This window comes from Mesorhizobium sp. B2-8-3 (assembly GCF_006440815.1).
Lineage (GTDB): Bacteria > Pseudomonadota > Alphaproteobacteria > Rhizobiales > Rhizobiaceae > Mesorhizobium.
Window position 1 is genome coordinate 1 of record NZ_VFTW01000012.1, and the last position, 56,067, is coordinate 56,067.

The 56,067-nt window shown below is 63.8% G+C and carries 51 protein-coding genes, 1 other RNA gene and 2 pseudogenes; 23 read left to right on the forward strand and 31 right to left on the reverse strand.

Going from position 1 to position 56,067, the window contains the following annotated elements; all coding sequences use genetic code 11:
* Positions 1–87: 87 nt before the first annotated feature.
* The 6 genes from FJ418_RS18400 to FJ418_RS18425 form a co-directional block, all read right to left on the reverse strand.
* Positions 88–1,605 (reverse strand): DegQ family serine endoprotease, encoded by a 1,518-nt coding sequence (locus FJ418_RS18400; protein ID WP_140644191.1) that lies wholly within the window; start codon positions 1,603–1,605, stop codon positions 88–90.
* Positions 1,606–1,750: 145 nt separating this feature from the next.
* Positions 1,751–1,936 carry a DUF2065 domain-containing protein gene (locus tag FJ418_RS18405; RefSeq protein ID WP_140867936.1) on the reverse strand — a complete coding sequence of 62 codons (186 nt, stop codon included), beginning with the start codon at positions 1,934–1,936 and terminating at the stop codon, positions 1,751–1,753.
* A 6-nt stretch (positions 1,937–1,942) separates the two neighbouring features.
* Positions 1,943–2,884 carry a protease modulator HflC gene (locus FJ418_RS18410; protein ID WP_140655123.1) on the reverse strand — a complete coding sequence of 314 codons (942 nt, stop codon included), beginning with the start codon at positions 2,882–2,884 and terminating at the stop codon, positions 1,943–1,945.
* On the reverse strand, positions 2,884–3,999 hold the full coding sequence (hflK, locus tag FJ418_RS18415; RefSeq protein ID WP_140644185.1) for an FtsH protease activity modulator HflK: 1,116 nt from the start codon (positions 3,997–3,999) through the stop codon (positions 2,884–2,886). The genes FJ418_RS18410 and hflK overlap by 1 nt, the downstream gene beginning before the upstream one ends.
* Positions 4,000–4,247: 248 nt before the next feature.
* The gene (locus FJ418_RS18420; RefSeq protein ID WP_140867939.1) at positions 4,248–4,766 is read right to left on the reverse strand and encodes a dihydrofolate reductase; all 519 of its coding nucleotides are present in this window, start codon (positions 4,764–4,766) and stop codon (positions 4,248–4,250) included.
* On the reverse strand, positions 4,766–5,779 hold the full coding sequence (locus tag FJ418_RS18425; RefSeq protein ID WP_140867942.1) for a DUF4424 domain-containing protein: 1,014 nt from the start codon (positions 5,777–5,779) through the stop codon (positions 4,766–4,768). The genes FJ418_RS18420 and FJ418_RS18425 overlap by 1 nt, the downstream gene beginning before the upstream one ends.
* 127 nt (positions 5,780–5,906) lie before the next feature.
* On the opposite strand from FJ418_RS18425, the gene cobF reads away from it, so the two are divergent.
* Positions 5,907–6,671, forward strand: a complete 765-nt coding sequence (gene cobF, locus FJ418_RS18430; protein ID WP_140655114.1) for a precorrin-6A synthase (deacetylating) — start codon at positions 5,907–5,909, stop codon at positions 6,669–6,671.
* A gap of 106 nt (positions 6,672–6,777) precedes the next feature.
* On the opposite strand, the gene FJ418_RS18435 is transcribed toward cobF, so the two are convergent.
* From FJ418_RS18435 to modA, 4 genes are all read right to left on the reverse strand, one after another.
* Positions 6,778–7,119, reverse strand: a complete 342-nt coding sequence (locus FJ418_RS18435; protein WP_140755223.1) for a winged helix-turn-helix domain-containing protein — start codon at positions 7,117–7,119, stop codon at positions 6,778–6,780.
* 88 nt (positions 7,120–7,207) lie between these two features.
* The gene (gene modC, locus FJ418_RS18440) at positions 7,208–8,320 is read right to left on the reverse strand and encodes a molybdenum ABC transporter ATP-binding protein (protein ID WP_140867945.1); all 1,113 of its coding nucleotides are present in this window, start codon (positions 8,318–8,320) and stop codon (positions 7,208–7,210) included.
* Positions 8,317–9,021, reverse strand: a complete 705-nt coding sequence (gene modB / locus FJ418_RS18445) for a molybdate ABC transporter permease subunit (protein WP_140867948.1) — start codon at positions 9,019–9,021, stop codon at positions 8,317–8,319. Before modB ends, modC begins: the two co-directional genes overlap by 4 nt.
* 22 nt (positions 9,022–9,043) lie before the next feature.
* Positions 9,044–9,835, reverse strand: coding sequence for a molybdate ABC transporter substrate-binding protein (gene modA / locus FJ418_RS18450; protein ID WP_140867951.1), 792 nt, complete (start codon positions 9,833–9,835; stop codon positions 9,044–9,046).
* Positions 9,836–10,002: 167 nt separating this feature from the next.
* Here modA and FJ418_RS18455 point away from each other — a divergent pair, with 167 nt between their 5' ends.
* Complete coding sequence (locus tag FJ418_RS18455) at positions 10,003–10,212, forward strand: molybdopterin-binding protein (RefSeq protein WP_140867954.1); 210 nt, start codon at positions 10,003–10,005, stop codon at positions 10,210–10,212.
* 13 nt (positions 10,213–10,225) lie between these two features.
* Here the strand turns inward: FJ418_RS18455 and FJ418_RS18460 are convergent, their stop codons facing one another.
* Positions 10,226–11,020 (reverse strand): thymidylate synthase, encoded by a 795-nt coding sequence (locus FJ418_RS18460; protein ID WP_140867957.1) that lies wholly within the window; start codon positions 11,018–11,020, stop codon positions 10,226–10,228.
* Between the two features lie 143 nt (positions 11,021–11,163).
* Entirely contained in the window at positions 11,164–11,475 is a 312-nt protein-coding gene (locus tag FJ418_RS18465) for a DUF2853 family protein (RefSeq protein WP_140644165.1), read from the reverse strand.
* A gap of 168 nt (positions 11,476–11,643) precedes the next feature.
* Here FJ418_RS18465 and ssrA point away from each other — a divergent pair.
* Positions 11,644–12,004: a transfer-messenger RNA gene (gene ssrA, locus FJ418_RS18470) on the forward strand.
* A 100-nt stretch (positions 12,005–12,104) separates the two neighbouring features.
* A pseudogene (locus FJ418_RS18475) lies at positions 12,105–12,664 on the forward strand (AAA family ATPase).
* A gap of 46 nt (positions 12,665–12,710) precedes the next feature.
* Here FJ418_RS18475 and FJ418_RS18480 read toward each other — a convergent pair.
* Positions 12,711–13,916: a multidrug effflux MFS transporter gene (locus FJ418_RS18480; protein ID WP_140867960.1), complete on the reverse strand. Its 1,206-nt coding sequence runs from the start codon at positions 13,914–13,916 to the stop codon at positions 12,711–12,713.
* Between the two features lie 209 nt (positions 13,917–14,125).
* On the opposite strand from FJ418_RS18480, the gene FJ418_RS18485 reads away from it, so the two are divergent.
* The 4 genes from FJ418_RS18485 (at position 14,126) to FJ418_RS18500 (ending at position 15,899) form a co-directional block, all read left to right on the forward strand.
* Positions 14,126–14,809, forward strand: coding sequence for a TetR/AcrR family transcriptional regulator (locus FJ418_RS18485; protein ID WP_140644159.1), 684 nt, complete (start codon positions 14,126–14,128; stop codon positions 14,807–14,809).
* Between the two features lie 116 nt (positions 14,810–14,925).
* Positions 14,926–15,456, forward strand: coding sequence for an SspB family protein (locus tag FJ418_RS18490; RefSeq protein ID WP_140644157.1), 531 nt, complete (start codon positions 14,926–14,928; stop codon positions 15,454–15,456).
* Positions 15,457–15,464: 8 nt separating this feature from the next.
* Positions 15,465–15,662, forward strand: a complete 198-nt coding sequence (locus tag FJ418_RS18495) for a DUF4169 family protein (RefSeq protein ID WP_140705871.1) — start codon at positions 15,465–15,467, stop codon at positions 15,660–15,662.
* 9 nt (positions 15,663–15,671) lie between these two features.
* The gene (locus FJ418_RS18500; RefSeq protein WP_140655086.1) at positions 15,672–15,899 is read left to right on the forward strand and encodes a ribbon-helix-helix domain-containing protein; all 228 of its coding nucleotides are present in this window, start codon (positions 15,672–15,674) and stop codon (positions 15,897–15,899) included.
* A 3-nt stretch (positions 15,900–15,902) separates the two neighbouring features.
* On the opposite strand, the gene FJ418_RS18505 is transcribed toward FJ418_RS18500, so the two are convergent.
* A complete protein-coding gene (locus FJ418_RS18505) occupies positions 15,903–17,705 on the reverse strand; it encodes a chloride channel protein (protein ID WP_140867963.1) in 1,803 nt (600 codons plus the stop codon).
* Positions 17,706–17,876: 171 nt separating this feature from the next.
* Between FJ418_RS18505 and FJ418_RS18510 the strand changes: the two genes are divergently transcribed.
* The gene (locus FJ418_RS18510) at positions 17,877–18,305 is read left to right on the forward strand and encodes a helix-turn-helix domain-containing protein (RefSeq protein ID WP_140867966.1); all 429 of its coding nucleotides are present in this window, start codon (positions 17,877–17,879) and stop codon (positions 18,303–18,305) included.
* A 37-nt stretch (positions 18,306–18,342) separates the two neighbouring features.
* Here the strand turns inward: FJ418_RS18510 and FJ418_RS18515 are convergent, their stop codons facing one another.
* Positions 18,343–22,287, reverse strand: a complete 3,945-nt coding sequence (locus tag FJ418_RS18515) for an AsmA family protein (RefSeq protein ID WP_140867969.1) — start codon at positions 22,285–22,287, stop codon at positions 18,343–18,345.
* Positions 22,288–22,482: 195 nt separating this feature from the next.
* Between FJ418_RS18515 and FJ418_RS18520 the strand changes: the two genes are divergently transcribed.
* Positions 22,483–23,451, forward strand: a complete 969-nt coding sequence (locus FJ418_RS18520) for a Dyp-type peroxidase (RefSeq protein ID WP_140867973.1) — start codon at positions 22,483–22,485, stop codon at positions 23,449–23,451.
* Between the two features lie 15 nt (positions 23,452–23,466).
* Here the strand turns inward: FJ418_RS18520 and FJ418_RS18525 are convergent, their stop codons facing one another.
* Positions 23,467–24,882: an FAD-linked oxidase C-terminal domain-containing protein gene (locus FJ418_RS18525; protein WP_140867976.1), complete on the reverse strand. Its 1,416-nt coding sequence runs from the start codon at positions 24,880–24,882 to the stop codon at positions 23,467–23,469.
* Between the two features lie 300 nt (positions 24,883–25,182).
* Here FJ418_RS18525 and FJ418_RS18530 point away from each other — a divergent pair, with 300 nt between their 5' ends.
* The 3 genes from FJ418_RS18530 (at position 25,183) to FJ418_RS18540 (ending at position 26,647) form a co-directional block, all read left to right on the forward strand.
* Positions 25,183–25,797 carry a hypothetical protein gene (locus FJ418_RS18530; protein ID WP_140867979.1) on the forward strand — a complete coding sequence of 205 codons (615 nt, stop codon included), beginning with the start codon at positions 25,183–25,185 and terminating at the stop codon, positions 25,795–25,797.
* A 21-nt stretch (positions 25,798–25,818) separates the two neighbouring features.
* Entirely contained in the window at positions 25,819–26,304 is a 486-nt protein-coding gene (locus FJ418_RS18535; RefSeq protein ID WP_140867982.1) for a thioesterase family protein, read from the forward strand.
* Between the two features lie 145 nt (positions 26,305–26,449).
* Positions 26,450–26,647, forward strand: coding sequence for a hypothetical protein (locus FJ418_RS18540; protein WP_027168755.1), 198 nt, complete (start codon positions 26,450–26,452; stop codon positions 26,645–26,647).
* A gap of 46 nt (positions 26,648–26,693) precedes the next feature.
* Here FJ418_RS18540 and FJ418_RS18545 read toward each other — a convergent pair whose 3' ends face one another.
* Complete coding sequence (locus FJ418_RS18545; protein ID WP_140655065.1) at positions 26,694–27,170, reverse strand: Lrp/AsnC family transcriptional regulator; 477 nt, start codon at positions 27,168–27,170, stop codon at positions 26,694–26,696.
* 181 nt (positions 27,171–27,351) lie between these two features.
* Between FJ418_RS18545 and FJ418_RS18550 the strand changes: the two genes are divergently transcribed.
* Positions 27,352–28,191 (forward strand): DMT family transporter, encoded by an 840-nt coding sequence (locus FJ418_RS18550; RefSeq protein ID WP_246683109.1) that lies wholly within the window; start codon positions 27,352–27,354, stop codon positions 28,189–28,191.
* Positions 28,192–28,468: 277 nt separating this feature from the next.
* Here the strand turns inward: FJ418_RS18550 and FJ418_RS18555 are convergent, their stop codons facing one another.
* On the reverse strand, positions 28,469–29,371 hold the full coding sequence (locus FJ418_RS18555; protein ID WP_140867988.1) for a dienelactone hydrolase family protein: 903 nt from the start codon (positions 29,369–29,371) through the stop codon (positions 28,469–28,471).
* A gap of 231 nt (positions 29,372–29,602) precedes the next feature.
* Between FJ418_RS18555 and FJ418_RS18560 the strand changes: the two genes are divergently transcribed.
* On the forward strand, positions 29,603–30,040 hold the full coding sequence (locus FJ418_RS18560; protein ID WP_140867991.1) for a hypothetical protein: 438 nt from the start codon (positions 29,603–29,605) through the stop codon (positions 30,038–30,040).
* Between the two features lie 368 nt (positions 30,041–30,408).
* On the opposite strand, the gene FJ418_RS18570 is transcribed toward FJ418_RS18560, so the two are convergent.
* Entirely contained in the window at positions 30,409–30,609 is a 201-nt protein-coding gene (locus FJ418_RS18570; protein WP_140867994.1) for a hypothetical protein, read from the reverse strand.
* Positions 30,610–31,221: 612 nt separating this feature from the next.
* Entirely contained in the window at positions 31,222–33,537 is a 2,316-nt protein-coding gene (locus FJ418_RS18575) for a glucose/quinate/shikimate family membrane-bound PQQ-dependent dehydrogenase (protein ID WP_140867997.1), read from the reverse strand.
* A gap of 234 nt (positions 33,538–33,771) precedes the next feature.
* Here FJ418_RS18575 and FJ418_RS18580 point away from each other — a divergent pair, with 234 nt between their 5' ends.
* The 3 genes from FJ418_RS18580 (at position 33,772) to FJ418_RS18590 (ending at position 39,616) form a co-directional block, all read left to right on the forward strand.
* Positions 33,772–35,412: a helix-turn-helix transcriptional regulator gene (locus FJ418_RS18580; protein ID WP_140868180.1), complete on the forward strand. Its 1,641-nt coding sequence runs from the start codon at positions 33,772–33,774 to the stop codon at positions 35,410–35,412.
* Between the two features lie 228 nt (positions 35,413–35,640).
* On the forward strand, positions 35,641–36,921 hold the full coding sequence (locus tag FJ418_RS18585) for an FAD-dependent oxidoreductase (protein WP_246683110.1): 1,281 nt from the start codon (positions 35,641–35,643) through the stop codon (positions 36,919–36,921).
* A 55-nt stretch (positions 36,922–36,976) separates the two neighbouring features.
* Positions 36,977–39,616, forward strand: a complete 2,640-nt coding sequence (locus tag FJ418_RS18590; protein WP_140868000.1) for a UvrD-helicase domain-containing protein — start codon at positions 36,977–36,979, stop codon at positions 39,614–39,616.
* Between the two features lie 8 nt (positions 39,617–39,624).
* On the opposite strand, the gene FJ418_RS18595 is transcribed toward FJ418_RS18590, so the two are convergent.
* From FJ418_RS18595 to FJ418_RS18620, 6 genes are all read right to left on the reverse strand, one after another.
* Positions 39,625–40,830 carry a hypothetical protein gene (locus FJ418_RS18595; RefSeq protein WP_140868003.1) on the reverse strand — a complete coding sequence of 402 codons (1,206 nt, stop codon included), beginning with the start codon at positions 40,828–40,830 and terminating at the stop codon, positions 39,625–39,627.
* A gap of 268 nt (positions 40,831–41,098) precedes the next feature.
* Complete coding sequence (locus FJ418_RS18600; protein ID WP_140644119.1) at positions 41,099–42,148, reverse strand: ABC transporter permease; 1,050 nt, start codon at positions 42,146–42,148, stop codon at positions 41,099–41,101.
* Positions 42,145–42,942, reverse strand: coding sequence for an ATP-binding cassette domain-containing protein (locus tag FJ418_RS18605; RefSeq protein WP_140644117.1), 798 nt, complete (start codon positions 42,940–42,942; stop codon positions 42,145–42,147). The genes FJ418_RS18600 and FJ418_RS18605 overlap by 4 nt, the downstream gene beginning before the upstream one ends.
* An 87-nt stretch (positions 42,943–43,029) precedes the next feature.
* A complete protein-coding gene (locus FJ418_RS18610) occupies positions 43,030–44,043 on the reverse strand; it encodes a substrate-binding domain-containing protein (RefSeq protein WP_140644115.1) in 1,014 nt (337 codons plus the stop codon).
* A 110-nt stretch (positions 44,044–44,153) separates the two neighbouring features.
* Positions 44,154–45,062, reverse strand: a complete 909-nt coding sequence (locus FJ418_RS18615; RefSeq protein ID WP_140868006.1) for a sugar phosphate isomerase/epimerase — start codon at positions 45,060–45,062, stop codon at positions 44,154–44,156.
* Positions 45,059–46,090, reverse strand: coding sequence for a Gfo/Idh/MocA family oxidoreductase (locus tag FJ418_RS18620; RefSeq protein ID WP_140868009.1), 1,032 nt, complete (start codon positions 46,088–46,090; stop codon positions 45,059–45,061). The genes FJ418_RS18615 and FJ418_RS18620 overlap by 4 nt, the downstream gene beginning before the upstream one ends.
* Positions 46,091–46,290: 200 nt before the next feature.
* Between FJ418_RS18620 and FJ418_RS18625 the strand changes: the two genes are divergently transcribed.
* The 3 genes from FJ418_RS18625 (at position 46,291) to FJ418_RS18635 (ending at position 50,534) form a co-directional block, all read left to right on the forward strand.
* Positions 46,291–47,316 carry a LacI family DNA-binding transcriptional regulator gene (locus FJ418_RS18625; RefSeq protein ID WP_140868012.1) on the forward strand — a complete coding sequence of 342 codons (1,026 nt, stop codon included), beginning with the start codon at positions 46,291–46,293 and terminating at the stop codon, positions 47,314–47,316.
* A 167-nt stretch (positions 47,317–47,483) separates the two neighbouring features.
* On the forward strand, positions 47,484–48,965 hold the full coding sequence (locus FJ418_RS18630) for an esterase-like activity of phytase family protein (RefSeq protein WP_140868015.1): 1,482 nt from the start codon (positions 47,484–47,486) through the stop codon (positions 48,963–48,965).
* 102 nt (positions 48,966–49,067) lie between these two features.
* Positions 49,068–50,534, forward strand: coding sequence for an MATE family efflux transporter (locus tag FJ418_RS18635; RefSeq protein WP_140868018.1), 1,467 nt, complete (start codon positions 49,068–49,070; stop codon positions 50,532–50,534).
* A gap of 7 nt (positions 50,535–50,541) precedes the next feature.
* Here FJ418_RS18635 and FJ418_RS18640 read toward each other — a convergent pair whose 3' ends face one another.
* Positions 50,542–51,750, reverse strand: a complete 1,209-nt coding sequence (locus FJ418_RS18640) for an MFS transporter (RefSeq protein WP_140868022.1) — start codon at positions 51,748–51,750, stop codon at positions 50,542–50,544.
* A gap of 138 nt (positions 51,751–51,888) precedes the next feature.
* Between FJ418_RS18640 and FJ418_RS18645 the strand changes: the two genes are divergently transcribed.
* On the forward strand, positions 51,889–52,464 hold the full coding sequence (locus FJ418_RS18645) for a TMEM175 family protein (RefSeq protein WP_140868025.1): 576 nt from the start codon (positions 51,889–51,891) through the stop codon (positions 52,462–52,464).
* Positions 52,465–52,467: 3 nt separating this feature from the next.
* Here FJ418_RS18645 and FJ418_RS18650 read toward each other — a convergent pair whose 3' ends face one another.
* On the reverse strand, positions 52,468–52,749 hold the full coding sequence (locus tag FJ418_RS18650) for a hypothetical protein (RefSeq protein WP_140868028.1): 282 nt from the start codon (positions 52,747–52,749) through the stop codon (positions 52,468–52,470).
* Positions 52,750–52,970: 221 nt separating this feature from the next.
* On the opposite strand from FJ418_RS18650, the pseudogene FJ418_RS18655 reads away from it, so the two are divergent.
* Positions 52,971–53,837: pseudogene (locus FJ418_RS18655) on the forward strand (SDR family NAD(P)-dependent oxidoreductase).
* Between the two features lie 103 nt (positions 53,838–53,940).
* Here FJ418_RS18655 and FJ418_RS18660 read toward each other — a convergent pair.
* The 3 genes from FJ418_RS18660 to FJ418_RS18670 form a co-directional block, all read right to left on the reverse strand.
* Positions 53,941–54,372 carry a low affinity iron permease family protein gene (locus FJ418_RS18660; RefSeq protein WP_181166993.1) on the reverse strand — a complete coding sequence of 144 codons (432 nt, stop codon included), beginning with the start codon at positions 54,370–54,372 and terminating at the stop codon, positions 53,941–53,943.
* A gap of 333 nt (positions 54,373–54,705) precedes the next feature.
* Entirely contained in the window at positions 54,706–55,347 is a 642-nt protein-coding gene (locus tag FJ418_RS18665; protein WP_140868031.1) for a DapH/DapD/GlmU-related protein, read from the reverse strand.
* 60 nt (positions 55,348–55,407) lie between these two features.
* Positions 55,408–55,836, reverse strand: a complete 429-nt coding sequence (locus FJ418_RS18670; RefSeq protein WP_140644341.1) for a CreA family protein — start codon at positions 55,834–55,836, stop codon at positions 55,408–55,410.
* Between the last annotated feature and the right edge of the window lie 231 nt (positions 55,837–56,067).

A 56,067-nucleotide genomic window follows, 5' to 3' on the forward strand; every position in this document is an offset into this window, starting at 1 on the left:
CGCCAACTTCATGGGCTTCGTCAAACTCGCCGCTATCGCCATCTGGCTCAAATAGTTAAATCGTCACCACCGCCTAGCAAGCCGGACTCAATCCATCCGGATCGTCACGAAGCGCAGTTCGCCGGTCTTCGAAGCCAGCATCAAGAGCGCGTTCTTGCGGCCTTGCTCCTTCAGCGCGCCGATCCGGTCCATCACGTCCTTCGGCGTGCCGACCGATTCCTGCGCGATCTCGGTGATCACCTCGCCAGGCTGGATGCCGCGCTCGGCCGCCGCCGAATTCTTGGCGACATCGGTGATGACCACGCCGGACACGTCCGCCGCGATGCCGAACTTCTGCCGCGTCTGGTCGTTGAGCTCGCCGACCGTCATGCCGAGCACCGAGGCCGTCGATACCGGGGGCGTCGCTTTGTCGCCCTTGTCCTGGTCGGTGTTGCCGTTCTCGCCGCTGGCCAGCTTCTCACTGTCCTCGAGCCGGCCGAGCGTCACCTTGACGGTCTGCTCGACGCCCTTGCGCACGATGACGACGTCGACCGCCTTGCCGACCGGGCTTTCGGCCACGACGCGCGGCAGGTCACGCATTTCGTGGATGTCCTTGCCGTCGAACTTGATGATGACGTCGCCGGCCTGCACCGAACCGTTGTCGACCGGCCCGCCCTTGATGACGCCGGCCACCAGCGCACCCTTGGCGGTTGCCATGCCGAGGCTTTCGGCGATGTCGTCCGTCACCGGCTGGATGCGCACGCCGAGCCAGCCGCGCCGTGTCTCGCCATACTGGCGAAGCTGGTCGACGACGCCGGCGGCAAGCTGCGAGGGGATGGAGAAACCGATGCCGATCGACCCGCCCGACGGCGAGATGATCGCCGTGTTGATGCCGATGACTTCGCCCTCGGCGTCGAACAGCGGGCCGCCGGAATTGCCGCGGTTGATGGCGGCGTCGGTCTGGATGAAATCGTCATAGGGGCCGGAATTGATGTCGCGGTTGCGCGCCGAGACGATGCCGACCGTGACCGTGCCGCCCAGGCCGAACGGATTGCCGATCGCCATCACCCAGTCGCCGACGCGCATCTTGGTGGAATCGCCGAATTTCACCGCCGTCAGCTTGTGGCCCTTGGGGTCGACCTTCAGCACCGCGACATCGGTCTTGGTGTCGGTGCCGACCAGCGTCGCCTTCAGCGTGATGCCGTCGGAGAAATTGACTTCGATATCGTCGGCATCGGCGATGACATGGTTGTTGGTCACGACGATGCCCTGCTCGGCGTCGATGACGAAGCCGGAGCCGAGCGACTGCACTTTCTGCGCGGCACCGCCCTTGTCGCCGCCACGGTTCTTGAAGAAATCGTCGAAGAAGTCCTGGAACGGCGAGCCCTCTGGCAGCTGCGGCATCGGCACCGCGCCCGGCCCTTCAGTGCCTTTCACCGTCTGCGAGGTCGAGATGTTGACCACCGCGCCAAGCAGGCGCTCGGCCAGATCGGCGACCGAAGGCGGTCCATCGGAGGCGATCGTCGGCGTGACGAAAGACGGAACGGCAACAATGCCGACTGCGAATGCCGTGGCGCCGGCGAAGAAGGTGCGCCGCGCCGCGCGCAACAGGGTGTCGGATATCATCGTGGCCTCCCGGTGTTTCAGAAAAGGAACGACGCATCCGCAAAGGCGCCTGTCCGATTCATGTTGGCAAGAAATAAGGCACGTTTGCGGCTATAGCTATCGGCGGAAGATAAATCGTCAATCGCTTCGGCACCAAGGAATTTCATCAACCGCGGACCAGCCAGACGATGCCGACGCCGATGGCGATCGCCGCCAGTCCGCCGATCCGCAGCACATTTTCCGGCACCGACAGCACTTCAGTAGCGAGTTTCCGGGCCAAAGCCGGAAACGCTCCATAGACCAGCCCTTCGATCACGAGGACCAGGCCGATTGCCGCCAGAAAATCCTGCACCGCCCGCTACTGGGCGGTGCCGGGTTGCGTTGCAGGTGGCGTCGCAGGCGCGGCAGGTGCCGGCCCGGGCTTGCTGTCCGGATCGCGGAAGTAGCGGAAGAACTCGGATTCGGGCGAGAGCACCATCGTCGTTCCGGTGTTGTCCAACGCCGTGCCGTAGGCGTTCATCGAGCGATAGAAGTCGAAGAAGGCCGGATCGCGCTTGTAGGCGTCGGCGAAGGTCGCGCTGCGCTGCGCCTCGCCCTCGCCGCGCAGGATTTCCGATTCCTTCTGCGCCTCGGCGATGATCTCGACGACCTCGCGGTCGGCTCGCGCCCTGATGCGCTGTGCCGCCTCGTTGCCGCGCGCCCTCAGGCGCTCGGCTTCCGCCAGGCGCTCGGCCTTCATGCGGTCATAGGTCTGCTGCGAGACCTCCGCCGTCAGATCGGTCCGGCGGATGCGCACGTCCTCGATGTCGAGGCCGAGCGAGGTCGCGTCGGGACGAAGCTGATCGCGCACCTCGCGCATCATGTTGCCGCGCTCTTCCGAAAGAGCGGCTTCGAAGTCGCGCAGGCCGTAGACACGGCGCAGCGCCGCGTCGAGACGCGTCCTCAGGCGGGCTTCGGCCAGTTCGACCTGACCGGACACCGCCGCGCGGAAGGTGCGCGGATCCGAGATGCGGTAGGCGATGAAGGCATCGACCTCGTAGAACTTGCCGCCCGAGACCTGGACGCGGATGTTGTCGAGGTCGAAGCGCATCACCCGCTTCTCGACCATTTGCACGCTGTCGGCATCGAAGAAGGCGAACGGCGCCTTGAAGTAGATGCCGGGCTCGCTCTTGACGTCGATGATCTCGCCGAACCTGAGCACGATAGCTTGCTGGCCGGCATTGACCACGAACACCGACGAATAGAGCAGGAACAGAAGGACGGCCGCGATCACGGCGATGATGGGAAGACGGTTGGCCATCACTGGTTACCTCCCGTCGTGACGCCGCCCATAGGGGCCGGCGCCGGCTGTGCTTTCGGCTGCAATGCCGGCAGCGGCAGGTAAGGCAGCACGCCCTGACCGTTGCCCTGTTCGACGACGACCTTGTTCGAGTCCTTCAGGATCTTCTCCATGGTTTCGAGATAAAGGCGCTTGCGCGTGACGTCGGGCGCCTTGGCGTACTCGTTGTAGACGGAGATGAAGCGCTGCGCCTCGCCTTCCGCCTCCTGCACGACGCGGTTCTTGTAGGCGGCGGCGTCCTCGCGGACCTGCGCCGCCTGGCCGCGCGCCTGGCCGAGCTTCTGGTTGGAATACTGGTTGGCCTGCTCGACGAACTTGTCCTCGTCCTGCTCGGCGCGCTGCACCTCGTCGAACGCGTCGGCCACCTCACGCGGTGGTGCCGCGTCCTCGATCGAGACTGCGTTGACCTGGAGACCGGTCTTGTAGCCGTCGAGCGTGCCCTGGATGATCTCGCGCACCCCGGTTGCGATGCCCTGGCGGTCGTCGCGGAAGATGTCCTGCGCCGGCCGCCGGCCGACGACTTCGCGCATGGCGCTCTCGGCGACCTGGGTCAGCATGCCGTCGGGATCGGAGACATCGAACAGATAGGCTTTGGGATCGGAGACCTGGTAGGCCACCGAGAACTGCACGTTGACGATGTTCTGGTCGCCCGAGAGCATCAGCCCGGAGCCGCTGCTCGAGCCGCCGCCGATGCTGACGAGCTGCTCGGAGATCTTTGCGGTCTCGACCGTTTCGATCGGCCACCAGTGGAAATGCAGGCCTGGCTGCGAAAGCTCGGTCTTCGGCTGGCCGAAGCGCAGTTCGACGGCAACTTCGTCGGGCTGCACGGTGTAGATCGCCTTGAAGGCCCACAGCACGATGAGGGCCAGCGCGATCAGCCCGAGCACGGCCGGGCTGGCGCCGCCGCCTCCCGGAAGCGCGCGCCGCAGCCTGTCCTGGCCGCGGCGGATGATATCCTCAAGATCGGGGGGCGAACCCTGCGGGCCGCTTGGCCCTTTCGGTCCCTGCCCCCAGGGCCCCTGATTGCCGCCGCCGCCCCATGGGCCGCCGCCACCGCTCTTGTCGTTCCAGGGCATGAATGTCCTTTCGCTCCGGTTCCCTCAGGCCTTGCGGCGCAATCCTAACGCATGACCCGGAAAACCCATATCGGTTTTCGAAAAGGAATCATGCGCCAAAATCAAAGTATTACGTCGGCCTCTTGCGCGTATGGTTGGACGCTGTACCGCTGCAACACCGTTCTTCTATAGGGACGCCTTGACCCGCTTTCAACGCGATGTGTCATCGTCTCCGTGCGATTTGGATCGGCAGCGACCCTTTGTCGTCGTCAACGATCGTCGCGTCGGCGCTCGTAAACCGTATAACGCGTGGCGTGGCTGTCCTTCTCGCCGGCGGGGAAATCCTCGGCGCTGACGACTTGCCAGACATTTGGGTCGATCGGCGGGAAATGCGCGTCGCCATCGACGCTGGCCAGCACATGCGTCACATGCAGCCGGTCGGCGAGCGGCAAAGCCTGGGCATAGATCTCGCCGCCACCGACCACGCAAATCTCCTCCGCGCCCGCCATGCAGCGGCCGCGCACCCTGGCCAGCACGATCGCGTCATCCAGCGAGTGGGCCACCTCGATGCCCTCGGCCCGCCAGGTTTTGTCGCGCGTCACCACGATGTTGAGACGGCCGGGCAGCGGCCGGCCGATGCCTTCATAGGTCTTGCGGCCCATGATGATCGGCTTGCCCATCGTGTCGGCCTTGAACCGCTTGAGATCGGTGGAAAGCCGCCACGGCAGGCCGCCTTCGCGGCCGATCACGCCGTTTTCGGCGATGGCGACATAGATCGCGATGTCCATCAGCCGCCATTCCCGCCATTATCCGACGGCTCCAGCAGCAGGATGTCGATGTCGTGCTCGGGATAGAAATCCTTCGCGGTGATCTCGAACATCGTCGGTCCGACCTTTTTGACATTGTCGCCGCAGAAGGAGACGAGGTTTTTGGGGCTGCCCTTGTCGATCGTCAGCTTGAAGTTACCGATATTGCCGGAGGCCCAATTACCCCCCGTGGTCAGGATGTAGGCGATGCGGCTCTCGTAATATTTCGGATAACCATCCGGATTTGCCTTGGCCGCCTTGCGCACCGCATTCTCGAATGCGCCGTCCATGCAATAGCGGGTCTTGTAGGCCGCATACTGGCCCTGGAACTGGCCGTCGGAGAAGAAACTGACCGAGGAAGTGCCGCCGACACTGGGCTTATAGCGATGCGAAACATGGACTTCCTTGTTGGCCGGGAAGGTCGAGCGCCACCAATAGGTCGAGCGCAATTGCCAGAACGGCGCGTAGGCGGTTTTCATGCCCGAGCCGTCATCGGCGGTGTCTTCGATGATGATGCCTCGGTTTTCCCAATCCTCGGCGACATCCTTGGGCAGCTTCGCCAGCGCCGCCTTGGCGGCGTCGCCGAACGGATAGAGCGGTACGTTCTGCGCCTTGAGGTCCGTGGTGATGTCGATGCCCAGCGCAAACGCCCTTTGCTCCAGCTGCGGCTTCGCATCGACGCCGTCGATCGTCACCTCGAAGCCGAGGAAATTGTCGCTCTGCGCTTCCGGGATCGCCGGCATCTCGTTCGGATCGCCCTCGATATCGGGCATCGGGAACGCGACGATGGAGCTGACATCCTTGTCGGTGTTGTTGCGGAACACATAGTCGACCGTCACCTTCTCGGGCGAGATGAAAAGATCCTCGCTCTGCATCGCGACCGCGTCGCTGCGCGACAGGATCAGCCCGCCGGTGCCGAGCTCGGCGACGGAATCATTGGCGAAAGCCGGGGCAGCCATGATTGCCAGCGCTGCGGTCAGTACGGTGCGTAACATGGACCCCTCCTCGACGGCGATACCGGGCGTCTTTTCATCTACCGTTTCAGTGCGCCGTTTCAAAGCCCTTCGTCATCGGGCATCGGGACTTCTGGACACCGCGCCATCGATCGGGCAGGAGAGCGCCATGCGCAAGCTTCTCGTCATCGGCATCGGCGCCGGCAATCCCGACCACATGACTGTACAGGCCATCAATGGCCTGAACCGCGCCGACGCGCTGTTCATTCCCGACAAGGGAACGAAGAAGAACGATCTTGCCGATTTGCGTCGGCAGATATGCGACCGCTTCGTCACCAATCCGAAATCGCGCCGGGTCGAGTTCGATGTACCGGTCCGGGCCGAACCGACATCGTCTTACCGGGCAACCGTCGACGACTGGCACGAGGCGATCGCCGAGATCTATGAGGCGTTGATCCGCGACGAGCTTGCCGACGACGGTTGCGGTGCGTTCCTGATCTGGGGCGATCCGTCGCTCTATGACAGCGCGCTGCGTATCCTCGAACGCGTTCGCCTCAGGGGCAATGTCGGTTTCGAGCTCGAAGTCATCCCCGGCATCACCGCGATCCAGGCGCTGGCCGCCGCCCACGCGACCGCGCTCAATCGCATCGGCGATTCGATCCTGGTCACCACCGGCCGGCGGCTGACCGAGGAAGGCCTGGCCGCCAATGCCGGCTCGACCGTGGTCATGCTCGACGGCAAATGCGCCTTCAACACGCTGGCGGACCGAGACGTCCTCATCCAGTGGGGCGCCTACCTCGGCACGCCGGACGAGATCGTCATTTCCGGCCGGCTGGGCGATGTCAGCGCCGAAATCGAAAGGGTTCGCGAGGAAGCCCGGCGAAAGAAGGGCTGGATCATGGACACCTATCTGCTGAGGAAGCCAGGGGATTAGGCAGTAGGCAGTAGGGAATAGGCAGTAAGATAATGGAGGCGATAGGGGCCTCGATTTCGAGCATCCAGGACATCATACCCTACTGCCTACTGCCTACTGCCTTGCCTTATCCCGCATCGATCTCCGCCTGCAGGGCCTGCATATGGATGGCGGCGGCCGATGAAGCGGCTCGCTCTATGGCGCGAAACCGGCTGACGACCGCCAAACCCACCGATGTCAGTTGCGCGCCGCCGCCTTTGCGGCCACCGGTCTGCGCCGCGACCAGCGGCTTGCCGAACACGCGGTTCATGTCTTCGACCAGATCCCAGGCATGTTTGTAGGACATCTCCATGCCGCGCGCCGCGGCCGAGATCGAGCCGAAGGCGGCGATCTGCTCCAGAAGTTCGATCTTGCCCGGGCCGATCCGGCCGTCGGGGTCGAGATTTATCCGCAGGCTGAGCGACGGCATTTCATCTCCTCGGCTTCCACGGCACCACGATAGTCTCTATGCGAAGCAAGCGCTATTCCAAATATACATAGCGACATGATGGAGCTCCTCAAACGTCGGCCTCGGCCGGCAGGCCGGCGCCGGTGTTTGCGCGATCGAAGCTCACCGTCTTGATGACCGCGAAGACCTCGCTTCCCAGCTTGAGACCAAGCGCCTGCCGCGATTGTTCCGTGATCCGCGCGATCACAACCGCGCCGTGGCAATCGATGCCGATTTCGACCTCGGGCCCCTCGCCGGGCTTCATGCTGACGATTGTTCCCTCCAGGATATTGAGCGCGCTGAGTCCGGCGGGTTTCTCGATGGCGACCATCACGTCGCGGGCGCGGATGCGTATGCGAACCGAAGCACCGGCCGGCCGCGCCAGTTTCGGCACGCGGATCTCGCCGGCCTGCGAGCCAAGCACCGTCATGCCGAAAGCCTCGTCGTGACGCAGGACCTTGGTGTCGAGCACCGCTCCGCCCTCGCCGCGTTCCTCCGCCGGCAACAGGTCGAGCCGCCGCATGATCGCCTCTGTCGGGCCCGCGGCCGCAACCTTGCCCTGCGAAAGCACCATGACGTCGCTCGCCAGCCGCGCCACCTCGGCGACGGAATGGCTGACATAGACGATCGGGATCTTCGTCTCGTCGCGCAACCGCTCGATATAGGGAAGGATCTCGGCCTTGCGCGCCTCGTCGAGCGAGGCGAGCGGTTCGTCCATCAGAAGCATTTTCGGGCTGGTAAGCAGCGCGCGGCCGATCGCGACCCGCTGCCTTTCACCGCCCGACAGTTTCGTCGGCCGCCGGTCGAGCAGGTGACCGATGCCGAGCAGGTCGACCACCGCGTCCATCCTGGCGTAGCGTTCGGAAGCCGGCGTGAACCAGCGGCCGTAGCGCAGATTGCCGGCGACGCTCATATGCGGAAACAGTCGCGCGTCCTGGAACACCATGCCGATCCGCCGCTTGTGCATGGGCACGAAGATGCGCGCGGCGGTGTCGACCAGCACCTTGCCGTCGACCGAGATACGGCCTTTGTCCGGACGGATCAGACCCGCGATCAGATTGATCAGCGTCGACTTGCCCGAACCGGACGGCCCGAACAGCGCCGTCAGCCGGCCGGCGCTCTCGAAACGCGCCTCCACGGCGAAATCGCCGAGGCGATGCTGGATATCGACGGAGAGCGTCATTCGATGTCCATTCGCCGGCCGACCCGCCGCGCCAACACTTCCGAAGCGACCAGCGCGACCATCGAGATGACGATCGAGATCAGCGTCAGCCTGAGCGCGCCTTCATCGCCGCCCGGCACTTGTGTGAAGGTGTAGATCGCCGAGGGCAGCGTCTGCGTCTCGTTGGGGATGTTGGAGACGAAGGTGATGGTGGCGCCGAATTCGCCCATCGCCTTGGCGAAGGAAAGGACCGCGCCTGCGATCAGGCCGGGCAGGATCAGCGGCAGCGTGATGGTGGCGAACACCCAGAGCGGATTGGCGCCGAGCGTGCCGGCGGCCGCCTCGATTCTGCGGTCGACAGCCTCGATCGAGAGGCGGATGGCCCGCACCATCAGCGGAAAGCCCATCACCCCGCAGGCCAGTGCCGCGCCCGTCCAGCGGAACGAGAAGACGATGCCGAAATGCTCGTCAAGGAAGGCGCCGGCCGGGCCACGCCGGCCGAAGGTGAGCAAGAGCAGATAGCCGGTCACCACCGGCGGCAGGATCAAGGGCAGATGCACCAGCCCGTTGAGCAGGGTCTTGCCCCAGAAACGCCCCCGCGCGAGCAGGAGCGCGAGCAGGATGCCGGGCGGCAGGCTGGCGAGCATCGCCACCGTAGCCACCTTGATCGACAGCCGGACCGCATTCCATTCGTCGGGAGTGAGGTCCAACAGCCAATTCATAGCTATGTCTGCGAGGTCTTTCTCAGTTGCTCGGCGCGAGCACCGTAAAACCCTGCTCCTTGAAGAGCTCGGCGGCCTTGGCCGACTCGACGCATTTCAGGAAGGCAGCCGTATCCTTGTCCTTCGAATCCGCGGTCTGGGCAATCGGGTAGACGATCGGCGGATGCGAATCTTCCGGGAAGTTACCGACGACCTTGACGCCCTTTTCGGCATGCGCGTCGGTGGCATAGACGATGCCCAGCGCCGCCTCGCCCGTCGACACCAGCTTCAGTGCGGCGCGCACATTCTCGGCCTGCGCGACCTTGCCTTCGACCGACGACCAGACGCCCAGCGATTCCAGCGCCGCCTTGCCGTATTTGCCGGCCGGCACGGCCTTGAAATCGCCCATGGCAAGCTTGCCGTCGCCGATCAGCTTGGCGAGGTCGAAGCCCTTCTCGACCTTGGTCTCGACCGTGGAATCCTTCGGTGCCACCAGCACGATCTGGTTGCCGAGCAGCTTCACTTCGGTATCCGGCTTGGTCAGCTTCTTGTCGGAGAGATACTTCATCCAGTCGAGGTCGGCCGAGACGAAAACGTCGGCCGGCGCGCCGCCTTCGATCTGCTTGGCCAAGGCCGAGCTCCCCGCGTAGGAAATGGTGGCGGCTTCGCCGACTTCCGGCTCGCAGGCCTTGTTGACCGCGTCGAGCGCGTCCTTGAGGCTAGCCGCGGCAAATACGATCATCTTGTCGTCGGCATGGGCCGCCGGTACCGCCATCAGCATTGTCGCCAGGCCGCCAATAGCTGCCGCCTTCAACCCAAAACCCTTGCCCGTCATGGAATCTCTCCCTGGTTTCAAAATCCGTACGGCCCAAAGCCTCTGATCGATATATCCGCATGAACATAACAAGGGAAGGCTTTTCGCCTGCCATGGCGTTGTGCGCCGGCGTGGTCTCGGCCTACGATGAATGCGAAACGGAACGGCGAAGCTTTAAGGAGAGACGCATGAAGATCAGCGCCCGCAACATCCTCAAGGGTAAGGTCACCGAGATCGTCAAGGGAGCCACCACCTCGCATGTCAGGATCGACATCGGCGGCGGCGTCATCGTCACCTCCTCGATCACCAACGAAGCGGTCGCCGACCTCGCGCTCGAAAAAGGCAAGCAGGCCTATGCGGTGATCAAGGCCTCGGATGTCATAGTCGGCATCGACTGAGCCGAAGGCTGGCTCATACCGCGATCGGCGCCTTGATGCTCGCATCCGCGAAATAGTTCTCAAGGCGGAAATCCTCGAAGCGGAAGGCGAAGAGGTCTTTCACCCCCGGATTGATCCACATCGTTGGTAAGGCCTTGGGCGTGCGCCGCATCTGCTCGCGCGCCTGCTCGAAATGGTTCGAATAAAGATGCGCGTCGCCCAGTGTGTGGACGAAATCGCCGGGCTTCAGCCCGGTCACCTGTGCCACCATCATGGTGAGCAAGGCATAGGAAGCGATGTTGAATGGCACGCCGAGGAAGATATCGGCCGAGCGTTGGTAAAGCTGGCACGAGAGCCTGCCCTCCGAGACATAGAACTGGAACAGGCAGTGGCAGGGCGGCAGCGCCATCGCCTCGACTTCGGCCGGGTTCCAGGCCGAGACGATCAGCCGGCGCGAGTTAGGATTCCTGCGTATCTCCTTCAAAAGGCCCGCGATCTGGTCGATCTCGCCGCCATGCCCGTCCGGCCATGAGCGCCATTGCTTGCCGTAGACCGGTCCAAGATCGCCATTCTCGTCGGCCCATTCGTCCCAGATGGTGACGCCATGGTCGTTGAGATATTTGATGTTGGTGTCGCCGGCCAGGAACCACAAAAGCTCGTGGATGATCGACTTCAGATGCAGCTTCTTCGTGGTCGTGACCGGAAAGCCGCGCGAAAGATCGAAGCGCATCTGGTAGCCGAATACCGAGCGCGTGCCTGTCCCGGTGCGATCGCCGCGGTCGGCGCCGTTTTCCAGCACATGCTTCAAGAGGTCGAGATATTGGCGCATCGGCTCCGCCTCGATTCGGGTAACAGGCAATCATACCCGACCGACAGCCGATCGAACACCGCAAAGCAGGCTACCGGTGTGGGTCGCGCCAAAAAACCAACGGCGCCGGCACGGTTTCGTGCCGGCCGCCGGATGGCAGTGCCTTACAGAGAGCCGAGTTTGCCGAGGTCCTTGGCAACCAGATAGTAGAAGGTCACGCGGCTCTTGGTGTTGTCGGCGTGCATTGCCTTGCAGGTCTTCTCGATCGACGCATTCGCCTTTGCGGCATCCGCGATGCCGAGCTTCTTGCCGATCCAGTTCTCCCGCACGCGGTCGAGTTCCTTCGGGTCGGTGCAGGACACCAGCGAGGAATCGCGGTTCCTGAGCGCAATGCCCAGATGCTTGACGATCTTATCGACCGCGTCGGCGCTGGCGCCGGCGTCGTATTTCTTCACATCCGCAAGATAGTCGGCCATCAAACTTCCCCTCGTCGGCGCCACCGATCCGATCGGTGAGGGTTGTGGCGCGCTACGCAACCTGTGCGTTAGGTCAGAGACTCCTCACCGGCAGCGAGATTTGATTGAGTGGGCGCGCAAGTCAACCCTTGGCTGCGCAGTTTGGCATAACCGGACAAGCGCCGGTTTGGCCTTTCTTTTTCCGTTATCGATCCCTATATTCGTTTCGTCGGCTTGACCGACTATGGCGATAAACAGGCGATGAAATAAGCCGTTCGGACCCGGGGGCGGTACCCGGCGCCTCCACCAAAAACCGCTCTGGCTGACGGAGCGGCTTTTGCTGGGGGCGAAATAGGATCGACGAAGGTGTAAAGATCGTACTTTTGCCCGGCATTGTACCACCGTCATCGGGCTAAACTTATAGTTGCCAACGACAACTATGCGGAAGCTCGTCTCGCTGCTTAATGCGGCGCGAACGCTTCAAATCAAGCCCTAGCGGTTCGCACTTCTAGGCGGGGTTCGGAGGTACCTGGCAACAGAAACCTCCACCTTCCCCTCTTTTGCTTCTTCCCATCAACCGAACGGCCAAGGCTCGTCCGGCGCTTGATGCGCGGCGTACAGCCTTGCCGCCCATCCTCAATGGACAAGCGATGCAAAACGATTGCGGCCGATTCTTCGTGCTGACCGGCGGTCCAGGTTCCGGCAAGACCACCTTGATCGAAGCGCTGCGGGCCCAGGGCTTCGCGACGGCGCCTGAGGCCGGGCGCGGCATCATCCGCGACCAGATGGCCATCGGCGGCCCTGCCCTACCCTGGCAGGATCGCGCGCTCTTTGCCGAGCTGATGCTGTCGTGGGAGCTGCGCTCCTGGCAGGCCGCGCATGCCGAACCTCCTGGCCCGGTCTTCTTCGACCGCGGCGCGCCCGACACCATTGGCTATCTCAGACTCTGCGGCCTGCCGGTGCCGGACCACCTCACAAGCGCTGCGAGGAAATTCCGCTACGCGCGCCGCGTCTTCGTCGCGCCACTCTGGCCGGAGATCTTCACCCAGGACGAGGAGCGCAAGCAGACGCTCGACGAGGCCGAGCGCACATTCCGCTCGGTGACCGGGTCTATGTGGAGCTCGGTTACGAACTGGTGCCGTTGCCTCTCGCTCCGGTCGAGGAACGGTTGCGCTTCGTCATCGATCAGGCCGGCTTGCAACAGACATGAAAAAGGCCGGGCAAGCCTGGCCTTTTTCTGTCTTGTCTATGATTGCCTACTCCGCCGGCGCCTCGACCGCTTCGCGCTCGCGGCCGAGCGTCAGCTTGGCCAGCGTGAAGGAAATCACCGCGCAGAGCGTGATGCCCGCCACCATCGGCAGCGGCGTGCCGTCGAAGAAGATGCCGGCGACGCCCATCGCCAGTGCGCCGATGGCGAAATGCAGCGTGCCCATCAGCGCCGAGGCCGTGCCGGCGATCTCGCCATGCTCTTCCATCGCCAGCACCGAGGTTGTCGGGATGACGAGGCCAAGGAAGCCGTAGCCGACGAAGAGCAGCGCGGCGATCACGTCGAGCCGGTCGACACCCGAGGCCATGATGGCGAACAGCGCCACCATGACCGTGGCATAGCCGGTGACCGCCACCCAGACGACACGCTTCAAACCAAAACGGTCGGCCAGCATCCCGGTCAGCTGCGACATGCCGATGAAGGCGACCGCGTTGATCGAGAAGAACACGCTGTAGACCGACGGCGACAGGCCGTAATGGTCGATCAGGATGAAGGACGAGCTCGACAGATAGACGAAGAAGCTCGCAATGCCGAAGCCCGCGATCGCCACAAGGCCGAGGAAGTTGCGGTCGCCCATCAGGTAGCGGTAGCCGGCAAGCGCCGTGCCGAAGGAGGAGCCGGCGCGCTCTTCGACCGGCCGCGTCTCCTTGAGCGAGGTGGCGAGCAGGATGGTGGCCAAAGCAGCGGCACCCGTCACCGTCCAGAACACGGCGCGCCAACCGAAACTCTCGATGATCTGGCTGCCGGTCAGCGGCGCCAGGATCGGCGACACCGAGAACACCAGCATCAGAAGCGACATCAGCTTGGCGGCCTCGTTGCCGGTGTGCAGGTCGCGCACGATGGCGCGCGGCACCGCCATGCCGGCGCTGGCGCCGAGACCCTGAAGGAAGCGGAAGGCGATCAGCCACTCGATGGTCGGCGCCATCGCCGAGCCGACGCCGCCGACCATGAACAGCGCAAGGCCGGCATAAAGCGGCGCCTTGCGGCCGACCATGTCGGAGATCGGTCCGACGACGATCTGCCCGAAGCCCATCGACAGGAAGAAGATCAGAAGGCTCATCTGCACAGCGGCTGTGCCGGCATGCAGATCCTGGCCGATCGAAGGCAGCGCGGGGAGATACATATCGATCGCAAACGGGCCGATCGCGGACAACAAGCCGAGCACGACCGCGATGCGGAGGAATTTTGGACTCATGGTAAAGGCTCTTTTCGGATATGGTTGCCGCCGCGAATATCGGCGTCTGAACCCAGGACGTTCCATCCCGCGGAAATCCGACACCTGAGAGCGAATTCATTCGTCACTAGAGCGAACTTGTTCGTCTCGGTAGCGCAGACTTCCCGTTATTGTGTCCACAAATTTAGACAGGCTTGTCCAATTCGTCAATCACCGCTATATAGATTTTCATGAAGCACGGCATTTCTCCTGACACTTTCCCGCCACGCAGCCATGAGGCCAAGCGGGTGTCGGTGGTGGAGGCTGCTGCTTCGGTTTTTTGTCGGGAAGGCTATGCCGGCGCCAATATCGACCTGATCGCGGCCGAGGCCGGCGTTTCACGCCAGACTGTCTACAACCATCACGGCGATAAGGAAAAGCTCTTCGTCGCCGTCGTGCGCGACCTGACGGAGCGCTGTAATGCCGGCATCTTCGCCACCATCGCCACCTTTCCCGACCAGCCTACGGACCTGGAAGCCGACCTGGTCGCCTTTGCGGTGCGCATGAACCGCAACTGCATCTGCAACCGCGACGGCCGTTTCCTGCGCAAGCTGATCCAGGCCGAAGGCGAGCGCTATCCGGAATTGTTTGCCGAATGGCGCGAACAAGGCCCGGGCCGCACTTGGTCGGCGCTTGCCGCGCGCTTCGCCCGGCTTGCCTTCGCGGGTCACCTGTCGATCGGCGACCCCGACGTCGCGGCGCGTCAGTTCCTCGCCCTCGTCAACGCCGAGCTTCAGATCACTTTCATGCTGGGCGGCTTACCAACCGAGGAAGAGGTGCTGCGCTCCGCCGCCAACGGTGTGCGGACCTTTCTCGGCGCCTTCGCCAGGAAGAAATTGCCGGCCGGCAAACAGGCGGCGCTCGTTCACGCCTGAGCGATCAAATCGCCGACGCCCCTCTTGGCCTCACGGCTTTGCGCCTATATGCGGTTTACGCCGCGCTCAAGCTTGATTACAGCTATGCGGACGATTCAACGGAACCCGACCATCAGATGGCCGACGACCACATCCGCTACGACATTCTGGCCCAGGAGGCTCTGCGCGGCGTCATGCGCAAGGTCCTGGCCGAAGTCGCGCGCACTGGCCTTCCGGGCAATCATCATTTCTTCATCACCTTCCTGACCGGCGCGCCGGGCGTGCGCATCTCGTCCAGGCTGCGCGAGCGCTATCCGGAGCAGATGACCATCGTCATCCAGTTCCAGTATTGGGACCTGAAGGTGACGGATGCCGGCTTCGAGGTCGGACTTTCCTTCTCCGACGTGCCGGAAAAGCTCGAAATCCCCTTCTCGGCCGTGCGCGGCTTCTACGATCCGTCGGTCAATTTCGAGCTCGAATTCGACGTCAAGACGGAGAGCGCCGAAGACGAGGCCGCCGCTCCGGCGCCCGAGCCGGTCGCCGTCGTCCCCGAGAAGAAGCCGGAATCCAAAAAGAAGGCCGCCGAGGCCGAGAAGAAGCCGGCGGTCGCCGAGACCGGCGGCAAGGGCGCCGACGTCGTTTCGCTCGACGCCTTCCGCAAGAAGTAGCCAGCGCCATGGGCGAGGTCGTCAATCTCCGCCAGGCCCGCAAGCAGAAAGCGCGCATCGAGAAAGAACGCCAGGCCGGCGAGAACCGGGCGCTGCACGGCCGCTCGAAGACGGAGCGCGAGCGTGACCGGCTGGCATCGGAAAAGGCCGGGAAATTCGTGGCCGGCCATCGCCGGGAAAAACCCGACGACCCCGGCGAGCGCTGAGTCCCTGCAATGGCCGCGGTCGAAAAACGTTCGGTAACGATCCGCGGTCACCGCACCAGCTTTTCCCTGGAACAGCCTTTTTATGACGATCTCATCGCCATCGCCGGGCAACGCTCGCTGTCGCTCGCGGCCCTGGTCGCGGAGATCGACGAGACGCGCACCCGCGACGCCAACCTGTCGTCCGCGCTGAGGCTCTATGTGCTGGCCTGGGCGAAGCGCGGCGGCGCGGCGCCGTGATGCCTAAGCCGGATCGCCCACGCTTTGCCCTGCCTTGCGCTTGGCGCCGAAGCTGAGCAGGGCCGACCGGTCGCGCTCCTCCGCCTGCTTTTTCGACCTTACCCGCATCATGTCTTTCCAGCCGATATAGCCGACAAGCCGTTCATCGTCGCGTGAGACGACCGGCAGATGCGAGACGTTGGCGAGCAGAAGCTTGTCGGAAAGCGCCTCCAGATATTCGTCCGGATAAGCCAGCGTGATCTTGCTGCCGGCGAGCAATTCGCCGAGCGTCGTGCTGCGATGCTTGCCGGCGCGCCGCCAGCGCAGGATCGCGGGCGGATCGATGACGCCGAGCACATGCCCCTCCCCGTTGACCACCGGGAAGCTCGGGTGCCGCGTGTCCGGCGCGGTCAGGAACGTTGCCGCGCCGTGCAGCGTCATCGTCGCCGGCACGCTCTCGACCTTCGTCGTCATCACTTCCTTGACCCTTGTCAAAGCGAAAGGGTCGACGCGGTATTCGCGCACGAGGTGATGCCCGCGTCGCGCCACCTTTTCGGTCAGGATCGAGCGCTTCATCAACAGCACGGTGACCGCGTGGGCGGTGGCGCAGGCCGCGATCAGCGGCACCAGGACATGCGTGTTGCCGGTGAGCTCGGTGGCGAAGAAAGTCGCGGTCAGCGGCGCGCGCATCGTGCCGCCCATGGTCGCGGCCATCGCCAGCAGCGGCCAGAAGCCGGGGCTTGCCTCGGGCAGGATGCCCGAGAGCACCGCACCCATCGCTCCGCCCATGATGAGCAGCGGCGCCAGCACGCCGCCCGAGGTCCCGGACCCCAGAGCCACCGACCAGATGATGGCCTTCACCACCAGAAGCAGCAGCGCGGCGGTGGCGACGGTGCGGCCGTCGAGCATATTGGCGATGTTGTCGTAGCCGACGCCAAGCGCGTGCGGCTCGATCAGGCCGCCGATGCCGACCACCAGGCCGCCGATCATCGGCCACCACATCCAGTGTATCGGCAGCTTCAGGAAGGCGTCCTCGCAGGCATAGACCAGTTGCGTCAGCAGGCCCGAAAGCAGCCCGGCGGCAATGCCCACCAGCACCCAGCCGCCCAATCCTGCAATCGAGACCTCCATGCTGCCCGAGAACGGAAAGATCGGACCCGGCAGGTGCAGCAAGGTGCGCTCGACTTCCGCGACGATTGCCGCGACGGCGACAGGGATGAAGCTGCGCGGCGTCCACTCGAACAGGAGCAATTCGACGGCGAGCATGATGGCGGCGATCGGCGTGCCGAAAACCGTCGTCATGCCGGCCGCCGCACCCGCCACCAGCAGCGTCTTGCGCTCATTGTCGCTGACCGGCAGCATCTGCGCGATCAGCGAGCCGATGGCGCCGCCGGTCATGATGATCGGGCCTTCGGCGCCGAACGGTCCGCCCGAGCCGATCGAGATCGCCGAAGACAGCGGCTTCAGCACCGCGACCTTGGCGTCGAGCCGCGAGCGTCCGAGCAGGATCGCCTCGATGGCCTCGGGAATGCCGTGGCCGCGGATCTTCTCGCTGCCGAAGCGCGCCATCAGGCCGATGATCAGCGCGCCGATCACCGGGACGATCACGGCGGCATAGCCCAGCGGCGAGTCCTCGAGCTTGAGTTCGGCCAGCGAGAACTGGCCGAAATAGGCGATGTTGGTGGCAAGACGGATGAGCTGCAGAAGTACGATGCCGGCGAAGAGCCCAGCGGTCGCCACCACGACGGCGATGGCCGCGATCAGCAGAACACGCGGATCGGTCGTGAAGTCGCGGAGATTGCCGTTGCCGGCGTGAGCAGGTTTCATTCTGGGGGCCTGAACTTTCTGGCGGCGCGAAGGCCGTCCGGTTTCAGGCGGCCTAATATCGTAATACGATATAAATCTGCAAGGCTGTTTTCAATCGCTGCACCGCGTCATTTTGGACAGGGATCGGGACGGCCAGTTGAGCTTTTGCGGGAAAAGACCATAAGTCGGGAAATGACGCCGCCGAAACCACGCCCCGCCATCAGCCAGGCCGACTACCAGCGGCTGTCGCAGTTTCGTTATCTGATCCGCCGCTTTCTCGAATTCAGCCAGGTCCAGGCCAATGAGGCGGGCCTCACGCCGCGCCAGCACCAGGCGCTGCTGGCGATCAAGGGATTTCCCGGCGGCGGATCGGTGACGGTGGGCGAGCTTGCCGAGCGGCTGCGCATCCGCCATCACAGCGCGGTGGAACTGGTGAACCGCCTTGCCGAGGCAGGCCTGGTGATACGCGATCAGGACAAGAGCGATCACCGCCGCGTCCTGCTGCAGCTCACCTCTTTGGCCGACGATCGCCTGGCCGACTTGTCGGCCGCGCATCTCGACGAGCTTTCGCGCATCGAGCCGATGCTGCGGCGCCTGCTCTCGCGCCAGGAACAGTCCTAGGCGCGGTGGCTAATTCGCTACGTGTGTGACGCGAAGCTCAACCGCCGTCGAGCGACTTCAGCAGATTGTCGATCGTGAACGGGTTGGCCTTCGGCTTCGCCGGCGCTGAAGTCGAACCATCATTGACGCCGGGCAGCGTCCCCTCGGCCTTTGGCGTTTGCGCGGCCGCCTTGCGTGCTGCTTCCAGCTTCGCCTGCTCGGCCTTCTTGCGGTCGGCCTGTGCCTTAGCCGCCTCGTCCGCGGCCCGCTGCTCGGCCTCGGCCTTCGCCTGTGCATCGGCCTTGGCCTTGGCGTCCGCTTCGGCCTGCGCCTTGGCGTCGGCTTCCGCCTTCACCCTGGCCTCTTCGTCGGCCTTGGCTTTTGCTTCAGCTTCAGCCTTTGCCTGCGCTTCAGCCTGTGCCTGCGCTTCCGCTTCGGCTTTCGCCCTGGCTTCCGCCTCGGCCTTCTGCCGCGCCTCTTCCTCTTGCCGGCGCAACTCTTCGGCCGCGTTGTCGCGCTCCGTCTGCAGCGAGGCGTAATAGCGCACTTCGCGCCGCAGCCGCTGCTTCTCCAAGAGCGCCGCCTGCATCGCCTCGACCCGCTGCTGTTCCTTCTCCAGCGCGCGCTGCGTCAGGAACTGCGCCAGCGGGCCGCTGTCGAACTGGGGCGCGGTCGCCCCAAGCGGACCGGCCAGGCTGAAATTGACGGCCGGTTCGGAACCGACCAGCGCCTCGTCGCCAGCGTGGTAGGTCAGCGCCCCTTTTGCCGTGACGGTGCTCGTGTTGAGATCGGCCGTCACGTCGGCGGACAAGGTCGCGCCGGGATTGTCGAGGCTGATTGGCGGCACCCGCAACGTGCCGTTGGCGACGGTGAAGGCCACATCGGTATCGCCGGCGGCGAAGCTGCCCTCCCCGGCGATCTGGGGCGCGAACTCCGCGGTTTTGGCCGTGTCGATGTCGCGTCCGATCGCGTCGGCCTTGGCGATCATGGCGGCAAAGCCTGCCGGATTGATGCCGTCCACTTTCAATCCCTTCAGCGCCGCCGTGCCGGATCCGGACAGGGCCGCAATCATGGCGTCAACGGATTTGCCGCTGGTCGACAGCGCCGTCGAAATATCGCCGCTGCCGCCGATACCGGCGCCGGGCAGAACCGCGGAAAGATCGCTGCCGGCCAGCCTCATCTGGCCGGAGAACAGGCCGGTGCCCTCCGTGTTCTTCAGGTCGAACAGGCCGGTCAGGTCGCCGCCGTAGAGCTTCGCCTTGAGGTCGGAGACGTGGATGCCTTCGCGGTCGAGCTTCAGCGAGAATGAAGCGTCATGCGCCGTGGCGAAGGGCCCGACGGCGAGCGCCGAGGTGTTGAGATCGAGATCTGCGTTGAACGGCAGCGTCGACTTCTGGCTGAACGGCGTCGTCGGCCAGCCGCCCTTGGCGGCGGCGAAAGACTGGTCCCCGAACAGCGAGACCGCCAGCGGATCAAGGTCGAGCTCGTCGAGCACCAGCGCCCCGGCAAGATGCGGCAGCCCATCCTTGGCGTCGTCGATGTTGACGTCGCCGGAAACCGCCGCCTTGTTGATCGAACCGGTAAGACCGCTCAGCACCAGGAGCCCATTGCCGAAATCGGCATCGGCCGCCAGCGACGTTGCCGTCCCGGTTCCCATGCCGGGCAGGCCTACACCCGTCGTCATCAGCCACGGCTCGATATCGGCGGCATCGAGACTGACCTTGCCCTTGGCGGTCGGGCCTTGCGCCGTCGAGGCGACTGTTCCGTCGAAGCCTGCCCTGAAATCATCGGCCGTCAGGTTGAAGCTGGTCGCGAGACCGCCGGCAACCGAGCCCTTCGCCGAGACGTCGGTGTTGGCGTGGCCGAGCATGCCGAGCGGCAGCGCAGGCAGGCCGTAAAGCGCAAGCAGCGTGGTGGCATTGTCGTTGCGGGCGTTGAAGGTGATCGACACCGGCGCCTCGGAGAGCTTGTCCGCGGTCCCCTTGCCGGAAAGCGACGCCGAGAAGGCCGAGCCGCCGGCCTTGCCCTGGGCCGAGAGCGCCAAGCCCGTGGTGCCGTCGCCATTGTCGGCGGCACTGGTCAAGAGATCGATGCGCGCGTCCTGGAACAGTTCGGGATAGGCCGCCGCGCGGCTGGCCAGGCCTTTGAGCACGCCATTGTCGGGATAGTGCTGTGCGGCGACATCGATCAGCGGCTTGAGGTCCACCGCCACCACGGAAGCGTTGAGCTTGCCGGTCGGGCTCTGCGGGAAATCCTTGACCCGGCCCGTGGCGCTGATCGAGGCGCCAGCCAGGCCGCCGATCGAAAGCCGATCGATCTCGAGCAGGCCCTCGCGCAGCCGCAGCGCCGTGTCGACGGTGTCGGCGCTGAGCCCGGCAGCGCTGACTGGACCCGCCTTGATCTGGAAATCGAGATCGCGATCCGAAAACCGGTTGGCGCCCTTGTCGCTGACGAAGATCGAGGCGAAGGCGGCGAGCCCGTCCAGGTCCATCTCGCCGCCCGTCAGCCGCATCAGCACCGACGGCCTGGCGCCATCCTGCTGGCTGGAATCGATGCTGCCCGCAAACTTCGCCTTGCCGAGGATGAGCTCGAGATCGCTGAAGGACTGCCGGTTCTCGCTGAGATCGACCTTGGCCTTGAAGCCTGCCGCGGGCAGCCGGCGGATCGCCTCGTCGACGTCCTTCGACAGCCAGGCGGCAAAGCCGGACGGCTGTCCGACGGCGAGCAGCAACGAGCCGGTGAAGCCGAAGTGGTCTTCCACGCTCAACATGCCGTCGGCTTCGAGCGTCGTGCGGCCCGGCAGCGTCGCGGCGAGCGACTTGACCGACCAGCCCCCTTCGACCGGCTCGGCCGACAGCCGCACGTCGCGCACCGTCGTGTCGCCCGCCACCACCGCCGGCAGCCTGACCTCGACCGTGCCCGGTATGGTCGGCTTCGGCATGTGCTGCAGCGTCCGCTCGAATGCCGCGATGCGCTGGTCGAGCGTGAAGCCGGCGCCAGCGGCCCCGCCGACGGCCTCGTCGAACTGCACCTGCGCGCCGCTGGCCTCGACCGAGAAATGCGGCTTCAGGCCGAGATCGACCGATGCCTTGCCGTCGGCGGTGTAGGGATTGTCGAGCGGCCCGGTTTCGAAGCGGAACTCGTCGAAATTGAGCTTCTGGTGGTCGAGCGCGAACTTGCCGTTCAGCCGGAAGCCTGGGTCGGGCTTGCCGGTGCTGATCTTGACCGGCTGGCCCTCGTTGCCGCGCAGTTCGGCCGAATTCCTGTCGTCACCCGAAATCTTGAACTGGCCGGAATAGACCGCGGCGCCCTTGACGATGCCGGCATTGCCGTCGGTTTCGATGATCAGCGGATAGGCATCGGGATCCGCTTTCACCCTGAGCCGCATCTGGCCGTCCGGCTCCGCCTTGCCGGTCGAAGCCGAGACGTCGGCGCGCAGGCCGTCGAAGCGCAGCGTTCCGTCCATGCGCCATGGGCCGGTGAGCGCCTTGGCCGAAATGGTCGAGTTGATCTCCGAGATCAGATGGCTGCGCCCGCCGGCGGCGTGGCGCAATTCGATCTGCCCTTCGGTTACCGACAGCTTCTCGATCGCGATCTGGCCTGGGTCGAAGGGCGTCGAGGGCCGGAGCGTCCAGTCGACGGTGCCGTCGCCGGCTACGTTGATGGTGGCTTTCGGATGCACCAGCCGCATGTCGAAGATCAGCACCTCGCCGCGCAGGAATGGCGCAAGCTCGGCATCCATGGAAAAGGTCTCGACCGTCATCGCCGGCTGGCCTTCCGGCCCTCCCGCCACCTCCACATTGGAGAAGGTCACCGACGGAAACGGCAACAGCCGCGCCGTCGCGTCGCCCTTCACCGTCACCTTGCGGCCGAGGATGGCGCTCGCCTCGCGCTCGAAATCGCCTCGGTAACCCGTCCAGTCGATGAAATACGGCACCACCAGCGCCGCGCACAGCACCAGCACGAACAGGCCACCGAAGATCACGAACAGGCGGGCGAGCATCTGTTTCCCGGGTTGAAAGTCAGCCGCACTCTACCCGCATCCGCGTGTCGATAAAGAGGCAATTCAGCGCGCGCCAGCCGCCAACGTCTCCAGTTGCGTGACCGCTCGCGGTCGCGATATCTCTTTTGCAAATTCCTGCCCTTCCGGCCGCGCCCTTGGCCACCATGAATCTGAACCCAACACGGAGTGTTCCCGATGTCAGGCAAGAACTGGGATAGAGTGCCGATCGACGCGCAGAGCGTCGACGCGCCGCTGTCGCAAGCCGCGATTTTCCTGGTCGTCACGGTCGGCGGCGACAAGGCGGCGCTTTCGGCCGTCGCTTCAGTGCTGGGCGAGCTCGACGACCTCGTCAAGAATGTCGGCTTCCGCGACCTGTCGGGCCGGCTGTCCTGCATCGCCGGCATCGGCGCCGGGCTCTGGAACCGCCTGTCGCCCAACCCGCGGCCGCGCGAGCTGAAACCCTTCGCGCCGATCGAGGGTTCGGCCCATTCGGCGCCCTCGACCCCCGGCGATCTGCTCTTCCACATCCGCGCCGAGCGGCCCGACATGTGCTTCGAGTTCGAGCGCGTCCTGCTGAACAGTCTTGGTGCCAGCGTGACCGTCGCCGACGAGGTGTCCGGCTTTCGCTATTTCGACGCGCGCGATCTTCTGGGCTTCGTCGACGGCACCGCCAATCCGACCGGCCTCGACCTGCCCGCCTCCGCTTTGGTCGGCGACGAGGACGGCGACTTTGCCGGCGGCAGCTATGTCGTCGTGCAGAAGTACCTGCACGACATAGCCGCCTGGGGCAAAACGCCGACGCATGTCCAGGAAGAAATCATCGGCCGCACCAAGATCGACAACATCGAGATCGATGACGACGACAAGCCACGCAAGTCGCACAAGTCGTTGGCTACCATCGAGGACGACGCCGGCAACGAATACGACATCCTGCGCGACAACATGCCGTTCGGCCGCCCGGGACAAAACGAGTTCGGCACCTATTTCATCGGCTACACGCGCTATCTGTGGGTGATCGAGAAGATGCTGCAGCGCATGTATATCGGCGAACCGCCCGGCGCTTACGACCGGCTGCTCGACTTCTCGACGCCGCATACCGGCACGACTTTCTTCGCGCCGACGCGGCCCATGCTGCAGAAGCTGGTCGAGGGCGCGGGGGAATAGCCTCAGGTCGGCAGGTTACCCAGCCGCCGGCAATATCTTTCCGGGATTCATGATGTTGAGCGGATCGAGCGCCTGCTTGATCGTGTGCATGACCTCGACGCCATGGCCGAGTTCGTGCCGCAGGAAGCCGACCTTGCCCTGGCCGATGCCGTGCTCGCCGGTGCAGGTGCCTTCCATGGCGATCGCGCGCATGTTGAGCCGGGCGACGAATTTCTCGGCGAGCGCGATCTCTTCAGGATTGTCGACATCCATCAGCACCAGCACATGGAAATTGCCGTCGCCGGCATGGCCGACGATCGGCGCGACAAGCCCCATCTCGGCAATGTCGGCCTCGGTTTCCGTGACGCATTCGGCAAGCCGCGAGATCGGCACGCAGACGTCGGTCGACAGCCCCTTGGCGCCGGGGCGCAGCGTCAGCGACGACCAGTAGGCGTCGTGCCGCGCCTTCCAGAGTTTTGTCCGCTCCTCCGCGACGCTGGTCCACAGGAACGGCCCCCCTCCATTCTCCTCGGCGATCATGCCAAACATCTCGGCCTGCTCGGCCACGCCGGCGTCGCTGCCATGGAACTCGACGAACAGGCACGGGCTCTCCGGATAGTCGAGCTTGGAATAATTCTTCATCGCCCGCATCTGCAGCGCGTTGACCAGTTCGATGCGCGCCACCGGGATGCCCATCTGGATCGTGGCTATCACCGTGTTGCAGGCCGCCTCCAGGCTTGGAAACGGGCAGACGCCGCCTGAGATCGCCTGCGGAATGCCCTGCAGTCTCAGCGTCAGCGAGGTGATGACGCCGAGCGTGCCTTCCGAACCGACCAAAAGCCGCGTCAGGTCGTAGCCGGCCGAGCTCTTCTTCGCCCGCTTGCCGGTCGTCACCGTCTCGCCGTCGGCCATGACGGCGGTCAGCGACAGCACGTTTTCGCGCATGGTGCCGTAGCGCACCGCATTGGTGCCGGAAGCCCTCGTTGCCGCCATGCCGCCCAGCGACGCGTTGGCGCCGGGATCGATCGGGAAGAACAGGCCGGTGTCGCGCAGGTGCCTGTTGAGGTCCTCGCGCGTCACCCCGGGCTCGACGGTGCAGTCGAGATCCTGCGGATTGACGGCCAGGATCCGGTTCATGCGCGAGGTGTCGATGGAAATGCCGCCGCCCGGCGCGTTGGTGTGGCCCTCGAGCGAGGAGCCGACGCCGAAGGCGATGACCGGCACGCGGTGGGCGGCGCAGGCGCGTACGATCTCCTGCACGTCCGCGGCTGTCTCGACGAAAGCGACGCCGTCGGGCGCCTGGGTCGGGATATAGGTGGTGGTGTGCGCGTGCTGGCCGCGAATCGCCTCGCCGGTCTGGAAGCGCTCGCCGAAGCGCTGCTTGAGGATGCCGAGCACCGCGGCGATGCCTTCCTCGTTGCGTTCGACGGGGTTGAGGTCGCTCAAAGCCATGAATTCCTCCGCGAATGGACCAGCCTTACATGCCCAAGCGGCTCTATGCTACTTGCTGTATCAATTTCATTGACTATCGACGGAACCAGGGGCTCTGGGCGCAAACCATGCCGGGCGGGGTCTGATATGAAGCACGCTGGATGGATAGGCGGCCTTGCGTTCCTTGTCACTCTGTTGCCGGCTTGGGCTGTGAAGTCCGCATCTCAGCAAAGCCGGATCGTTTGGGCAGGATTCGTGGTTCTGATGGTATTCGTAGGCGCGATAGGGGCGGCAGCTCGAGCGCGAGACCCGCGAACGCGCATGGTCCTGGGACCTTATGTGCAACGAAATTTCTGGTATCTAGCCGCCTTCGTGGGAACAAGCTTTTTGATTGCAGGAGCTTTCTCCACCTCGATCACTTATGCACAGCCAGGGGTTGGCTTCGTTGGCGAACTGGGACTGGTGCTATCGCAAAAAGCAGCGAGCCTCATTCCAGTTGTCGCCAAATATGCGACTAACATGGACCCGCCACTTTCCCCTGAAGTGTTGTTCAAAACCCAGTCGATTGTTGCCTCATTCATGCTTGCGGGATTTTTGAATCTCGCCGCCTATGCAGTCTATCTGGTGAGAATGCCAAAGGCCGAACGTACAGAAATCTATACATCGAGACAACTCAAACGGCATTCGGTGCTGTTTGTATGCTTCTCTACGGTTTTTGCGGTTTACGTGGCACTCGCTGCCTACTGGGGCTTTGATGAGTTCGAGGCGGCCCCAAAGGCGAAATGGTGGTGCGCGATGCAGGCAAGTTGTTATGCGAGAGGCGATGATTTGACGATTTTCGCAGCTGCCTTGCTGAAGGTTCTTGCATTGCTCGTGTTCCCGCTTGGGGCCGCAGTGCTCATAGATGCGTCAAGACTTCTGCCGCGAGAATCATAGCCCAGAGATTAAGGAAACCAGATGACGATCCCCGCGCCCATCATTTCCCGCCCATTGGCGATCGAGAAGGACTGGATCGACTATAACGGCCATCTCAACATGGCCTATTACAACGTCCTGTTCGATCGCGGCACCGACGAAGCGTTCGCAATGATGGGAGTGGACTCGAGCTATACCAAGGAGCGCCGCCTCAGCGTCTACACCGCGGAAGTCCATGTCTGCTACGTACGCGAGCTGCATCTCCACGACACGGTCAAGGTATCGTTCCAGCTCATCGACCATGACGACAAGCGGTTGAGAACCTATCAGGAAATCCGCCATGTCGACGGCTGGCTTGCCGCCACATCGGAAACGCTGTCGCTGCATGTCGACATGGAAGGACCGAAGGTCGCCCCCTTCCCCGCCGACGTGATGGCCAAGTTGGAGGCCGTGCGCGCCGCTCATGCGGCGCTGCCGATGCCCGAGCGCGCCGGCCGCTCGATCGGCATCAAGCGCAAGGGCGCTTGAAAACCCGCGCGCCCGCGTTAACCTTACCAAGGTTTTAACGTGAACAAGTCGGTTGAGTCCGTTGAACGACTCACCGGTGCGTTCGAAAACCGCCCTACCGGGTTTACGCGCGGGCGGCTGGCGGAATGCGGTGCGAGGACAGTGCATGAAAACCGACATCAAGGTCGAAGTGGAACGGTTGGCGGCCGATCCACGCATCACCGACTATGATTTCTGGCGATCGCTGAAGAACGTCAACAACGAGATCTTCCACATCGCCAACAACAACGAACCTATCCCGTTCGACATGATCCGCTGGCGCGCGATTCTGAAGCAGGCGCGCATGAAACGCGGCCACGCTTGATCCATCATCGCTGCCTCATCATCCCCGCCCAGTCATCTCTGCCCAGTCATAGCTGCTTGAATCCGCCCAGCGGCGAGCGCGGCTCGACCGGCGACGACTGGATGATGGCGGTGTTGGTCATCGCATAGGGGATGATCCGGTCGATCACCCGCTCGAGCTCGCTCACAGAGCCGACATGGGCAAGCGCGATGAAGCAGTCCTCGCCGGTGACCCGGTCGCATTGCGCGATTTCCGGCAGCTCGCGGATGATGTCCGCTACCACCGAAAGCTGTCCCGGCACGGGCCTTATTCTCAGCCATGCCGACAGCTTCATGCCGAGAGCGGCCGGATTGATCCTGACCGTATAGGCCTCGATCACGCCGTTCTCCTGCAGCTTGCGGATGCGCTCCGCCACGCTCGGCGCCGACAGCCCGACCGCGCGCGCCAGTTCCGCCGTGCTGATGCGCGCGTCCTTTTCCAGCAGACGCAGGACCTTCAGATCGATCGCGTCGATGTCGACATTTTCACTTCGAAGGTTTTTCAAACCGAATCTCTTCCATCAGAAGCCAAACTAGGCACCCAGCCATTCATTGCGCATATATTCCGTGAATTTTGCCTGCGATAATGCTCCTATGAAAGCTCAAACGCAAATTCCGGCTGCAAAGCAGGCCAGCGGTGATATCGATGCCCGCCCCGCCCTCGCCGGCCCCACCACACTTGCTGGAATGGCCAACGCGTTGCCGCCGCATGTCTGGTTCTGCGTCAGCGCCGTGTTCCATTATCTGGGCCCGGCCTTCGCGGTGCTGCTTTTCGCTCAGGTCGGCGTCCTCGGCATGGCTTGGCTGCGCATCGCCACCGCCGCTGTCATCTTCGCCCCGCTGACAAGGCCCTGGCGCGTCTTCGCCCGCGCGGATCGCGCTCAGCGGCGGCTGCTGCTGGCCTTCGGCATCTGCCTGGCGGTGATGAACTGCTCGTTCTATCTGGCGCTCGACCGCCTGCCGATCTCGCTGGTGGCGGCGATCGAATTCGTCGGCACGATCGCGGTTGCGCTGGTCGGCCTTCGCAGCCGGCGCAACTTTGCCGCGCTCGCCGTTGCCGTTATCGGCACCTTGCTGCTCATCGACGTGAAATGGTCCAGCGATCCGGTCGGCTTGTTCTGGGCCTTCTTGAATGGTGCCCTCTTCGTCGGCTACATCGTGATCGGTCACCGCGTCGCCCAGGCAGGCATCGGCATCGCCGGCCTCGGCACCGCCATGGCAGTCGCTTTCCTCATCGTGTTGCCCATCGGCTTTCGCGAGGCGCTGCCTGCCTTCTCGTCGCCGCAACTCCTCGTCGCGGCGATCGGCGTCGGCGTCTGCTCCTCGGTCATCCCCTACATCTGCGACCAGTTCGCCATGGCGCGGTTGCCGCGCGCGAGCTTCGCATTGATGCTCTCGCTCCTGCCGCTCACGGCAACGCTGATCGGCGTCGTCGTGCTGCGCCAGGTGCCCAGCGTCACCGACTGCATCGGCATTGCGCTGGTCATCGCCGGCGTCGCCTTCCACAAGCCGGCGGCAAACGCCTAGTGGCACTGCGCAGGGATTTTGACCGGTCGGCTCTGTTTGCGTTGTCGGCAGGCGACATGCCTCGGAGATTGGCCGAAACGCCCATCACGATCGTCATTCTAGGGCGGAGCAGGAGCGAAGCGACGCGGCGCAGACCATAGAATGACGAGGTTGGGCGGCTTCAACCAATCCCTGGCGCCGTTTCCGTGAGACAGTGAAACGCCCTGGTTCCCCGACACAGGGATTTTGAAAGGTTGCCGTTTGTCACTCTTCCTGGAAATTGCTCTGGACCGCTCGGCTAGGCCAGCTTCTCCTTCAGGAAAGCGATCGTCCTCCCCCAGGCGAGATCGGCGGCCTTCTTGTCGTAGCGCGCGGCCGAGGTGTCGTTGTTGAAGGCGTGATTGGCGCCGTCATAGACATAGACGGTGTATTCGACATGCGCGGCGTCGAGCGCCTTCTTGTAGGCGTCGATGCCGGCATTGGTCCTGGTGTCCAGCCCGGCATAATGCAGAAGCAAGGGCGCCTTGATCTTCGCGGCGTCCTCGGCCTTGGGCTGCATGCCGTAATAGGCGACGCCTGCGCTGAGGTCCGGCGCATGGACGGCAAGTTGGTTGACCGCGCCGCCGCCCCAGCAGAAGCCGACCGCCCCGACCTTGCCGTTGCCGTCCTTGAGGCCCTTGAGGTAGGCGATCGTCGCCACGCCGTCGGCCGCGACCTGGGCAGCGTCGAGCTTGGTGAACATGTCGCGCGCCTTGTCCTCGTCGGACGGCGTACCGCCGAGCGGCGACAGAAAGTCCGGCGCCAGCGCGACGAACCCTTCCAGCGCCACGCGCCGGGCGACGTCGCGGATATGCGCGTTGAGACCCCTGTTCTCGTGGATGACGATGACGGTGCCGAGCTTGCCCGACTGATCCGCCGGCTTGACCAGATAGGCTTTCATCTCGCCGCTTGAGCCGGGATAGGTGACGTCCTCGCCCTGAACGCGGCTGTCGTCCTCGGCGACGATCGCGGCCTGGGCGGAATTGGCCGCCAGCATCGGCGCGATCGCGGCCGCCGCGGCGCCCGAGCCCGCCAGCTTGGTCAACTGCTCCATGAAGCGGCGGCGGTCGAGCGTCAGATGCGTGTATTCGTCATAGGCATCGATCATCGCCTGACTGATGACAGGCTGAGTGATGACGGGCTTGGCAACGGGTTCGGTCATGGCTGTCCTCGACGATTGGCGGGTGATCCGCAAGATAGGGTCGAGAATTGCACGGTCCAGTCACGCCCGGGTGATGATCCCTTGGGGAATCTTAGTAGAGCCGCTGCGCCGGCAAGCAGCTTGATTCATCACATTTTGGTCATTTCCGAAAGTCTTGATGGTGCTGTCACATTAGGACACGAAGTTGGCCGAGCCGCCTTGCCGATGCGAATGACGAAAAAGGGGAATGCCATGAACGTCCAGGACATCATCAACACCGTTTCCTCGAAGGCCGGCCTCGACGAGCCGACCACCGAAAAGGTTGTCGGCACCATCTTTTCCGTGCTCGAGCACGAAGCGGAAGGCACCAGCGTTTCGTCCTTCTTCGACCAGATCCCCGGCGCCGGTGCGCTGGCGCAGAAATACGACGTGATGGCCGCCGGCGCGACGGCCAATTCGGGCGGCGGACTTCTGTCGTCGCTGCAGGGCGCGCTTGGCGGCGTGCTCGGCGAAAAAGCCGGTGCGCTGATCAACGGCGTCGCCGCGCTCAAGGCGTCCGGCCTCGACATGGCGCAGATCCAGAAGGCCGGCGAGACCTTGATCAAGCAGGCCGAAGCCGCCGCCGGCCCGGACCTGACCAACCAGGTGCTGGACCAGGTGCCGAGCCTGAGGGGCCATCTCGGGCTTTGAAGCGTTCCGAACAGGTCTTGAGCGGCTCGGCCATTCGACGGCGGGGCCGATCCGCTTTCTGACGACCGAAGGCGTCCCACTGGCGAAGCCGCCTAGTCCGCCTTATGGGGAACAAGATAGTTCGTAGTTTTTGTGCCTCGGGTGATTGTTAGGGCGGAATATCCAGGCGGCAGCGAATCGGTGAACGTGGCGTCAACCTCCCTGCACTGGCCAATAATTTCGCCGACAGGGGACTTGGCCAAACGATCCGCCAAGGCCGCTCTGCATTTATCGACGGAGTAGATTTGACGCGCGATTTCGAGCGGCCGACAAGCCCACTCCGGACTGCACGAAAGCAAAACCATTATCGCTGACGCCTCCGGTCCCATTTAGCATTTTCCTGAGCGCTCATCCGACGTGACAAAGGACAGTGCGATCAGGTCATCGACGTCGATGCCGCCGCGACCATTGTCCAAAATGTGGGCGACCTTCTGAAATGCGACCATATCATCCACGCTGACGTTGGCCGTCTGCATCCTCTCATGCAGACCCGCCACCTTGGTTTCCAGGGATCTGGAAGTTTCGATCATGGTTTGCCTCCGTTAGTAGGTGTGCCAGACGTCAATTTGGTCTTGCAGTCATCGCAGCTGAAGATGCTTACCGCCTTGAACCATGAACCAGTTTTGATGGTCGGCGAGTGGCGGCTAGGGCGCTCGTAACGGATCTCACGTCTCGCAACTCATTGGAAATCGACACCGTCCACCTCTGGCTCCCTCAACGGATGCCCGCCATCCTGCTGGGGTGACGGGCATCCATAAACTGGCGATGAAGGGACTCATGGCCGCCAGTCGGGGACACAATGAGATAGCGGGCTATATGTTTCGTCCTTGGGACCAATGCTTGTGATGTGCGACTTCAGTCGGAACCGATAGCGGACTGGGGACTTGCGCCAGGAACGAACCAACCGACCCTCCGTTGACCGACTGCCGGAAGCTCCCGCGACGGCGGTTGAGCACGAGCAGAGGCTCCAGCGCTGGCGGGTTACGCGCTGGAGCCGTCTTAAAAGGTTGGAGCGAGAAAATGGAAGACTATCGGAACAGTGTCCTGGAGGCTCGTTGGCTTCTCGCCGTACCCGTGTCGCTTCTCCTGACCGTCCTGCTGGCGGGCTTCTTGCTTTCGTAGCACACCGGCCTCACCCGCACCTATTTCGGCAGCGTATAGGCCATCACGTAATCGCCCGGTTTGGTGCCGACCGAGCCGTGACCGCCGGCGACGATGACGACGAACTGGCGGCCATCGGCCACCGTATAGGTCATCGGCGTCGACTGGCCGCCGGCCGGCAGCCTCGCCTGCCAGAGCTGCCTGCCGGTGGTGAGATCATAGGCGCGCAGATAATCGTCGACCGCGGCGCCCAGGAAAGCGACGCCGCCCGCCGTGATCATCGGTCCGCCTATGCCTGGAACGCCGACCTTGAAGGGCAAGGGCAGCGGCGTCATGTCGTAGACGGTGCCGTTGCGGTGCTTGTAGGCGATGTTTCCAGTCTTGAGGTCGACGCCGGCGACATAGCCCCAGGGCGGCGCCTGGCAGGGAATGCTGAGCGGCGACAGGAACGGTCCCATCACCACCGCGTAAGGCGCGCCGTCGTTGCGGTTCAGCCCCTGCTCGCTGCCCTTGGTGTTGTCGCCCGGCGCCGGCACGTCCGCGCGCGGAATGAGCTTCGAGGTGAAGGCGAGGTAGGTCGGCATGCCGAACATCACCTGCCGCACCGGATCGACCGCGACGCCGCCCCAGTTGAAGACGCCGAAATTGCCGGGATAGATCAGCGAGCCCTGCAGCGAGGGCGGCGTGTAGCGTCCCTCATAGCGCAGCTTCTTCAACTCGATCCGGCACGCCAGCTGGTCGAACATGGTGATGCCCCACATGTCGGCGCCGGTCAGCGGCTTCGGATTGAATGAAAGGTCCGACGCCGGCTGCGTCGGCGAGGCATGATCGCCCTCGATCGCGCCGCCGGGCGCGGGCACTTCCTTCACTGGAATGATCGGCTCGCCCGTGCGCCGGTCGAGCACGTAGAGATCGCCCTGCTTGGTCGGCCCGACCAGCGCCGGCACCACGCCGTTCGCCGTGGTGATGTCGACCAGCGACGGCTGCGCCGGCACGTCCATGTCCCACAGATCGTGATGCACGGTCTGCCGCACCCAGCGCAATTGTCCGGTGTTGAGGTCGAGCGCGGTGATCGAGGACGAGAATTTCTCGACATTGGCGCTGCGGCCCATGCCGAGCTGGTCCGGCGTCTGGTTGCCGAGCGGCACGTAGAGCAGCCCGAGCTTCTCGTCGGCGCTCGCGGTCGACCACATGTTGGGCGAGTTGTGCGTGTAGGTTTGCCCGGCGGGCAGCGGCGTCGTCACATCCGGATTGCCGGAATCCCAGTTCCACAGCAGCGCGCCGGTATCGACGTCGAAGGCGCGGATGACGCCGGACGGCTCCTCGGTCGAATAATTGTCGTTGACCGCGCCGCCGACGATGATCTTTCCGGCGACGATCAGCGGCGCCGACGTCGAATAGTAATAGCCCGACTTCGGATAGGGCATGCTGGCCATCAGGTTCAACGTGCCCTCCTCGGCGAAGGACGGACACACCTGCCCGTTCGCCGCGTCGAGCGCGATCAGCCTCGCGTCGGAAGTCGGCAGATAGATGCGCGCGGCGCAAGGCTGGCCGGCGGCGATCTTGGCGTCGGCATAATAGGACACGCCGCGGCATGTCTGGTGCTGGCGGTCGGGGTCGAGCTTGATCTTCGGGTCGTAGCGCCACTTCTCCTTGCCGCTCGCGGCATCGATGGCGATGGCGAAATTATGCGGCGTGCAGATGAACAGCGCGTCGCCGATCTTCAGCGGCGTCACCTGATAGGTCGTCTCGCCGATATCGTCGGGGCCTTTCACGTCGCCGGTGCGATAGGTCCAGGCCGGCTGCAATTTCGCGACATTGTCAGGCGTGATCTGGTCGAGCGGCGAATAGCGCTGGCCGAAGGGCGTGCGGCCGTAGAAGCGCCACTCGCCGGCCGGCATGTCGCCGCCGAGATTGGCCGCCGCCGCCACCTTCTCGGTGCCCAGCGTGCCGCCGATGTCGTAAGGATCGGCGGTCATCGAATAGCCGGCGACCGCGAGCGAGGCGAGCACGGCCAGGATCAGCGGCGCGCGTCCGTCCGGCCCCCGCAGGCCTCGCCTTGCCCATGGCGTCAGCAACCACAGGGCGATGAGCACGATGACGCCGCCGCGCGGACCGAGCTGCCACCAGTCGAAGCCGATTTCCCAGACCGCCCAGCACAAGGTGGCGAGCACGAACAGGGCGTAGAGCCAAAGCGAGGTCGACCTGCGCCTGAACAGCAGCCAGGCGGTGATCAGGAAGACCAGGCCGGCGATCAGGTAATACCAACTGCCGCCCAGCGCGATGAGCCAGATGCCGCCGCCGCCAAGAATGAGACCGATGAGGAAGAGGACAAGGGAGGTGATGGTGGTGGCCACGAAAGACTCCCGCAGTTATGCGCAGCAGAAAGATCCCCGCTACAAACCTGGAACCAGTATGCTTCCGATTCTCTTCTGCAGCGGCAGTTTCGGTTGGCCCGTGCGCCGTGTCAATTCATGGCGCCGGTCCTCCCACTGCGCAATCGGCGTTTCGATCCCGCTGGCCGGTGCGTGAGCGCGTGCGCATGCCGGACGGTCTTCCGGAAATCCGTCGGCCGGTGCTATGTCTTGTCGATGGACAGCGTTGCCACAATGCTCCGACGCGCCCGCGACGCCTATGAGAAGCGGGCTTGGGCGGATGCGCTGGAGTTACTGCGGGCCACGGACGAAGTCACCGCTTTGGGAACAGACGATCTGGAGCGCATGTTCTGGTCGGCTGGAATGCTTGACCGCGATCCCGATATCGTTGCCGCAGCCGAACGCCTGGTCAAAGCGCACAGCGATGCGGGCCGTGACGACAGAGCGGCATATTGGGCCTGCTTCCATGGCTCCCGGCTTCTGGCATTGGGCGAGCAGGGCCGCGCAACCGCATGGCTGCAGCGGGCGCAGCGCCTTGTGGAGAGCTTTGGTCGCGAATGCTCGACACAAGGCTATCTGGCTTTGCTGGCGGCGCAGAAAGATCTCAGGGCAGGCAGTGATGAAACATCCGCTGCGCATGCAAGGCAGGCGCTTGCGATAGGCGAGCGCTGTCGCGATATCGACCTGGTCGCTTTCGCCAGGTGCGTTCTCGGTCGCGCGCTGGTACGGCAAGGGCGCGTCGAGGAAGGCATCGCCTCTCTGGATGAAGCCATGTTGCCCGTCATCGGCGGCGAGCTCTCGCCGGTAGTCACCGGGCTGGTCTATTGCAATCTCATCGCCGAGTGCCGCCAGGTCTATGCGCTCGATCGCTCCCGCGAATGGACGGATGCGCTGTCGGCCTGGTGCGGAGCGCAGCCGCAACTGGTTCAATTCAACGGTGCCTGCATGCTGCACCGGGCAGAGATCATGGAAATGAACGGCAATTGGCCGGAGGCGATCGCGGAGTCGCGCCGTGCGGCATCTTCTCCTGTTGCCAAGGCGGCTCGCGACAACACGATCGCGGGCGCCGCCTATCAAGAAGCCGAAATCCACCGCCTGCGCGGCGAATTCGCCGCCGCCGAGGAGATGTACCGGAATGCCAGCCGGCTAGGACTCGAGCCGCAGCCGGGCATGGCCTTGCTGCGCCTGATGCAACGTCGCACGGAGCAGGCGGCCGCGACCCTGCGCCGTGTGCTCGCCACCACCGAAGCACCGCTCAGCCGTGCCCGCCTGCTTCCGGCGATGATCGAAATTGCAATCGCCGCCGGGGCGATCGAGGAGGCCCGCAACGCCTGCCGTGAGCTGGAAGCGACCGCCAGCCGGTTCGCGACCGAGATACTGGGTGCGATCGCATCTCAGGCAAGAGGCGAAATCGAAATGCACGACGGCAACGCCGCGGCTGCGCTCAGTCACTTCCGCGCGGCGCTCGCGATCTGGCAACGCGCCGGCGCTCCCTATCTGGAGGCGCGGCTGCGCGTGCTGGCCGGCCAGGCCTGCCGTATGCTCGCGGACGAGGATGGCGCGGGACTCGAATTCGACGCCGCGCGTTCGGTTTTTGTGGAACTCGGCGCCGCGCCTGATCTCGATCGCCTTAACGCATTGGCTAGGCCCGTCACGCCATCGGCGCACGGCCTGACGCGGCGCGAGATAGAGGTGCTGACCCATATCACCACCGGCAAAACAAACAGGACGATAGCGGTTGAACTTGGCCTCAGCGAAAAGACCGTCGACCGTCACGTTTCCAACATCTTCGACAAGCTCGCGGTCAACTCGCGCGCCGCAGCGACCGCCTACGCCTTCCAGCACGGCCTGCTCTAACGCATATCGTCCAAATTGCGCAGCGTTTTGGGGCAACGACAAGTATCGAAACAAAGACTTGGAGCGTCGCCCGAATCCGTTCGTCGCGGCGCGCTTTAGGCACTGCCAGCCCCATGGGGAGAAATCCCCATCACCTCTCCTTTGCCGCATGGGGCCTATCCCCGAAGCGCGTCGACGGGCTGGTTCGCTACTCTTCTCCCATGGCTCACCAAGCCGATGGAGACAGAGATGAACGGACGAACGGAAGTGATTTCAATTCAACAGGCAAATCCGCAAGGCACGGGCGCAATCGGCATAGCGGAGACGAAGGCGCGTGCCGGCGCGCTGCTCGAACTCGGGACAGCCTTCATGAAACTTCAGGCTGACACCGCGCAGACGCAGCTGGGCGACGCGAACATCGACAGCGAGCCGCGCCCCGCGCCGCGAGAGGAGCATTTCGACGTCGTCATCGTCGGCGCAGGCCAGAGCGGCCTTTCCGTCGGTTACTATCTGGCCCGCAAGGGGATAAAGTTCGTCATCCTGGAAGCTCGCCAGCGCGTCGGGGATATTTGGCGCGCGCGATGGAATTCGCTGCGCCTTTTCACGCCGGCGCGCTTCGACGGACTGGCGGGCATGCGTTTCCCGGCCCCGGCCCATTCCTTCCCGACCAAGGATGAAATGGCCGATTATCTGGAAGCCTATGCCGAGAAATTCGCCTTGCCGGTACGCACGGGCGCCAAGGTTGACGAGGTTAATCGCCACGGCGGGCGTTATGTCGTCACCGCCGGCGCGAGCCGTTTCACCGCCGATCATGTCGTCATTGCCGCCGCGAGCTACCAGAAGCCGAAGCTTCCGGATTTCGCCGCGCTGCTTGATCCCGCGATACGGCAATTCCACTCATCCGCCTACCAAAACCCGTCGCAGCTCAGGCCGGGCGGGGTACTTCTGATCGGGGCCAGCAATTCAGGTGCGGAGATTGCCATGGACCTGGCCGGCACGCACCGCGTCTGGCTGGCCGGCCGGCATCCAGGCCACATTCCCGTGGCCTACAACGGCACCATCGCTCTCCGTGTGGTGATACCGTTCGTTTTCCGCGTCCTTCTCCACCGTCTGCTTTCCGTGGATACGCCGATCGGGCGCAGGGTAAGACCAGCACATCTCGTCCATGGCCTTCCGCTGATCCGGGTAAAGCCGCAACACATGGACGCGGCCGGGATAAACCGGGTTGCGCGCGTCGCCACCGTCAAGGACGGTAAGCCGGTGCTCGAGACCGGCGAGGCTCTCGAGGTCGAGAACGTAGTCTGGTGCACCGGCTTCCGGCCCGGACTGGATTGGATCAAGCTGCCGATTTTTGATGAAAGCGGCCGGCCGGGGCAATATCGCGGGTCCGTTACCGGCGAACCTGGGCTCTATGTCTGCGGCCTGCCATTCCAGCACTCCCCCTCCTCGACAATGATCCACGGCGCGGAAAGGGACGCCGGCTACGTGGCGGATGCGATAAGCGAGCGGATGCGGATCGCCAAAAACTAGAACAAAACGTAGACAGTTCTGGTCTTTCGCTGCCGAATCACTACATTCGGGGGCGATGTCGGGCTTTTCCGAGGACATGCCTTTTTTCGATGAACCGAATGCGCGGCCGGCAGCGGCTCCATCCGGCATAGCCGCGCGCGCCATGGCGGCGCGCAGCGGCCAGACCGGCGCGCCCGATTATCTGAAGGGCCTCAACCCGGAGCAGCGGCTCGCCGTCGAGACGACCGAAGGCCCGGTTCTGGTGCTGGCCGGCGCGGGCACCGGCAAGACGCGGGTGCTCACCACCCGCATCGCCCATATCCTTGCCACCGGCAGGGCCTTCCCTTCGCAGATCCTGGCCGTCACCTTCACCAACAAGGCCGCGCGCGAGATGAAGCAGCGCATCGGCATCCTGATTGGTGAAGGCAATGTCGAGGGCATGCCCTGGCTCGGCACCTTCCACTCGATCGGCGTGAAGCTGCTTCGCCGCCACGCCGAGCTTGCCGGGCTGAAATCGGATTTCACCATCCTCGACACCGACGACGTGGTGCGGCTGATCAAGCAGTTGATCCAGGCCGAAGGGCTGGACGACAAGCGCTGGCCGGCCAAGACCTTCGCCCAGATGCTCGACAACTGGAAGAACAAGGGCCTCGGACCCGACGAAATCGCCGAAGGCGATGCGCGCAGCTTCGGCAATGGCAAGGGCCGCCAGCTCTACAAGGCCTATCAGGAACGGCTGCAGACGCTGAATTCCTGCGACTTCGGCGACCTGCTCTATCACCCGATCCGCATCTTCCGCGCCTATCCGGACGTGCTGAAGGAGTACCACCGCAGGTTCAAATACATATTGGTCGACGAGTACCAGGACACCAACACCGCGCAATATATGTGGCTGCGCCTGTTGGCGCAAAGACCCCAGTCAGGGCGCGCGCCATCGGCCGAAGGCCGCAAGCCCGACCGGGCGCCGGCCGGTCAGGCCGCCCCCGCGGAGGCCAGCGAGCGGAGCGAGCGCGCGGCCGTGAGCGAAAACAAAGTCAACATCTGCTGCGTCGGCGACGACGATCAGTCGATTTATGGCTGGCGCGGCGCCGAGGTCGACAACATCCTGCGCTTCGACAAGGATTTTCCGGGCGCCACCATCATCCGGCTGGAGCGCAATTACCGGTCCACCGCGCATATTCTGGGCGCGGCCTCGCATCTCATCGCCCATAATGAGGGCCGCTTCGGCAAGACGCTGTTCACCGACCGCGACGATCCCGAGGACGACAAGGTGCACGTCCACGCCGCCTGGGACTCGGAGGAAGAGGCCCGCGCCATCGGCGACACCATCGAGACCTACCAGCGGCAAAAGCACAACCTCAATGACATGGCGATCCTGGTGCGCGCCTCGTTCCAGATGCGCGCCTTCGAAGACCGATTCATCACGCTGGGCTTGAACTACCGCGTCATCGGCGGCCCGCGCTTCTACGAGCGCTTGGAAATCCGCGATGCATTGGCCTTCTTCCGCGTCGTCGCCAACGGCGGCGACGACCTCGCCTTCGAGCGCATAGTCAACGTGCCGAAGCGCGGGCTGGGCGAAGCCACCATCCGCCAGATCCATGACACGGCGCGCGCCATGCGCGTCCCGATGCTGGAGGCCGCCGCGACGCTCGCCGAAAGCGACGAGCTGAAGCCGAAGCCGCGCGCGGCGCTGCGCGAGGTCGCAGCCAATTTCGAGCGCTGGCAGAAGGCGCTGGAAACCACCCCGCACACCGAACTCGCCGAGACCATCCTGGAGGAGAGCGGCTACACCGACATGTGGAAGAACGACCGTTCGGCGGATTCGCCCGGACGGCTGGAAAACCTCAAGGAGCTGATCCGCTCCATGGAGGAGTATGAATCGCTCCGTTCCTTCCTCGAGCATGTCGCGCTGGTGATGGAGGCCGAGCAAGGCGAGTCGCAAGATGCGGTCTCGATCATGACGCTGCATTCGGCCAAGGGCCTCGAATTCGAGACCGTCTTCCTGCCCGGCTGGGAGGAAGGCCTGTTCCCGCATCAGCGCGCGCTGGATGAAGGCGGACGCTCCGGCCTCGAGGAAGAGCGCCGGCTTGCCTATGTCGGCCTGACGCGCGCCAAGAAGAACCTGCACATCTGGTTCGTCTCCAACCGCCAGATTCACGGCCTGTGGCAATCGACGATCGCGTCGCGCTTCGTCGACGAATTGCCCGAAACCCATGTCGATATCGCCGACAGCGGCAACAGCTACGGCGGCTACGGCAATCCCTATGGCGGCGGCGCCTTCGCTTCCGGGCGCGGCGGCGGTCGGCAGAATCCCTACGGCGCCTCGCGCTTCGACAATATCGGCGCCAAGGACCAGGGCAGCTTCTCCAACACCTATGCCACGCCCGGCTGGCAGCGGGCGCAGGCGAACCGCACCGAGGCGACCGACCGCAACTGGGGCACCCGCTCCGGCCACCAGGTGGAACGCATCGGCTATGGCGAGACAGACTCCGGCTACGGCGCCGGCCGCACCTCGGTGAAGGGCCGCACCATCGAGGGCGAGCTGGTCGCCAAATCCGTCGCCGACACGCCATCCGCCTTCAATGTCGGCGACCGCGTCTTCCACCAGAAATTCGGCAACGGCAACATCGCGGCCATAGACGGCAACAAGCTCACCATCGACTTCGACAAGGCCGGCCAGAAACGCGTGCTGGACGGGTTCGTCGCGCCGGCGTGAGAGAGAAACTATGTTATTGAATTAAGATATGAAATATATTCATTGAACCTATTAACCGTATGCTGGGATATCTCAATCATCTCATCCATTGCCTCTGAAACTTGACGCCTCCCTCGATTAAATCTCTGAGTTGCACGCGGGCTATTGTCGGTAGCTTCCTTTCCAACAACCATCTCCCGGATGAAGCCGTTCATAGATTCGATTGCCTGGACCATAGAACTCTTTAACGTCTCAATTGCCTCTTTGTCTTCGTCCTCTTTTCCACGAAATTCGTCTATCATTAATAGAACATTCTCAAATGATTCAGAATGATCTTTCAACTTTGATCGCATTTGTTTTGCGATATCTTGCATTAAAGCCGCCTTGCCAGAAAGCATAGTACCTATATCATCAAATTTCGCTTTTTGACCACTATCTCCGTACTTTTCCAAAGTCGCCTGCATTTCTGCCGTCATACCTTCCAGTAGCTGACCATACGCCCCTATCAAAGCTGCCTGCGCTCCAATTGCCGCGTTAGATCGCTCCAACTCGTCAAAAAAACCCAAACCATCATCCAATTCATCAACCTTGTCATCCGCAGTAACGTCACTCGCAGGCATGTCACTCAGATCATGCTTTGACTGGTCATCGGGAGCACGCCCTGCGCTTCCTGCGCGATTCACGTCGCGAGAATTTCCAATATCACCCTGAACATCTCTACATGCCGACTCAAGAAACCTATTGATGATCCCATCCAGCTCGTCGTCATCGCCGAAATCAGCAACTATGGCCATTTTATAGAGAGACGACTTAAAATCTTTCACTTTTTGTATCTGCTCGCCGTCTATGGACGCCATGTCTGAATCGATCTTAGTCCTAAACACAACCTGAACATGCTTCCCACCGAAGATATCATCCTTCTTCTCAATAGCTTTCCGAATCTCCTCCGCCGTCCCCGATTCTGCCCTGGGGGTAGCATCCCCCAATCGGTCTCCTATCAGGCCGATAAGAAGATCGTAGTCTTCCATAAGTTGAGAGTTTACGGCTAGTTGGGGATCATTGGTAACTTGTCCAATTATGTTTTTTCTCCAAGAAACCGTCCTAAAAATTACTCCACGCTGAAATCCAAATACCCCGTTAAAATCATCTATGATGCTAGTGACTCTATCAACATAACGAGACATGTTCGATGGAGATGAAATAAATACTGAAACGCAAGATATAGGTTTTGGCACAAACCCCTCCAGCCCTCATAGAAATCGATATATAACATATGCCGACTTCTTCTTCGCGAAAAGCCGTCACAGCAATAAATTTGGAGGGAAATCAGCGGTAACGAAATTGCCTTTTGTTTTCTATCACAGAAGGATCAATGTAGCCCTTATTTCGTCCCGTTTCGTCAGGCTCACGGTACTTGGCGACGTCGTTGATGGTAGAACAGTATCTCCTTCAGGCCGCTCGCTTTTTCCGATGTGGCTGGCGCTCCAGCTGTAGCGGTGCCCCTCACCTGTACCGCGCCTGGTTCCACTTATGGCCGAGCAGCGACAGGATGATGATTAGCCCGTTGAAGAACTGGACGTAGAAGCCGCTCAGGCCCGCCGCCACCACGCCGGTCTGGATGAACGACACGGTGACCGCGCCGATCGCGCCGCCAACCACAGTGCCGATGCCGCCCCAGGTCGGCGTGCCGCCGACGAACACCGAGGCGAGCACCGGCAACAGATAGCCGTCGCCCGCCGTCGGCCACCAGGTGAAGTTGATCATCACCGAAAACGTGCCGGCGATCGCAGCGCCGATCCCGACGAAAACGAACACTTTCACCCGAACCCATTTGACGTCGATGCCCATCTGCCTGGCGCTGTCGGGATTGTCGCCGACCACCTTGACCTGCGCGCCGAAGCGATGGCGGTTGTAGAGCAGCGCCGAAAACACAACGAAGGCGATGGCCCAGAATATCTGCACAGGGATGCCCCAGACCTGGCTGGAGAAGATCCTGTAGGCCGAGCTGTCGGCAAGGCCGGTCAGCGCCATCGACTTGCCCTCGTTGATGATCTGGATCAGCCCGCGCAGCAGGAAATTCATGCCGAGCGTGGCGATCAGCGACGACAGCCCGCCATAGACGACCAGCGATCCGACCAGGAAGCCGAGCAGCGTGCCGGTGACGAGCGCCGCCGCGATGCCGAGGAACGGGTCATAGCCGGCCTGCACCACCAGCGCGAAGACCCAGGAGGCAAAACCCATCGTCGCCGGGAACGACAGGTCGATCTCCCCGCAGGTGACGACGAAGACCAGCGGCACCACCACGAACAGCGCCACCGGGAGCGTCGTCAGCACCGAGCTGTAAAGGTACCAGGTGGAGAACACGGTCGGGTTGGCGATGATGAACACCGCCATCATGACGACGAAGACGGCGAGCGTGCCGAGCGATGCACGGTTGTCGAGGACGAAGCCGCGCAGCCAGTGATCGGAGGGATGGTTCCATTCCTTGCCAACCGCCGCGCCGCGCGCGCTTGCAAGGGGCTTCTGCAGATCGGGTTCCATGGCCTTGCTCATCGCGCTCCGTGCTCCGCTTCGCCGGCTTCCTGCAGTCCGGGCAGCCCGCCCGGATGCGCGACGTCTTCCATGAAATTGATGAGGTCGTCGGCCGACTTGACGTCGCTACGGTCAGCGCTGAGCGCCACCTTGCCGCGGTCGAGCACGACGAAACGGTCGGCGATATCGAAGACATGGTGGATGTTGTGGCCGATGAACAGGATCGAGCGGCCGCTCGCCCGCACCTGGCGCACGAAGTGGAAGACCTTGGCGGTCTCGGTCAGCGACAGCGCCGTCGTCGGCTCGTCGAGGATGATCAGCTCCGCCTGCTTGTAGATGGCGCGCGCGATCGCCACGCCCTGGCGCTCGCCGCCGGAAAGCTGGCCGACGATCGACTGCGGCGTGAACACTTTCGAGGTGAAGCCGATCTCGCGCATCAGCCGGCTCGCTTCCTCGATCTCCTTGTTGACCTTCAGCCAGCCCATGAAGCTGGTGAGCTCGCGGCCCATGAAGATGTTGCGCACGATCGTCTGCTGCACGGCCAAAGCCCGGTCCTGGAACACCGTCTCGATGCCGGCGTCGCGCGAGCGCGCCGCGCTCCATCCGCTGACCGGCTTGCCGCGCACCAGGATCTCGCCGCTGGTCGGCTTGACCACGCCGGACAGGATCTTGATCAGCGTCGACTTGCCGGCGCCATTGTCGCCGATCAGGCCGACCACCTCGCCGCGGTCGACGCTGAGATTGACGCCGCCCAGCGCATAGACCTGGCCATAGGATTTCTTGATGTCGCGCAGTTCGATGATGCGTTCGCCCATGCGATCCTCGCTTGAATTGTCCATCTGCCGGCCTTTGCGCCGGCGATCCGGCCGGCCGGGCCTAATCCCGGCCGGCGGCTTGGGAGGTCAACGCAGCGCCTGCTTGGCGAGCTCGGCGACGATCTCATAATTCTGCGGCGTGACGAAACCCGCGCCGGTATCGACATTCATCGGCGCCAGTCCCAGCACGACCTGCTGGCAAAGGCTGAGGATAGGCAGGTAACCTTGCAGGAACGGCTGCTGGTCGGCCGTCAGCTGCACCCAGCCGCCCTTGAAGGCTTCGACGATCTGCGGGCTGGTGTCGAAGCCGAAATTGAAGATGTCGCCTGGCTTTCGCCCCGCCGCCTGCATGTAGGTGGCGACATTGCCGAGCATCTGTCCGCCGGGATAGCCGACCGCCTTGACGTCGGGATGGTTGAGAAGTGCTGCCGTGATCACCGGAATGGCGAGATTGGGATCGGAAGCCCATTCGCCGCTCGGCGGCGAGGAGAGCTGGATCACCTCGACGCCCGCCTCCTTCAAGGCAGCTACCGTGCCGCGTTCGCGGGCACCGCGGTTTTCATTCTCGAACGGCCCGATCATGATTGCCTTGTCGCCGGCTTTCAGCTTGCCAAGCTTGAACGCCTCGGCGCCGAGCGCGCGGCCCTGCTGCTCCTGCTGCGCGCCGACATAGCCGCCGCCGAACGCTTCCACCACCTTCGGCACCGGCACGTTCTGGTACATCATCTTGATGCCGTCCTTATGCGCCTGCTCGGCCAGCGGCATGATCGCGGCATCGCCCGGATGGCCCATCATGGCGATGCCCTGCGGCTTGACAGCGACCGCCTCGCGCAATTGCTGCACCATTTTCTCGACGTCCCACTGAGAGAAGATGTAGTCGACCTTCGGCCCGAGATCGGCGGCCGCCTGCTTGGCGCCATTGTAGACGATGGTGCCGAAGGCGTCGCCCTCGGCGCCGCCGACGAAGAAGCGGATGTGCACGTCCTTGCACCATTGCGCGTCCAGCGCCTGTGCCGGCAAAGTGGAGATCGAGGCGCAGAGCGCCGTGGCGGCCGCCACGACGGTCGAGCGCAGAACAGTCCTTCTGGTCGTCATGCTCATGCACGTTCCTCCCTTTTGATCCCTCGCATCGGAGGGTTTTCGACAATCGCTCGGCGCGGCGCGCCGCAGTGCCGGCCGGCTCCTCCCGCCGACCAATCCTCAATTTGGCCTCAAGCCGGATTGGGCAGGTAGCTGGACCCTCCCCGGCATTGCTTCAGATAGTCGAGCGCGCGCGCCTGGCCGGTGATCTCGAGATCGCCGCGATAGACCGGATCGTGCCAGCCCTCGATGTCGATGGCGCCCTTGTAACCGGCAAGACGCAACTCGCTGATCACCCGCGTCCAGTCGCTGTCGCCAAAACCCGGCGTACGCATCTGCACGAAAGGCAGGCGGCCGAACACGCCGTGCTCGCGGATCACATCCCAGCGCACGGTGGCGTCCTTGCCGTGGACGTGGAAGATGCGCGGCGCCCATTTGCGGATCTGCGGGATCGGGTCGATCAGATAGACGAGCTGATGGCACGGCTCCCATTCGAGGCCGAGATTGTCGTTGGGCAACTCGTTGAACATCAGCTCCCAGGCATCCGGGTTGTGGGCGATGTTCCAGTCGCCGCTCGCCCAGTTGCCGTCCATCGCGCAATTCTCGAAGGCGATGCGCACGCCCTTGTCGGCGGCGCGTTTCGCCAACGGCCCCCAGACTTCACGGAAACGCGGGAGGCTGTCGGTCAGCTTCTTGCCGCGGATGCGGCCGGTGAAGCCGCTGACCATGGACGTCCCGAACAGATGCGCATTGTCGATGACGGCCTCCCAAGCCGCGAGCACGCCGCGATCGACCTCGCCGCCTTCCAGCGGGTTGCCGAACACGCCGATCGACGACACGGTAACGTCGGCATCGCCGATCGCTTCGCGGATTTCGCCCGCCAGGCGCTTCAGGTCCTTGCCGTCCAGCGTCTGCCAGAAGAAAGGCTGGATGCTCTCGAAGCCGAGCGGCAGGATCTGCCTGACATAGGCGCCCGGGTCGTCGAGATTGGCCCGCACCATGGTGCCGATCCTGATGTCGAGAAGCGGATTTGCCATCATTGTGCTTCCTTGACGATTGCCACGCGCCGCCCGCTCTCCGCGCTCTCGATCGCGCCGAAGACCATGGCCAGGCTTTTGAGGTTGTCGGCGCCGCGCGTCTCCGGCTCGGCGCCGGTCTCGATCGCGTGCATGAAATCCTTGATGATGCCGAGATGGCCGTCGACGCGGTCGGTCGGATCAAGCGGCGGCACTTCGATCGGCTGGGTCTTGTCGATGATACCATCGCGGCCGGACGCAACCACCTCCGCCTTGAGCCCGTCATGGCCATCCCACAGCACGCTGCCGCGCTCGGCGACGATGCGCCAGCTGCCTTCCCAGCTGGTGCGGAAGCCGTCCGCGCACCAGGAGCCGGCATAGGTGAACACCTTGCCGCCGCCGAGATCGAAGACGGCGCTCGCCGATGAGCCCTGCCGGTACCAGGAATTGGCCGGCTCCCATTCCTGGCAGTAGACGCTGGCCGGTTCGCCGGCGACCATGTAGCGCGCGGCGTCGAAAGTGTGGATCGCCATGTCGAGCAGCAGCACGTGGCGCATCTCCTCGCGAAAGCCGCCGAAATGCGGCGCGACGAAGAAATCGGCGTGGATGCTGGTCGCCGCGCCGATGGCGCCTGAATCAAGAAAGCGCCTGATGCGCCTGACATTGGCGACGTAGCGCCGGTTCTGGACGACGGCATGGACGCGCCTGGCCTTGCGCGCCGCCTTGATGATGGCGCGCGCATTGTCCGGGCTGTCGGCCAGCGGCTTTTCGGTGAGCAAATGGCAATGATGGGCGAAGGCCGAAAGCGCGACTTCGCGGCGGGCAGCCGGGACCACGACATCGAATACGGCGTCGGGCTTGGTCTCATCGAGAACGGCGTCGAGGCTTGTGCTGACCACTGCATTGGAGAGCCCGTATTCGCGCGCCCTCGCTTGCGCCCGTTCGGCATCGAGATCGACAAGGCCGGCAATGGCGAGCCCGTCGATCCGCCTTGCGGCATCGAGCCAGTGCTTGCTCATGGCTCCGCACCCGACCAGGACGACCTTCATCATCCAGCACTCCTCCTCGGCTCGGCCCCTCCAGGCCGAGTGTCACGGGGCATCCGCGGCATCAACCGTAAACGTTTTTCCGTAAACGTTTACGAGAACACACCCGATGGCGTAGAATGTCAATCGGCTGCTTGTCGAAAATTGTCCCGAAGCCTTGGCCTGAGCGGCAGCCGGTGCTAGCCAAGGCAGGGGGAGAACCGTCCTTGGCGTCCAGCATCCACGACCTTGCGCGTCACCTGAACATTTCGATCGGCACCGTGTCGCGGGCGCTGAACGGCCGCGCCGACGTCAATGCCGACACCCGCCGGCGCGTGCTGGAAGCCGCCAAGCTGCTGAACTACGCGCCCAACCAATCCGGCCGCAGCTTGCGGCAAGGCGCCACCCATTCCGTCGCCTTCATGCTGCAGCCGCATCCGGGTGACCAGCAATATGGCGAGCCGTTCTTCATCCCGTTCCTGACCGGCCTGCAGGCGCGGCTGGCCGAAAGCGGGCTCGATCTGATCGTGGTGATGGGCGCGCCTGGCGACTACCAGCAGGAGCGCCTGCGCCGCGTCGTCGAGACCCGCCGCGCCGACGCGGTGGTGCTGGCCTGGACGCGGCGCGAGGACGAACGCATCGACTATCTGACCGAGCGAGGCTTTCCCTTCGCAACACTCGGCCGCAGCCGCTCGGGCGGCAAGTCCTACCCTTCGCTTGATCTCGATTTCGAGAAGGCGGGCAGCGACGCGGTCGACCGGCTGGTCGCGCGCGGCCATCGTCGCATCGCCGCCATCCGCCCGGCGCTCAACCTCAATTTCGGATATCTCTTCCTCGACGGCTATCGCAAGGCGCTGAAACGGCACGGCATCGAGGTTGACCTCGGCCTGATCGCCGAGGGCTTCATCAACGAGGCCGGCGGCTACCAGGTGACGCCGCGCGTCATGCTCTCCAAGGACCGACCGACGGCAATCATCTTCAACAACGACGCCATGGCGCTCGGCGGCTGCAAGGCACTGGCCGAGATGGGCATCCGGCCGGGTCACGACATCGCCGTGACCGTCATCGTCGACACGCCGCTCTGCCGCTATTTCTCGCCGACTCTGACAGCCTTCCGTCCATCGCTGGAGCCGATGGGCCGGAGGCTGGCCGAGATGCTGTTCGCCTCGCTTCCCGCCTTCGCCGGCCCCGAAGGCACACGCATCATCCGCGAGGTTTGGCCGCTGGAGCTGGTCGTTCGGGAGAGCGATTGAGCGGAAGCGCTTTCCTTCTCCCCCTTTGGAAGAAGGAAAGAACCTCCGCCTGTCACGCAACCATCACGTTCACGTCCTAGACCGCTCGACGGCCAGGGCTGGCCGCATCGTCGATGCCGCGCCTTTTTGAGCCACTGGCCGCTCTGCTCGTCAAGAAGGGGATATCGATGAAACACCTTAACCGAACCGTCGCGCTCGGCGCGGCGCTTGCCCTGTTCACCGCCCTCACCCCGGCGCTCGCCGACGGCGTTGCCTATGTCAACAAGGGGCTGGTCGGCATCGGCCGCATCCCGGCCAGCCAGAAGGACAAGTTCGGCGAGACCTTCGGTTCAGGGTCCGGCATGGCGATCGACACCAAGTCCTGGGCGCGTGATGGCGCCGGCTACAAGGGTTCGCTCTGGCTGCTGCCGGATCGCGGCTACAATGTCGTCGGCACCACCGACTATCGCCCGCGTCTCAACACCATTTCGATCGAGCTGGCCCCGACCGCTCCTGGCGCAGCGCCCGCTGCTGGACAGGAACAGACCGGCGTCAAGGCGACGCTCGCCGACACGATGCTGTTGACCGACGACAAGGGCGCCGACGCCACCGGCCTCGATCCGTTGAACGGCGTGCGCGAAGCCGCCGGCGACATGCCGATCCTGCCGCAGGCCGACAACGGCAAGCTGGCGTTGGATAACGAAGCGATCGCACGGCTGGCGGACGGCACGATGTTCATCTCCGACGAATATGGCCCCAACATCTACCGTTTTTCGGCCGACGGCCACCTGATGTCGGCGACGCAACCGCCCGCGGCCCTTGTGCCGATGCGCCACGGCAAGCCGAATTTCGCCTCCGACAACCCTGGCCCGGGCGCCGCCGAGCCCGATCCGAAGGACCCGGAGACCGGCCGCCAGAACAACCAGGGGCTCGAAGGCATGTCGATGACGCCCGACGGCAAGTTCCTGATCGCCGTGCTGCAGTCGGCGGCCCGCCAGGACGGCGGCGATTCCGGCTCGACCCGCCAGAACACCCGCGCGCTGGTCTATAATGCTTCCGACCTCGCCCACCTCAAGCTGGCGCACGAATATGTCGTGCCGCTGCCGGTGTTCAAGGATGCCAAAGGCAAGACCAAGGTGGCCGCGCAGAGCGAGATCGTTGCGCTCTCCGACAAGAGCTTCCTGATGCTGGCGCGCGACTCGGGCAACGGCCAGGGTCTCAAGGGCGACGAGTCGCTCTATCGCAAGATCGAGATCGTCGACCTTTCCGCCGCCACCGATATCGCCAACGGTCCGTTCGACGCGGCCGACAAGCCGGTCGCGCCGAAGGGCGTGCTCGACCCGTCGGTGACGCCGGCCAAGCTTACCTCGTTCATCGACATCAACGACAAGGGCGAGCTCGGCCGCTTCGGCCTGCACAATGGCGCGCCGAACGACAAGGACAACCTTTCGGAGAAGTGGGAGGCGATGTCGCTGGTCTCCGTGCTCGATCCGAAGCTGCCCGACGACTATTTCCTGTTCGTCGCCAACGACAACGACTTCCTCACCCAGGACGGCTTCCAGGTCGGCGCTTCGTACAAGGCCGAGGATGGCGCCGATGTCGACACCACCTTCCTCGTCTATCAGGTGACAATCCCCGGCCTGTCTGGGAACACTGTCGCCGGCCAGTAACCGGCGACGGGCGAATGCCCGTCATCCCGCTGATCCTGAAAAGGATGCATGACCATCAGGCCTGCGATACCATCGCGGGCCTGATTCATTTTCGGTGCTGCCATGGATGACAAGAAGCCCACCCGCCGGCGGACCGGCGACCTGACCAGCGGCCCCATTCCGCGCACGCTGCTTTTGTTCGCCCTGCCGGTGCTGGGCTCCAACGTGCTGCAGTCGCTGAACGGCTCGATCAATGCCGTCTGGGTGGGGCGCTTCCTTGGCGAAGCGGCGCTGACGGCGACCTCCAACGCCAATCTGGTGCTGTTCCTGATCCTTGGCACGGTGTTCGGCATCGGCATGGCGGCGACCATTCTGGTCGCGCAGTCCGTCGGCGCCCGCGATCTGCCGGAAGCCAGGCGCATCGTCGGCACCAGCGCCACCTTCTTCTTCCTGGTTTCCGTGGTGTTCGCGGTCTGCGGCTGGGTCTGGGTCGACGCCATCCTCACCGGGCTCGGCACGCCGGCGGATGCCTTGCCGCTGGCGCGCGCCTACCTGCGCATCATCTTTGTCGCCGTGCCGATGATGAACCTTTTGTCCTTCGTCATGACCGTGCTGCGCGGCGCCGGCGATTCGCGCACGCCGTTTGTCTTCATGGCGCTGGCGGTCGTTCTCGACGTCGTGCTCAATCCCTTGCTGATCCGCGGCATCGGCCCCTTCCCCGAGCTCGGCATCGCCGGCTCGGCGACTTCGACGCTCATAGGCCAGACGGTCAGCGTGATCGCCATCCTGATCGTGCTCTATGCCCGCAAACACCCGCTGCGGTTGGCGGGCGCCGACCTCGCCCTGCTCAGGCCCGACCCGGCGCTGCTGCGCATCGTCGTCTTCAAGGGCATTCCGATGGGCCTGCAGATGATCGTCATCTCGGCCGCGGCATTGACCGTGATGGGCATCGTCAATTCCTACGGCTCGCAGGTCGCTGCCGCTTACGGCATCGCCGCGCAGCTCTGGACCTATATCCAGATGCCGGCTCTGGCGATCGGCGCCGCCGTCTCCTCGATGGCGGCGCAGAATGTCGGCGCCGGGCGCTGGGACCGCATCGGCAAGGTCGCGGCGTCCGGCGTGGGCTTCAACCTGGTGTTGACCGGCGCGCTGGTGGCGCTGCTTTTCGTCTTCGACCGCGCGGTGCTCAGCCTCTTCCTCAGCAACGACAGCGCCGCGATCGACATCGCCGCCCACATCAACAGGATAGCGTCCTGGTCGTTCATCCTGTTCGGCATCACGATCGTGCTGTTCGCCACGGTGCGCGCCACCGGCGCCGTCATGCCGCCGCTCATCATCCTGATCATCTCGGTGTTGATCATTCGCACCGGCTTTGCCTATTCCATGCGCAGCGTCATCGGCCAGGAGGCGCTGTGGTGGAGCTTTCCGGCGGGCTCGATCGCTTCGCTGGTGCTGGCCGCCGCCTATTATCGCTTCGGCCGCTGGCGCACCATGCATATGATCGAGGATCGGCCGGCGGCGGGCGAGCCGCCCGACACCGGCCTTGGCATGCCGCGCCAACGCGCGCAGCTCCTGCCGGAGACCGAATAGCCAAGACCTACCGTGCATATCTGACGCCAAAGCCGAGCGCGACCAGCGAGAAGACGATGATCATGCCGGCAAAGGCCAGGCTTGCCACGGTGGCGCTCGCCAGGCTGGACAGGATGCCGATGCCGATCACCGGCAGCGCGTTGCCGCAGAAGCAGCAGATGAAGAAGGCCGACACCACCTCGGCGCGGCGGTCGGCCGGCGCGATCTGATTGACCACTTGCAGGCCGCCGCGATAGCCAAGCGCCGCCGCCACGCCGCAGACCGCCGTCGCGGCGATCATGAGCGCCATCGAGGCGTAGACCTGCGCCGCCACGATCAGCGCCACGGCGGGGATCATCAGCGCCAGCGCCGCGAGCATGGTGGAGCGGCTGAAGAACCAGGCGGTGCCGACGATGGTGATGGCCGCCACGCTCGACAGCTCGAAGAAAAGCCCGCCGGCTTCGGCATGATTGGTCACGTGCAGCTGCTGCGCGAGAATGCTCGGCGCCAGCGCGGCATAGAAGCCGACCAGCGCCATGGCGCCGAAACCGGTCACCGCCGGCGCCACGAACTGCGCGCGGATACCGTCAGGCACCGAAAGCTGCGGCCGCAGCGAGACGTCGGAGAACCGTCCAGGCCTGGAGACGGTTTCCCGCGTGCGCCAGATCAGCAGGGTGACGAGCCCAAGCAGGACGAGATAGACGGCAAATGTCAGCCTGAGCGGCCATGGCGCGAATTGGGCGAGCACCCCCGCCACGAGCGCGCCGGCCCCGAGGCCGACAAAGTTGGTGCTGGTGGCGATGACGGCGGCGCGCGACTTGTCCTTGCCCTCGATCAGTTCGGCCAGCCAGGCGGTGCCGGCGCCTGCGCCGACGCCGATGCCGAGCCCGCTCAGGATGCGGGCGATGTCGAGCCAGGCGAGGTCTTCGGCGAAGAGGAAGGACAACGCGCTGACCACCGCAACAGCCATCGCGGCAAGCGCGGCGGGGCGGCGGCCGACGGCATCCGAGAGACGGCCGAAAAACAGCAGCGCCGCCAGATTGCCGACCACATAGACGGCATAGACCAGCGTCAGCGTGATCTGCGAAAAGCCGAATTCCTGCTTGTAGATCACGTAAAGCGGGGTCAGCGCGGTGCTGCCGGCAAAGAGCGCGGCGATCATGGCGGCGACGGCGGCCTTTGCGGCGGTCCCGTCAAGTTCATTCTCACGCGTCATGGTTTGAGCGTCGCTGGCCATCGGCACCTCCGGCGTTGCAAGCCCAACGCCTATGTAATGACGGCTGTTCCGGTTGCCGAACGCCCTACTGACAATTCTGGCAGGATGGTCAGGCGCAAAATCCTCTCGTAACGTCCGTCAGCCACCGAGGGAGGAATCATGGGCAAGGGACGGGTCGAGGCATTTACCGATGGCGTCGTCGCCATCATCATCACCATCATGGTGCTGGACCTGAAAGTGCCGCACGGCGAGGATTTTTCAACACTTCTGCCGCAGTGGCCGATCTTCTTCTGCTACGTGCTCTCCTTCATCAATGTCGGCATCTACTGGAACAACCTGCACAACATGTTCCACACCGTGCAGCGCGTCGACGGACGCGTGCTATGGGCCAATCTCAACCTTCTGTTCTGGCTGTCGCTGATCCCGGTGACCACGGCGTTCATGGGAGAGAACCATTTCGCGCCTGCGCCGGTCGCCGTTTATGGCACCGACCTCGCGCTCTGCGCCGTCGCCTACGCCATCCTGGTCATCAAGCTTCGCCATCTGCATGGCGCCGACACGACCTTCGCCAAGGCCGTCGGCCACGACAAAAAGGGCAAGATCTCGCTGGCGCTCTATATCGTTGCCGTGCTGCTAAGCTTTTTCAATCAGTGGATCAGCGTGGCGATCTATGTGCTGGTGGCGACCGTCTGGTTCGCGCCGGACAAGCGCTTCGAGCGGTTGGTAGAGAAATAACGGCTATTTCCGCATCACTTTCAGCTTTTCCGCCACAGAGGCGGCAAGATCGGCATAGCGTTCCTCCAGCCTTTCTGCCGCCTTGATGATCGGGAAGTCATGGCCGAACTTCTCCAGCGCCAGCCGCAGCTTTTCGGCGAAATCCGCCTGTTTCTCCAGCGCCGCGAACAGCGTTTTCACCTGCGCCTCGCTGATGTCGGGATTGGCGAGCATCTTCGACACCTCGCGACCCATCTGATCGCCGTTGACGGTTTGCTCTTTCAGGATTCCGATCCAGTCGGTCAAATGCCGAACTCCTTTTTGGGACACCATGCGCGGCGGGCGCCGCCATGGTCAACCCGTTGCGGCCATCGCCGTCAACCCGTTGCCGCCATCGCCGTCAACCCGTTGCGGCTGTTGCCGTCAACCCGTTGCGGCTGTTGTTGCGGTCACATGCGGGACGAACCGGGCTTGCCTCGGCAACGTCCGGCGTTAAGTTCGGCCCGACCCTCATAAGGATGGAAACCATGACCAGCGACGCCCAGATCCAGATCGCCCTGCCCGCTTTCGCTTCCGGCAACGTCGCCGTCATCACTGGCGGCGCCAGCGGCATCGGCCTTGCCGCCGCAAAACGGTTCGCGGCGATGGGCATGAAGGTGGTGCTGGCCGATATCGGCGGCGTGCGCCTCGACCAGGCAAGAGAGGCGGTCGCGGCGATCGCCGGCGACGACGCCGTGCTCCCAATCCCCACCGACGTCTCCAGGGCGGACGAGGTAGACCGGTTGGCGGATCTCGCCAACGGCGCCTTCGGCGCGGTGTCGGTGCTGATGAACAATGCCGGCGTCGGCAACAATCCGGGCAAGCCCTGGGAGAACCGCGACGCCTGGAAGCGGCTGCTCGACATCAATTTCTGGGGTGTCGTGCATGGCGTCTAGGCCTTCGCGCCGCGCATGCTCGCGGCGGGCAAGCCGGGCACGATCATCAACACCGGGTCCAAGCAAGGCATCACCACGCCACCCGGCAACCTCGCCTACAACGTCTCCAAGGCCGGCGTGAAGACTTTTACCGAAGGGCTGGCGCACGCGCTGCGCAACGAGCCGGGAGCCAAGGTGTCGGCGCATCTGCTGATCCCCGGCTTCACCTATACCGGCCTGACCGAAGGCGCGACGGAAAAGCCCGCCGGCGCCTGGACCGGCGAGCAGGTGATCGACTTCATGCTGGCATCGCTGATGGACGGCGACTTCTACATCCTGTGCCCAGACAACGAGGTGGCGCGGCCGACGGATGAAAAGCGCATGGCCTGGGCGATCGGCGACATCATCGAGAACCGCCCTGCTCTGTCGCGCTGGCATCCCGATCACAAGGACGCCTTCGCGGCCTTCATGGGCCGCTAAGCAATTCCAGGAAAAGTGCGTAGCGGTTTTCCGTCCGGAATTGCGCAAAAGCAAATATTTAGAGCGGTTCGACGTTTCTGCGAAACGCTCTAGCCGACCAGGCTCAGGCGGCTGCTTTCTTCTTGGAACCAGCCTTGCCCGCCACAGCCTTCTTCGCCGCCATCTCGGCAATCTTGCGGTCGTGCCGCTTGGCCGCCGCTTCGCATTTGTCGCGGATCTCCTCGACCTCCGATTCCGTCAGATGCTCGATGCCGATGAAGTGGTTCTGGGCGCGGCCGACCCGGATCAGCTCGTCGAGCTTGGCCTGGATCGCCGCGCCGTCACGGTTCTGCGTGTTCTGGATCAGGAATACCATCAGGAAGGTGATGATGGTGGTGCCGGTGTTGATGACCAGTTGCCAGGTGTCCGAAAAGCCGAAGAGCGGGCCGGTTGCCGCCCAGACCACCACGATCAACACGCAGACAGCGAAAGTCGGCGGCATGCCGGCGAGATGTGCCACGCAATTGGCAACCCTTGTGAATAGTTTCTCTATCATCTGGATCCCACAACAGGCCGCATCGGCGCGGCGCTCACAGGAAAACAGACAGCCGCGGCTTCCGGTTCCAAGTCGTTGGATTTTCTCGCATGCGCGCGTCCACAATCGGCTGCACGCGAAAGGCGCGAACGGGGGAAAACACACCTTATTTGTTTGTTTGCGATAGTGCCGGTGCAGGCCGAAGCCTGTCATTCCGCTTCACGGCGGTTTACCTCCAGCCCCTTCCGCTGCGCCACCCCCGCATGGCGGAAGGGGCAACTATTCCCGAGAGCGAAGCGTAATACCCAAGTAGCGCCCCTCAGCGTCCTCTGGCGCTCCGCCGCTGGTTCGCCTTTAGAGGGTGCCGTCTTCCCAACGATCGAGAAAGGCCTCGATCGGCACGGCCTGCATGTCGGGGATTGCGCTCGCCAGTTTCTCGGGCGTCCAGTCCCACCAGGCGAGCGCGTCGATGCGCGCCGCGACGGCGGCCGGGAACCGCTGGCGCAGCGGCTTGGCCGGAACGCCGGCGACGATCGTGTAAGGCGCGACGTCATGCGTTACCACGGCATTGGCGCCGATGACGGCGCCGTTGCCGATCGCGACGCCCGGCATGATGACCGCGCCGTGACCGATCCAGACATCATGGCCGATGCTCACCGATTTTGCCTGGCGCCGCGCGCGGAATTCGGTGTCGACGCCCAGCCAGCGGAAATATTCGTTGGGCCGGTAGCTGACCTTGTGCTGCGTCAGCCGCTCGATCGGATGCTCGAGCGCGTTGATGCGGCTGTTGGCGGCGATCGAGCAGAACTTGCCGATCGTCGTGTAGATCGCCTCGGAATGGCGTTCGAAATAGGAAAAGTCGCCGACGCTCACTTCGCGCAGGATCACCCGCTCGCCGATCGAGGCATAGCGGCCGAGCTTGCACGCCTTCAACTCCGCGGTCGGATGGATGCGCGGCTCGGGATCTTTCAGGACAAGATTTTCAGGGTGGTCCATAACTCGGGCTTTACGCCCGAGCGATTGGTCCCGCAAGCGGGGCCGATCGTCCGCTTCGGCCTATTGCGGCTTGCCCTTGGTCCAGACCACGTTCTGGCCGTAAAGCGGCACGGTCGTGACCGACATCTTCGCCGAGCCATTCTGCACCTGGCGCGAATGCGACAGATAGATCAGCGTCTCGTTCTTCTTGTCGTAGATGCGGTTCACCACCTGCTTCTTCCAGATCAGGCTGAGGCCCTGCTTGAACACCTCTTCGCCGCCCTCGCTCATGTCGATGTCGCCGATGGTGATCGGCCCGGTCTGGCGGCAGGAGATCGAGGAATCGGAAGGATCCTCGAACCAGTTGCCCTTATGCAGCCGGTCGATGATGCTGCGGTCGAAATAGGCGACATGGCAGGTGACGCCGTCGACCTTCGGGTCCTTGATCGCGTCGATCATGATGTCGTTGCCGATCCAGTCGACGCCGACTTTACCCACTTCGTCAGCCATGGCCGCGCTGGCGCTCAGGGCAAGACAGGCAGCGAACAAGCCGATCAATTTTCGCAAGGAGGCCTCCTCGGTTCGGTTTTTGCCGATGTCAGGTGGGGCAGGATCGTGGCGTTTACAAGCCGATCGGCCTGCCCGGCCGCTTGCGGCAACGCGACATCTTTGCGCGCCCGGCGCCGACCCGCTAAGACTGTCGCCGAACCTGGCTTCCAGCCAAAGCAATGGACATTCACT

Coding starts and splice junctions, on each gene's coding strand:
- FJ418_RS18585 (WP_246683110.1), top strand. CDS start 35,641: ATGAACGGACGAACGGAAGTGATTTCAATTCAACAGGCAAATCCGCAA.
- FJ418_RS18645 (WP_140868025.1), top strand. CDS start 51,889: ATGGGCAAGGGACGGGTCGAGGCATTTACCGATGGCGTCGTCGCCATC.
- FJ418_RS18635 (WP_140868018.1), top strand. CDS start 49,068: ATGGATGACAAGAAGCCCACCCGCCGGCGGACCGGCGACCTGACCAGC.
- FJ418_RS18605 (WP_140644117.1), bottom strand. CDS start 42,942: ATGGGCGAACGCATCATCGAACTGCGCGACATCAAGAAATCCTATGGC.
- FJ418_RS18630 (WP_140868015.1), top strand. CDS start 47,484: ATGAAACACCTTAACCGAACCGTCGCGCTCGGCGCGGCGCTTGCCCTG.
- modB (WP_140867948.1), bottom strand. CDS start 9,021: ATGAATTGGCTGTTGGACCTCACTCCCGACGAATGGAATGCGGTCCGG.
- FJ418_RS18515 (WP_140867969.1), bottom strand. CDS start 22,287: ATGCTCGCCCGCCTGTTCGTGATCTTCGGTGGCCTGTTCGTGCTGGTG.
- FJ418_RS18640 (WP_140868022.1), bottom strand. CDS start 51,750: ATGGCCAGCGACGCTCAAACCATGACGCGTGAGAATGAACTTGACGGG.
- FJ418_RS18425 (WP_140867942.1), bottom strand. CDS start 5,779: ATGTTACGCACCGTACTGACCGCAGCGCTGGCAATCATGGCTGCCCCG.
- FJ418_RS18465 (WP_140644165.1), bottom strand. CDS start 11,475: ATGGCCGACTATCTTGCGGATGTGAAGAAATACGACGCCGGCGCCAGC.
- FJ418_RS18525 (WP_140867976.1), bottom strand. CDS start 24,882: ATGGCTTTGAGCGACCTCAACCCCGTCGAACGCAACGAGGAAGGCATC.
- FJ418_RS18670 (WP_140644341.1), bottom strand. CDS start 55,836: ATGGCTGACGAAGTGGGTAAAGTCGGCGTCGACTGGATCGGCAACGAC.
- FJ418_RS18410 (WP_140655123.1), bottom strand. CDS start 2,884: ATGGCCAACCGTCTTCCCATCATCGCCGTGATCGCGGCCGTCCTTCTG.
- FJ418_RS18480 (WP_140867960.1), bottom strand. CDS start 13,916: ATGAGTCCAAAATTCCTCCGCATCGCGGTCGTGCTCGGCTTGTTGTCC.
- modC (WP_140867945.1), bottom strand. CDS start 8,320: ATGACGCTCTCCGTCGATATCCAGCATCGCCTCGGCGATTTCGCCGTG.
- FJ418_RS18530 (WP_140867979.1), top strand. CDS start 25,183: ATGGTCCTGGGACCTTATGTGCAACGAAATTTCTGGTATCTAGCCGCC.
- FJ418_RS18435 (WP_140755223.1), bottom strand. CDS start 7,119: ATGCCGTCGCTCAGCCTGCGGATAAATCTCGACCCCGACGGCCGGATC.
- FJ418_RS18550 (WP_246683109.1), top strand. CDS start 27,352: ATGGCCAACGCGTTGCCGCCGCATGTCTGGTTCTGCGTCAGCGCCGTG.
- FJ418_RS18610 (WP_140644115.1), bottom strand. CDS start 44,043: ATGAGCATGACGACCAGAAGGACTGTTCTGCGCTCGACCGTCGTGGCG.
- FJ418_RS18455 (WP_140867954.1), top strand. CDS start 10,003: ATGAAGATCAGCGCCCGCAACATCCTCAAGGGTAAGGTCACCGAGATC.
- FJ418_RS18665 (WP_140868031.1), bottom strand. CDS start 55,347: ATGGACCACCCTGAAAATCTTGTCCTGAAAGATCCCGAGCCGCGCATC.
- FJ418_RS18400 (WP_140644191.1), bottom strand. CDS start 1,605: ATGATATCCGACACCCTGTTGCGCGCGGCGCGGCGCACCTTCTTCGCC.
- modA (WP_140867951.1), bottom strand. CDS start 9,835: ATGACGGGCAAGGGTTTTGGGTTGAAGGCGGCAGCTATTGGCGGCCTG.
- FJ418_RS18570 (WP_140867994.1), bottom strand. CDS start 30,609: ATGATCGAAACTTCCAGATCCCTGGAAACCAAGGTGGCGGGTCTGCAT.
- FJ418_RS18510 (WP_140867966.1), top strand. CDS start 17,877: ATGACGCCGCCGAAACCACGCCCCGCCATCAGCCAGGCCGACTACCAG.
- FJ418_RS18535 (WP_140867982.1), top strand. CDS start 25,819: ATGACGATCCCCGCGCCCATCATTTCCCGCCCATTGGCGATCGAGAAG.
- FJ418_RS18620 (WP_140868009.1), bottom strand. CDS start 46,090: ATGATGAAGGTCGTCCTGGTCGGGTGCGGAGCCATGAGCAAGCACTGG.
- FJ418_RS18420 (WP_140867939.1), bottom strand. CDS start 4,766: ATGGACATCGCGATCTATGTCGCCATCGCCGAAAACGGCGTGATCGGC.
- FJ418_RS18590 (WP_140868000.1), top strand. CDS start 36,977: ATGTCGGGCTTTTCCGAGGACATGCCTTTTTTCGATGAACCGAATGCG.
- FJ418_RS18580 (WP_140868180.1), top strand. CDS start 33,772: ATGGACAGCGTTGCCACAATGCTCCGACGCGCCCGCGACGCCTATGAG.
- FJ418_RS18495 (WP_140705871.1), top strand. CDS start 15,465: ATGGGCGAGGTCGTCAATCTCCGCCAGGCCCGCAAGCAGAAAGCGCGC.
- cobF (WP_140655114.1), top strand. CDS start 5,907: ATGCGCAAGCTTCTCGTCATCGGCATCGGCGCCGGCAATCCCGACCAC.
- FJ418_RS18660 (WP_181166993.1), bottom strand. CDS start 54,372: ATGATAGAGAAACTATTCACAAGGGTTGCCAATTGCGTGGCACATCTC.
- FJ418_RS18540 (WP_027168755.1), top strand. CDS start 26,450: ATGAAAACCGACATCAAGGTCGAAGTGGAACGGTTGGCGGCCGATCCA.
- FJ418_RS18555 (WP_140867988.1), bottom strand. CDS start 29,371: ATGACCGAACCCGTTGCCAAGCCCGTCATCACTCAGCCTGTCATCAGT.
- FJ418_RS18505 (WP_140867963.1), bottom strand. CDS start 17,705: ATGAAACCTGCTCACGCCGGCAACGGCAATCTCCGCGACTTCACGACC.
- FJ418_RS18500 (WP_140655086.1), top strand. CDS start 15,672: ATGGCCGCGGTCGAAAAACGTTCGGTAACGATCCGCGGTCACCGCACC.
- FJ418_RS18460 (WP_140867957.1), bottom strand. CDS start 11,020: ATGCGCCAATATCTCGACCTCTTGAAGCATGTGCTGGAAAACGGCGCC.
- FJ418_RS18560 (WP_140867991.1), top strand. CDS start 29,603: ATGAACGTCCAGGACATCATCAACACCGTTTCCTCGAAGGCCGGCCTC.
- FJ418_RS18615 (WP_140868006.1), bottom strand. CDS start 45,062: ATGATGGCAAATCCGCTTCTCGACATCAGGATCGGCACCATGGTGCGG.
- FJ418_RS18520 (WP_140867973.1), top strand. CDS start 22,483: ATGTCAGGCAAGAACTGGGATAGAGTGCCGATCGACGCGCAGAGCGTC.
- FJ418_RS18600 (WP_140644119.1), bottom strand. CDS start 42,148: ATGAGCAAGGCCATGGAACCCGATCTGCAGAAGCCCCTTGCAAGCGCG.
- FJ418_RS18485 (WP_140644159.1), top strand. CDS start 14,126: ATGAAGCACGGCATTTCTCCTGACACTTTCCCGCCACGCAGCCATGAG.
- hflK (WP_140644185.1), bottom strand. CDS start 3,999: ATGCCCTGGAACGACAAGAGCGGTGGCGGCGGCCCATGGGGCGGCGGC.
- FJ418_RS18490 (WP_140644157.1), top strand. CDS start 14,926: ATGGCCGACGACCACATCCGCTACGACATTCTGGCCCAGGAGGCTCTG.